Source organism: Staphylococcus sp. FSL K6-0223 (genome assembly GCF_038008285.1).
In genome coordinates this window covers 2,191,518-2,237,956 of the sequence record NZ_JBBOYX010000001.1, presented here as the reverse complement: position 1 = coordinate 2,237,956, position 46,439 = coordinate 2,191,518, and the positions used below count along the sequence as shown (strand labels likewise).

General features: G+C 32.3%; 45 protein-coding genes, 4 pseudogenes and 1 riboswitch (1 of these 50 only partly in view). Of the genes and pseudogenes, 29 read left to right on the top strand and 20 right to left on the bottom strand.

Annotated elements, in window-relative coordinates; genetic code table 11:
* The first annotated feature begins 692 nt into the window (after window positions 1–692).
* From rpmH to MHI13_RS11070, 9 genes are all read left to right on the top strand, one after another.
* Window positions 693–830 (top strand): 50S ribosomal protein L34, encoded by a 138-nt coding sequence (rpmH, locus tag MHI13_RS11110; protein ID WP_000240855.1) that lies wholly within the window; start codon window positions 693–695, stop codon window positions 828–830.
* Window positions 831–928: 98 nt separating this feature from the next.
* Window positions 929–1,273, top strand: coding sequence for a ribonuclease P protein component (rnpA, locus tag MHI13_RS11105; RefSeq protein ID WP_070548207.1), 345 nt, complete (start codon window positions 929–931; stop codon window positions 1,271–1,273).
* Window positions 1,274–1,413: 140 nt separating this feature from the next.
* The gene (mnmE, locus tag MHI13_RS11100; protein ID WP_070443555.1) at window positions 1,414–2,793 is read left to right on the top strand and encodes a tRNA uridine-5-carboxymethylaminomethyl(34) synthesis GTPase MnmE; all 1,380 of its coding nucleotides are present in this window, start codon (window positions 1,414–1,416) and stop codon (window positions 2,791–2,793) included.
* Between the two features lie 70 nt (window positions 2,794–2,863).
* Window positions 2,864–4,741: a tRNA uridine-5-carboxymethylaminomethyl(34) synthesis enzyme MnmG gene (mnmG, locus tag MHI13_RS11095; protein WP_049419851.1), complete on the top strand. Its 1,878-nt coding sequence runs from the start codon at window positions 2,864–2,866 to the stop codon at window positions 4,739–4,741.
* Window positions 4,741–5,463, top strand: coding sequence for a 16S rRNA (guanine(527)-N(7))-methyltransferase RsmG (gene rsmG, locus MHI13_RS11090; protein WP_070548204.1), 723 nt, complete (start codon window positions 4,741–4,743; stop codon window positions 5,461–5,463). Before mnmG ends, rsmG begins: the two co-directional genes overlap by 1 nt.
* 53 nt (window positions 5,464–5,516) lie before the next feature.
* Window positions 5,517–6,356: a nucleoid occlusion protein gene (noc, locus tag MHI13_RS11085; protein ID WP_017175627.1), complete on the top strand. Its 840-nt coding sequence runs from the start codon at window positions 5,517–5,519 to the stop codon at window positions 6,354–6,356.
* Window positions 6,357–6,526: 170 nt separating this feature from the next.
* The gene (locus MHI13_RS11080; RefSeq protein ID WP_019834696.1) at window positions 6,527–6,889 is read left to right on the top strand and encodes a DUF3147 family protein; all 363 of its coding nucleotides are present in this window, start codon (window positions 6,527–6,529) and stop codon (window positions 6,887–6,889) included.
* 18 nt (window positions 6,890–6,907) lie between these two features.
* Window positions 6,908–7,303, top strand: coding sequence for a DUF3147 family protein (locus MHI13_RS11075; protein WP_017175629.1), 396 nt, complete (start codon window positions 6,908–6,910; stop codon window positions 7,301–7,303).
* Window positions 7,269–7,811 carry a TetR/AcrR family transcriptional regulator gene (locus tag MHI13_RS11070; RefSeq protein WP_017175630.1) on the top strand — a complete coding sequence of 181 codons (543 nt, stop codon included), beginning with the start codon at window positions 7,269–7,271 and terminating at the stop codon, window positions 7,809–7,811. The genes MHI13_RS11075 and MHI13_RS11070 overlap by 35 nt, the downstream gene beginning before the upstream one ends.
* Window positions 7,812–7,853: 42 nt before the next feature.
* On the opposite strand, the gene MHI13_RS11065 is transcribed toward MHI13_RS11070, so the two are convergent.
* Genes MHI13_RS11065 through MHI13_RS11050 form a run of 4 tightly spaced genes read right to left on the bottom strand, consistent with a single transcriptional unit; the run spans window position 7,854 to window position 11,131 of the window.
* A complete protein-coding gene (locus MHI13_RS11065) occupies window positions 7,854–8,045 on the bottom strand; it encodes a VraH family peptide resistance protein (RefSeq protein ID WP_017175632.1) in 192 nt (63 codons plus the stop codon).
* Window positions 8,046–8,071: 26 nt separating this feature from the next.
* Window positions 8,072–9,952 carry an FtsX-like permease family protein gene (locus MHI13_RS11060; protein ID WP_049434328.1) on the bottom strand — a complete coding sequence of 627 codons (1,881 nt, stop codon included), beginning with the start codon at window positions 9,950–9,952 and terminating at the stop codon, window positions 8,072–8,074.
* Window positions 9,942–10,700, bottom strand: coding sequence for an ABC transporter ATP-binding protein (locus MHI13_RS11055; RefSeq protein ID WP_019834700.1), 759 nt, complete (start codon window positions 10,698–10,700; stop codon window positions 9,942–9,944). The genes MHI13_RS11060 and MHI13_RS11055 overlap by 11 nt, the downstream gene beginning before the upstream one ends.
* A gap of 23 nt (window positions 10,701–10,723) precedes the next feature.
* Complete coding sequence (locus tag MHI13_RS11050) at window positions 10,724–11,131, bottom strand: YxeA family protein (RefSeq protein WP_037541632.1); 408 nt, start codon at window positions 11,129–11,131, stop codon at window positions 10,724–10,726.
* A 206-nt stretch (window positions 11,132–11,337) separates the two neighbouring features.
* Here MHI13_RS11050 and lepB point away from each other — a divergent pair, with 206 nt between their 5' ends.
* Window positions 11,338–11,910, top strand: coding sequence for a signal peptidase I (gene lepB, locus MHI13_RS11045; RefSeq protein ID WP_017175636.1), 573 nt, complete (start codon window positions 11,338–11,340; stop codon window positions 11,908–11,910).
* 227 nt (window positions 11,911–12,137) lie between these two features.
* Here the strand turns inward: lepB and MHI13_RS11040 are convergent.
* A pseudogene (locus tag MHI13_RS11040) lies at window positions 12,138–13,704 on the bottom strand (BCCT family transporter).
* Window positions 13,705–13,883: 179 nt separating this feature from the next.
* Here MHI13_RS11040 and MHI13_RS11035 point away from each other — a divergent pair.
* From MHI13_RS11035 to MHI13_RS11020, 4 genes and pseudogenes are all read left to right on the top strand, one after another.
* Window positions 13,884–14,426 (top strand): GNAT family N-acetyltransferase, encoded by a 543-nt coding sequence (locus tag MHI13_RS11035; protein WP_070653992.1) that lies wholly within the window; start codon window positions 13,884–13,886, stop codon window positions 14,424–14,426.
* A gap of 173 nt (window positions 14,427–14,599) precedes the next feature.
* A complete protein-coding gene (locus MHI13_RS11030) occupies window positions 14,600–16,195 on the top strand; it encodes a xylulokinase (RefSeq protein ID WP_070548144.1) in 1,596 nt (531 codons plus the stop codon).
* Between the two features lie 39 nt (window positions 16,196–16,234).
* Window positions 16,235–16,557, top strand: a pseudogene (locus MHI13_RS11025) (MFS transporter); the annotation flags it as partial.
* 33 nt (window positions 16,558–16,590) lie between these two features.
* Window positions 16,591–16,701, top strand: a pseudogene (locus tag MHI13_RS11020) (GNAT family N-acetyltransferase); the annotation flags it as partial.
* 109 nt (window positions 16,702–16,810) lie between these two features.
* Here the strand turns inward: MHI13_RS11020 and MHI13_RS11015 are convergent.
* The 5 genes from MHI13_RS11015 to MHI13_RS10995 form a co-directional block, all read right to left on the bottom strand.
* Window positions 16,811–17,557, bottom strand: a complete 747-nt coding sequence (locus MHI13_RS11015; RefSeq protein ID WP_054105615.1) for a cyclase family protein — start codon at window positions 17,555–17,557, stop codon at window positions 16,811–16,813.
* Between the two features lie 78 nt (window positions 17,558–17,635).
* On the bottom strand, window positions 17,636–19,882 hold the full coding sequence (gene metE / locus MHI13_RS11010; protein ID WP_054105614.1) for a 5-methyltetrahydropteroyltriglutamate--homocysteine S-methyltransferase: 2,247 nt from the start codon (window positions 19,880–19,882) through the stop codon (window positions 17,636–17,638).
* Window positions 19,879–21,717, bottom strand: a complete 1,839-nt coding sequence (locus MHI13_RS11005) for a bifunctional homocysteine S-methyltransferase/methylenetetrahydrofolate reductase (RefSeq protein WP_054105613.1) — start codon at window positions 21,715–21,717, stop codon at window positions 19,879–19,881. The genes metE and MHI13_RS11005 overlap by 4 nt, the downstream gene beginning before the upstream one ends.
* Window positions 21,671–22,846, bottom strand: coding sequence for a cystathionine beta-lyase MetC (metC, locus tag MHI13_RS11000; RefSeq protein ID WP_049415065.1), 1,176 nt, complete (start codon window positions 22,844–22,846; stop codon window positions 21,671–21,673). The genes MHI13_RS11005 and metC overlap by 47 nt, the downstream gene beginning before the upstream one ends.
* Window positions 22,843–23,946 carry a PLP-dependent transferase gene (locus MHI13_RS10995; RefSeq protein ID WP_048762504.1) on the bottom strand — a complete coding sequence of 368 codons (1,104 nt, stop codon included), beginning with the start codon at window positions 23,944–23,946 and terminating at the stop codon, window positions 22,843–22,845. The genes metC and MHI13_RS10995 overlap by 4 nt, the downstream gene beginning before the upstream one ends.
* Before the next feature lie 683 nt (window positions 23,947–24,629).
* Between MHI13_RS10995 and MHI13_RS10990 the strand changes: the two genes are divergently transcribed.
* From MHI13_RS10990 to ychF, 4 genes are all read left to right on the top strand, one after another.
* Window positions 24,630–25,454, top strand: a complete 825-nt coding sequence (locus MHI13_RS10990) for a ParB/RepB/Spo0J family partition protein (RefSeq protein WP_017175669.1) — start codon at window positions 24,630–24,632, stop codon at window positions 25,452–25,454.
* Window positions 25,455–25,583: 129 nt separating this feature from the next.
* Complete coding sequence (locus MHI13_RS10985; RefSeq protein WP_049379440.1) at window positions 25,584–26,462, top strand: mechanosensitive ion channel family protein; 879 nt, start codon at window positions 25,584–25,586, stop codon at window positions 26,460–26,462.
* Between the two features lie 20 nt (window positions 26,463–26,482).
* Window positions 26,483–26,686: a DUF951 domain-containing protein gene (locus MHI13_RS10980; RefSeq protein WP_048762499.1), complete on the top strand. Its 204-nt coding sequence runs from the start codon at window positions 26,483–26,485 to the stop codon at window positions 26,684–26,686.
* 11 nt (window positions 26,687–26,697) lie between these two features.
* Window positions 26,698–27,795 carry a redox-regulated ATPase YchF gene (gene ychF / locus MHI13_RS10975; protein WP_002447976.1) on the top strand — a complete coding sequence of 366 codons (1,098 nt, stop codon included), beginning with the start codon at window positions 26,698–26,700 and terminating at the stop codon, window positions 27,793–27,795.
* Between the two features lie 68 nt (window positions 27,796–27,863).
* Here the strand turns inward: ychF and MHI13_RS10970 are convergent, their stop codons facing one another.
* Window positions 27,864–28,055, bottom strand: a complete 192-nt coding sequence (locus tag MHI13_RS10970; protein ID WP_048762495.1) for a hypothetical protein — start codon at window positions 28,053–28,055, stop codon at window positions 27,864–27,866.
* Between the two features lie 248 nt (window positions 28,056–28,303).
* On the opposite strand from MHI13_RS10970, the gene rpsF reads away from it, so the two are divergent.
* From rpsF to MHI13_RS10950, 4 genes are all read left to right on the top strand, one after another.
* Window positions 28,304–28,600, top strand: coding sequence for a 30S ribosomal protein S6 (gene rpsF, locus MHI13_RS10965; RefSeq protein ID WP_002447961.1), 297 nt, complete (start codon window positions 28,304–28,306; stop codon window positions 28,598–28,600).
* 21 nt (window positions 28,601–28,621) lie between these two features.
* Window positions 28,622–29,137, top strand: coding sequence for a single-stranded DNA-binding protein (gene ssb / locus MHI13_RS10960; RefSeq protein WP_002447969.1), 516 nt, complete (start codon window positions 28,622–28,624; stop codon window positions 29,135–29,137).
* 41 nt (window positions 29,138–29,178) lie between these two features.
* Window positions 29,179–29,421, top strand: a complete 243-nt coding sequence (rpsR, locus tag MHI13_RS10955) for a 30S ribosomal protein S18 (protein ID WP_002447994.1) — start codon at window positions 29,179–29,181, stop codon at window positions 29,419–29,421.
* A gap of 182 nt (window positions 29,422–29,603) precedes the next feature.
* Window positions 29,604–30,548, top strand: coding sequence for a hypothetical protein (locus MHI13_RS10950; protein ID WP_048762530.1), 945 nt, complete (start codon window positions 29,604–29,606; stop codon window positions 30,546–30,548).
* Window positions 30,549–30,606: 58 nt separating this feature from the next.
* Here the strand turns inward: MHI13_RS10950 and MHI13_RS10945 are convergent, their stop codons facing one another.
* Window positions 30,607–30,864: a helix-turn-helix domain-containing protein gene (locus tag MHI13_RS10945; RefSeq protein ID WP_017175676.1), complete on the bottom strand. Its 258-nt coding sequence runs from the start codon at window positions 30,862–30,864 to the stop codon at window positions 30,607–30,609.
* A 320-nt stretch (window positions 30,865–31,184) separates the two neighbouring features.
* Between MHI13_RS10945 and MHI13_RS10940 the strand changes: the two genes are divergently transcribed.
* Both MHI13_RS10940 and MHI13_RS10935 read left to right on the top strand, forming a co-directional pair.
* On the top strand, window positions 31,185–31,433 hold the full coding sequence (locus MHI13_RS10940) for a GlsB/YeaQ/YmgE family stress response membrane protein (protein ID WP_002447983.1): 249 nt from the start codon (window positions 31,185–31,187) through the stop codon (window positions 31,431–31,433).
* Between the two features lie 277 nt (window positions 31,434–31,710).
* A complete protein-coding gene (locus MHI13_RS10935) occupies window positions 31,711–32,289 on the top strand; it encodes a histidine phosphatase family protein (protein ID WP_017175677.1) in 579 nt (192 codons plus the stop codon).
* Window positions 32,290–32,385: 96 nt separating this feature from the next.
* Here MHI13_RS10935 and MHI13_RS10930 read toward each other — a convergent pair whose 3' ends face one another.
* From MHI13_RS10930 to MHI13_RS10915, 4 genes are all read right to left on the bottom strand, one after another.
* Window positions 32,386–33,015 carry an NDxxF motif lipoprotein gene (locus MHI13_RS10930; RefSeq protein ID WP_017175678.1) on the bottom strand — a complete coding sequence of 210 codons (630 nt, stop codon included), beginning with the start codon at window positions 33,013–33,015 and terminating at the stop codon, window positions 32,386–32,388.
* Between the two features lie 248 nt (window positions 33,016–33,263).
* Window positions 33,264–34,787: an alkyl hydroperoxide reductase subunit F gene (gene ahpF / locus MHI13_RS10925; protein ID WP_054105612.1), complete on the bottom strand. Its 1,524-nt coding sequence runs from the start codon at window positions 34,785–34,787 to the stop codon at window positions 33,264–33,266.
* A 14-nt stretch (window positions 34,788–34,801) separates the two neighbouring features.
* Window positions 34,802–35,371, bottom strand: coding sequence for an alkyl hydroperoxide reductase subunit C (gene ahpC, locus MHI13_RS10920; protein WP_002447989.1), 570 nt, complete (start codon window positions 35,369–35,371; stop codon window positions 34,802–34,804).
* Window positions 35,372–35,773: 402 nt separating this feature from the next.
* Window positions 35,774–36,553, bottom strand: a complete 780-nt coding sequence (locus MHI13_RS10915; RefSeq protein ID WP_017175680.1) for a 2-keto-4-pentenoate hydratase — start codon at window positions 36,551–36,553, stop codon at window positions 35,774–35,776.
* Window positions 36,554–36,708: 155 nt separating this feature from the next.
* Between MHI13_RS10915 and MHI13_RS10910 the strand changes: the two genes are divergently transcribed.
* Window positions 36,709–37,464, top strand: a complete 756-nt coding sequence (locus tag MHI13_RS10910) for an NADPH-dependent oxidoreductase (protein ID WP_048762491.1) — start codon at window positions 36,709–36,711, stop codon at window positions 37,462–37,464.
* 56 nt (window positions 37,465–37,520) lie between these two features.
* Here the strand turns inward: MHI13_RS10910 and MHI13_RS10905 are convergent, their stop codons facing one another.
* The 4 genes and pseudogenes from MHI13_RS10905 to MHI13_RS10890 all read right to left on the bottom strand — a co-directional run bounded on the left by MHI13_RS10905 (window position 37,521) and on the right by MHI13_RS10890 (window position 41,177).
* Window positions 37,521–38,912, bottom strand: a complete 1,392-nt coding sequence (locus tag MHI13_RS10905) for an L-cystine transporter (protein ID WP_017175682.1) — start codon at window positions 38,910–38,912, stop codon at window positions 37,521–37,523.
* Between the two features lie 355 nt (window positions 38,913–39,267).
* Window positions 39,268–39,766 (bottom strand): annotated as a pseudogene (locus tag MHI13_RS10900) (DNA-binding protein); the annotation flags it as partial.
* Between the two features lie 128 nt (window positions 39,767–39,894).
* The gene (locus tag MHI13_RS10895; RefSeq protein WP_054105611.1) at window positions 39,895–40,554 is read right to left on the bottom strand and encodes a hypothetical protein; all 660 of its coding nucleotides are present in this window, start codon (window positions 40,552–40,554) and stop codon (window positions 39,895–39,897) included.
* Window positions 40,555–40,769: 215 nt separating this feature from the next.
* Window positions 40,770–41,177, bottom strand: coding sequence for a general stress protein (locus MHI13_RS10890; RefSeq protein WP_017175179.1), 408 nt, complete (start codon window positions 41,175–41,177; stop codon window positions 40,770–40,772).
* A gap of 213 nt (window positions 41,178–41,390) precedes the next feature.
* Window positions 41,391–41,493: riboswitch (purine riboswitch) on the top strand.
* Window positions 41,494–41,700: 207 nt separating this feature from the next.
* Between MHI13_RS10890 and xpt the strand changes: the two genes are divergently transcribed.
* The 4 genes from xpt to guaA form a co-directional block, all read left to right on the top strand.
* Window positions 41,701–42,282, top strand: coding sequence for a xanthine phosphoribosyltransferase (gene xpt / locus MHI13_RS10885; protein ID WP_017175180.1), 582 nt, complete (start codon window positions 41,701–41,703; stop codon window positions 42,280–42,282).
* The gene (gene pbuX / locus MHI13_RS10880) at window positions 42,279–43,547 is read left to right on the top strand and encodes a xanthine permease PbuX (protein ID WP_017175181.1); all 1,269 of its coding nucleotides are present in this window, start codon (window positions 42,279–42,281) and stop codon (window positions 43,545–43,547) included. Before xpt ends, pbuX begins: the two co-directional genes overlap by 4 nt.
* A 38-nt stretch (window positions 43,548–43,585) precedes the next feature.
* Entirely contained in the window at window positions 43,586–45,052 is a 1,467-nt protein-coding gene (gene guaB / locus MHI13_RS10875) for an IMP dehydrogenase (RefSeq protein ID WP_048681372.1), read from the top strand.
* 146 nt (window positions 45,053–45,198) lie between these two features.
* Window positions 45,199–46,439 carry the 5' portion of a glutamine-hydrolyzing GMP synthase gene (gene guaA, locus MHI13_RS10870; protein WP_017175183.1) on the top strand. Its footprint extends 301 nt past the window's final position, so 1,241 of the gene's 1,542 nt are visible here — the first part of the coding sequence; it begins with the start codon at window positions 45,199–45,201; the stop codon falls past the right edge of the window.

Here is a 46,439-nt window from a genome sequence, read left to right as displayed (position 1 = left end):
ATATAAACTCCATCTTTCTATAAATTTAAGACTTATACACAGTTTTTATAAGCGTGGATAAAAATAATCACAGCATGTTAATAATTATCCACAAGTTAATCACATTCGGTGGATAACTTTATATATGCTATGATTTATACACAGTAAAAACACGTATAGAATTTATAAAAAAATCCTATAAGATAAATGATTCAGACGACTTATCCACATAATTATACTTTTTAACTGCAATAGATGTCAAATGGCTGTGAATATGTTTGTAAATTTGGTATAAATCTGTGAATATGCTATTGATTATCCACAAAAAATTAAATACTATATGTGAATAAGTGGATAAAAAATGATACCATAATTTAATGTACTATAACAGGTTTGGGAAATAATTTATAAACGTGTATTAAATATGTATAAAATTGAGAAACTACTAAATCAATGAAATGTATAAATATTAAAAAATAAAAGTGATATAACTAAAAGAGCGTCTTGAAATTCATTAATTGGTTTCAAAAGCTGCTTGCTTTATAAATGGTAATTTGTTATATTGTAGTAGTTGCTTGAATTATGACTAGATAAAATCGAATTAAATCAAAATTATTTGATATTAACAATTATCATTTATCTATTAAAATAGTCAGGTTCATTAGAAGTAGATTTAGTGAACGAGATATAATATGTAGATGGAGGTGTTTTGCATGGTAAAACGTACTTATCAACCAAATAAACGTAAACATAGTAAAGTTCATGGTTTCAGAAAACGTATGAGCACTAAAAATGGCCGTAAAGTTTTAGCGCGTCGTCGTCGTAAAGGCCGTAAAGTTTTATCAGCATAAGATCACTGACTTCTCAGTGGTCTTTTTTTTCGTTTTAAACCCACACATTTTAATAGATGAATGTAACATAAAGAACAATGTAAGCGAGTGATTTAAGCGTGGAGAAAGCTTATCGTATAAAAAGGAATAGTGAGTTCCAAAAAATTTATAAAAAGGGAAAATCTGTAGCCAATAGACAATTTGTTGTGTATACATTAAACAATGAGTATGAACATTTTCGCTTAGGCATTAGCGTTTCTAAGAAAATCGGAAATGCTGTAACTCGAAATCGTATTAAGCGTGCCATTAGAGAAAATTTTAAAGTGCATAAGCAAGATATGATTTCAAAAGATATTATTGTAATAGCGAGACAACCTGCTAAAAATATGTCAACTTTAGAGATTCAAGGCAGTTTAGAACATGTATTGAAAGTAGCAAAGGTATTTAATAAGAGAATTAAGTAAAGTTAGACTAACGGAAGTCTAATGTTAGACAAACCGAAGACTAACCAGTAGGTTATAAAACAATATATTCGCAATTTAATTAGAAACTTATTACAATATTATATTGAAATTTTACTTAACTAGGGAGGCGAGAATGGATAATGGATTTTGATACAATTACAAGTATTTCAACTCCAATGGGAGAAGGTGCAATTGGTATTGTACGGTTGTCTGGTCCAGAAGCGGTTGAAATAGGCGATAAGTTATATAAAGGAAAGAAAAAATTAAAAGATGTTCCATCACACACTATTAATTACGGCCATATTATAGATCCTGAGACAGATGAAGTTGTAGAAGAAGTGATGATTTCAGTTTTACGTGCACCAAAAACCTTTACACGTGAAGATATTATTGAAATTAATTGTCATGGGGGTATTTTGACAATTAATCGCATACTAGAACTTACCATGACACATGGCGCTAGAATGGCGGAACCCGGCGAATATACTAAGCGTGCGTTTTTAAATGGTCGAATTGACTTATCTCAAGCAGAAGCAGTCATGGACTTCATTCGTTCTAAAACGGATAGAGCCTCTAAAGTTGCAATGAATCAAATTGAAGGTCGTTTGAGTGATTTAATTAAACGACAACGTCAATCGATATTGGAAATTCTTGCCCAAGTTGAAGTGAACATTGATTATCCAGAATATGATGATGTTGAAGATGCAACAACGGAATTTTTACTTGCGCAGTCTAAAAAAATTAAAAATGAAATTGATCAATTATTAGAAACGGGAACTCAAGGTAAGATTATGAGAGAAGGATTATCTACAGTGATTGTCGGTAAACCGAATGTAGGTAAATCTTCAATGCTAAATAATCTTATTCAAGATAATAAAGCCATTGTCACTGAAGTAGCTGGAACAACTCGAGATGTATTAGAAGAATACGTTAATGTACGTGGTGTCCCATTAAGACTTGTTGATACAGCAGGTATTCGTGATACTGAAGATATTGTAGAAAAAATAGGCGTAGAGCGCTCACGTAAAGCATTAAGTGAAGCGGATTTAATTCTTTTTGTATTAAATAATAACGAGCCTTTAACTGAAGAAGATCGTACATTATATGAAGTAATAAAAAATGAAGATGCTATTGTTATCGTTAATAAAACAGATTTAGAACGTCGATTAGATATTGAAGAAGTTAAAACTATGATAGGGGACACACCACTTATTCAAACATCAATGTTAAAACAAGAAGGTATCGACGAATTAGAATTACAAATCAGAGATTTGTTCTTTGGTGGAGAAGTACAAAATCAAGATATGACTTATGTCTCAAACTCTAGACATATCTCACTTTTAAAACAAGCAAGACAAACAATTCAAGATGCTATTGATGCAGCTGAAGCTGGTATTCCTATGGATATGGTTCAAATTGATTTAACTCGTACATGGGAAATATTAGGAGAAATTATTGGAGAATCAGCAAGCGATGAATTAATTAATCAGCTATTTAGTCAATTCTGTTTAGGTAAATAATAAAAATTAAGACGGTCAGTAGTCTAAAATGAATAATAATAATTAAGGAAAAAATAGGGAGGTCAATTCAATGGTTCAAGAATATGACGTAATTGTTATTGGTGCCGGTCATGCTGGAATTGAAGCGGGATTAGCTTCAGCAAGACGTGGTGCTAAAACGTTAATGTTAACCATTAACTTAGATAATATCGCCTTTATGCCATGTAACCCATCAGTCGGTGGCCCAGCAAAAGGAATAGTAGTACGTGAAATCGACGCATTAGGTGGCCAAATGGCTAAAGCAATTGATAAAACACACATTCAAATGCGTATGCTTAATACTGGTAAAGGTCCAGCAGTTCGTGCATTACGTGCTCAAGCTGATAAAGTGCTTTATCAACAAGAAATGAAACGTGTCATTGAAGATGAAGATAACTTAGATATCATGCAAGGTATGGTAGACGAATTATTGATTGAAAATGATGAAGTTAAAGGTGTACGTACGAATATAGGTACAGAGTATCATGCGAAAGCTGTAGTCATCACGACAGGTACATTTTTACGTGGAGAAATCATTTTAGGTAATATGAAATATTCAAGTGGTCCAAACCATCAACTTCCATCTATTTCATTAGCTGATAATTTAAGAGAACTTGGATTTGAAGTTGTGCGTTTTAAAACAGGTACACCGCCACGTGTGAATTCTAAAACCATCGACTATTCTAAAACTGAGATTCAACCTGGCGATGACGTTGGTCGTGCGTTTAGTTTTGAAACTACCGAATACATTTTAGACCAACTCCCTTGTTGGCTCACGTATACAAATGATCGTACACATAAAGTCATTGATGATAATTTACATTTATCAGCTATGTACTCAGGTATGATTAAAGGTACAGGCCCACGTTATTGTCCATCTATTGAAGATAAATTTGTACGTTTCAATGACAAACCACGTCATCAACTTTTCTTAGAACCAGAAGGACGTAATACGAATGAAGTTTATGTGCAAGGCTTATCAACCAGTCTTCCTGAACATGTTCAACGCCAAATGTTAGCTACTATTCCGGGTCTTGAAAAAGCAGATATGATGCGTGCAGGTTACGCGATTGAATATGATGCGATTGTGCCAACACAATTATGGCCAACATTAGAAACTAAAATGATTAAAAACTTATACACTGCAGGGCAAATTAATGGTACGTCTGGTTATGAAGAAGCAGCAGGTCAAGGCATTATGGCAGGTATTAACGCTGCAGGTAAAGTATTAGGTACAGGCGAAAAAATTCTAAGTCGTTCAGATGCTTATATTGGTGTCTTAATTGATGATTTAGTAACAAAAGGAACGAATGAGCCTTATCGTTTATTGACTTCTCGTGCTGAATATCGCTTATTATTACGTCATGATAATGCCGACTTACGTTTAACTGATATTGGTTATGACTTAGGCATGATTTCTGAAGAACGTTATGCACGTTTTAATGATAAACGTCAACAAATTCAAGATGAAATTGACCGTTTATCAAATATCCGTATTAAACCAAATGAACATACGCAATCTGTGATTGAAGCTCATGGTGGTTCACGCTTAAAAGATGGTATCTTAGCCATTGATTTATTGCGTCGTCCTGAAATGACGTATGATACAATTTTAGAGATATTAGAAGAAACACATCAGTTACCAGAAGCGGTAGAAGAACAAGTTGAAATTCAAACGAAATATGAAGGTTACATCAATAAATCATTACAACAAGTTGAAAAAGTTAAACGTATGGAAGAAAAGAAAATTCCAGAAGACTTAGATTATAGTAAAGTGGATAGTTTAGCCACTGAAGCACGAGAAAAATTAGCAGAGGTTAAACCATTAAATATTGCGCAAGCATCACGTATTTCAGGTGTTAATCCTGCAGATATTTCTATCTTACTTGTATATTTAGAACAAGGTAAATTACAAAGGGTGAAAAATTAATGAGTGGCATCGAATGGTTAACAAAAGCGTTAAGTGAGCAAGGGATTGAATTAACAGAACAACAACAACAACAATTTCAAACCTATTATCGTTTGCTTGTTGAATGGAATGAAAAAATGAATTTAACAAGTATTACTGATGAGCATGAAGTTTACTTGAAACATTTCTATGATTCTATTACAGCTGGATTTTACTATGATTTTAATCAACCACTAACACTTTGTGATGTAGGGGCTGGTGCTGGATTTCCAAGTATTCCTTTAAAAATTGTTTTTCCAGAATTGAAAGTAACCATTGTCGATTCATTAAATAAACGTATTCAGTTTTTAAATCATTTAGCAGTTGAACTTGGATTAACACAAGTAAGTTTTGTTCATGATCGAGCAGAAACATTTGGTAAAGGTGTCAATAGAGAAACATATGATGTGGTAACAGCACGTGCAGTGGCAAGACTTACTGTTCTAAGTGAGTTATGCTTGCCGTTAGTTAAAAAAGGCGGGCAGTTTATTGCATTAAAGTCTGCAAAAGGTGAAGAAGAATTAGCAGAAGCACAATTTGGTATAAGCATCTTAGGTGGAGCGTTTAGTGATTCTTACACATTTGATTTACCAGAAGATGCAGGTGAAAGACAAATGATTATAGTTGATAAGCGCCGTCAAACGCCTAAAAAATATCCTAGAAAACCTGGTACACCTAATAAAGCTCCTTTATTAGAAAATTAATCAATTTTTCGGTTACTCATGTTAAAATTGATTTTAAGAGGAGTGAATGGACAATGAAAAAACCTTTTTCTAAACTATTTGGTTTAAAAAATAAAGAAGACATCGTTGATTATATTGAAGAAAATCGTCATTCAAGTGTGGAATCCATTCAAATAGAGCGTATCGTACCTAACCGTTATCAACCGCGCCAAGTGTTTGATTCAAGTAAAATTACAGAACTTGCTGAGTCGATAGAAGAACATGGGTTATTACAACCCATTGTCGTTCGACCTATAGAAGAGAATATGTATGAAATTATTGCAGGTGAACGACGATTTAGAGCATTACAATCCTTGCATCAATCTAAAGCAGACGTCATTATTCGTCATATGAATGATGAAGAAACTGCTGTAGTGGCCCTTATTGAGAATATCCAACGTGAAAATTTATCTGCAATAGAAGAAGCCGAAGCTTATAAAAAGTTACTTGAAATTGGACAAACCACTCAAAGTGAGTTAGCGCAAAGTCTTGGAAAAAGCCAAAGTTTTATAGCTAATAAATTACGCTTACTTAAATTAGCACCAAAAGTAATTGTACGATTACGTGAAGGTAAAATTACAGAACGCCATGCACGCGCAGTATTATCCTTAAAAGAAGCGGATCAAGAACAATTGATTGAACAAGTTATTGCTCAGAAATTGAATGTCAAACAGACAGAAGCTCGTGTGAAACAAAAATTAGGCCCTGAAAAAGTAAAAGCAAAAACATTCCAATTTTCTAAAGATTTGACACAAGCACGTGATGAAGTTGGTAAGAGTATTCAAGCCATTGAAGACTCGGGTATTCATGTTGAGCATCGTGATAAAGATCACGAGGATTATTATGAAATTAAAATAAAACTATATAAACGTTAATGACTAAAAGAACAGGTAGAATGAATGTTGCATTCAGTATCCTGTTCTTTTTTTGTCACCTATTTTATAATAATGGATTCTTTATTTCATATTTACATAGTTTAAAAATAGAATTACAATATTATTAAACGAAACGTATCGTTTAATAATTAAGGTAAGAAGGGTTTCATGTGTTCGGAATATCAATTTCAAGTGCGATACTTCATTTTGTGATTGGAGGTATCGCTGTTGCCTTTGCATCGATTATGGCTGAGAAAGTAGGAGGAAAAATGGGTGGCATTATTGCGACTATGCCGGCAGTCTACCTAGCAGCTATTATTGCTTTAGCCATAGATCATCGAGGAGAACAGCTGATTCAAATGTCGATACATCTTAGTTCAGGAGCTATAATAGGTATTATTTCTTGCATCATTACAGTATTTATTACGTCGATTTATATAAATAAACGAGATTATAAAAAAGGTACAGCGTTTGCATTTATTTGTTGGTTAGTCATTTCAATTGCTATTTTTGCGGTACGACACATTTCTTAATATTTGGAGGATTTTTTAATGAAATTAACTTTTATCAAATTTCTCGTGGGTGGTTTAGCTGTTATGTTAAGTTATATTATTTCAGTTATGCTACCTTGGAAAGAATTAGGTGGCGTTTTTGCAACATTACCTGCAGTATTTCTTGTTTCTTTATTTATTACTGGTATGCAACATGGAGATGTCGTTGCCAAACATGTTAGTAGAGGTGCAGTTTTTGGTATGACAGGTGTATTATGTAGTATCTTAGCAACATGGGCAATGTTATATTCTACACATGAGTGGTTACTTAGTATTTTGGTTGGTTTTGTTGTATGGTTTATTAGTGCAGTAATTATCTTTGAAATTGTAGAATTTATTTCACGTTTAAGAAGGAGAAAAGATGGCTGGAAGACCGAAAGATCCAACAATCAATGAAAAAATATTTAAAGAAATTGATCAGTTATTAGAAACTACTTATTTTAGAGATATGACAATAGATCAAATTTCTGAAAATACAGGTGTTTCTAAAGCGACGATTTATAGACGTTGGAAAGATAAATCATCTATTATTGTCGATATGTTTGTCAGTCGAATCCATGTTTTTGAAAATGATTATAAAACGATGTACGATGAATTGTATCATTTTCTAATAAGAGTTATGAATATTTATCAAACTCATTTAGGTCGTGCTGTGATTGAAATATTAATTAGTTATCAACAATCTGAAGCACGTGACATATTTATGAAAGGTTATTTTGATAGCAATCGTAAAATATTGAAGACCATTATTTCTAAATATATTGACGAAGCGGACCAAGATTTATTTATTGATTTAATTTTTTCACCGATTTATTTCAATATATTGATTAAACCTAACGTCCTTAATGAAGCTTATATTAAAAAATTATTAAAAGTAATTTTAGATGCATATAATGTTGAATAAAAAAAAAGAAGCTCAATTCATTTTGAGCTTCTTTTTTTAATTCTAATGTTTGTTTTCTTCGTATCTTTTCAAAATATAGCCACCGCCAAGTAAGCCTACCGGCACACCAATAAATGGCGTTGTAATACTACTAGCAACTAATACTATCAGAGCTAACATGATACCATTAAACCAATTTACTTTTAAACTTAATAAGTCGTAATATGCGTGTTGAATCATTTCTTTAATAGTCATTTTAACATTTCCTTTCAATCTATTATTTAAATGGCGTCTTTAATGATGCGTTCTGAATGAATGAACGAAATAACTGCAAATATCAGATATACAAGTGAATAGATAACCATGACAATGAAGATAGGTGTCAATGTATAATTACCTATTAACATCATAAATGCGTTTGCTGCAAAAAAGGCATGGAGTAAAGAAACCACTAATGGTAAACCGAAATTGAATATAATCTTTAAAGCTAGTCCTTTTATCATATCTGTATTCGTAAAACCAATACGTCGCAGAATACGATAATGGTTTATTTCATCTTCAGTTTCATCCATTTGTTTAATATAAATAATGCAACCAGCTGCCACTAAAAATGCAAGACCTAAGAAAGAAGTGACAAATATAAGAATGCCATTACTTTCATCAATTGCTTTTTTGTTTTCACTTTTTAAAACTACATTTTGTTTTCCTTTTTTAGCTAATGTTTCAGCTTTTGAAAGATCGCTATGATGCTTAATATTAAAACCATAATGATGTGTAAGTTGATTTTTTGTTTTTAAAGCATTATAGTTATCTGCGCTGATTTTAAGTACTGGTCCACCCAATGAAGCATCCATTGGAATGATTTCATTTAAATCTTTTTTATCTACATAAAATGTCTTTACTTGTTGCCCTTTTAGTTTTAAATCTTTATGGATTTGAACATTAAACATCATTGAAAGTGGACCTTGTAAATTTGTAATTGTAGCGTGATTACCTTTGATATGAGGATCAGCCATAATCGATATACTTTCATTTTGCATTGCGTTACCCGTTTTACTTTTAATGACATCATTTTCAATAATATGGGTATTGGCATTTTCATACGTTTTTTTTGTATATGGTATACCGTGTTGGTTAAGTTGATGTTCAAATTGTTGGGCCATCTTTACTTTAGTAAAGTTAATATCTTGAGGTGAAGATGATTGAATATTAAAGTCAGCATTTGCTTTACTAATTGCTCCGAAACACAAGATTGTTACTGTAACTGCTGAAATGACTGTAATAATAGTTAAAGACATCGCATTTTTCTTCATTCTATACATAATCGAAGATGTAAAGACGACATCAGTGATAGAGACACGACCATGTTTTGATTTTTTTAAAGATTTAAAAATAATTGAAACTGAACTTCTGAAAAACAAATATGCGCCTGCTACAGTTAAGAATAAAATAATAAACGGCGTTAATAAGGCCATTGTTAATTCTTGAAATTTACCAAACATTTCTGTAGACATATAATAACCTAACATAATCATTATGAGTCCAAGAATACCAGCAATACATTCTGGCGTGGTGATTTTCGCTTTTACTGCCTCTGTTTTCATACTGTCTTTCATCATAGAAAGTATGGTTCTTCGTTTTAAAAAGATAGCATCTTCTAACATAATTAGAATAAACGCTAACATTAGCATGATAATTGTTTGAATTAAAGCAGTTACTTCAAATCCTATAGACGCATGAATGTGTAAATGCATCAGTTTTATTAATATTGAAAGCAATAATTTTGAACCTAAAATACCAACGATGACGCCAATAATGCCTGTACTAATAAATAAAGTGATTTGTTCGATAGCAAGCATTCTAAGAATGTTACCACGTGTTAGTCCAATGAGTTCGAATAATGCAAATTCACGTGTACGACGTTTAATAAATAGATGGTTCGCATACATTAAGAAAATGATAATCGTAATGAATAAAAAAACTGAACCAACTTTTGCACCTTGATTGATTATTTTTGATGAACCATTATTTAAGCTATGTGTGTATTGTAATGTGACAAAACTAAAATATAAGATGATACTTAAGATTAATGAAAAAAGATATAATACATAATGTTTGATATTACTTTTTAAATTCTTTAATGTAATTTGATTAAACGTCATTTGCCACACCACCTAGGGCTGATTGTAATTGAATGATTTCATTATAAAATTTAGATTTTGTTTTACTTTGTTGAAGAATTTCTGAATGAATATCGCCATCTTTTAACATAATGACGCGTTGTGCAAAACTTGCTGCTGAAGGATCATGGGTAACCATAATAATCGTACTATTAAATTGTTTGTTCATATCTTCTAAGCGATGAAGTAAATCTTGTGCACTTTTTGAATCAAGTGCACCTGTTGGTTCGTCTGCAAAAATGATGGATGGTTGATGTACAAAAGCACGTGCAGCAGCTGTACGTTGTTGTTGACCTCCAGAAATTTCACTAGGATATTTATCACTTAAATCATAAATACCAAGTGCCTCTGTGACGTCTTGATAGTTTTTTTCCATTTCATCTTTTTTCATTTTTTGGACAGATAATGGCAACATAATATTTTCTTTAACTGTTAATGTAGGTAAAACGCTATAATCTTGGAAAATAAAACCAAGTTCTTTCTTACGAAATTGTGCTAATTTTTTATTAGATAACTGGTTTATCTCATTGCCACTGATTTCTACAGTACCGCCTGAAATGCTATCAATTGAACTGATAACATTAAGGAGGGTTGTCTTACCTGAACCAGATGGTCCCATAATTGCAACGAATTCTCCTTTATCGACTGAAAAGTTAATATCGTGTAGTGCTTTAAATTTTTGTTTCGTTCCATAAATTTTTGATACATGATTAACGTTTAAAATAGGCATGATTATCATACTCCTTGTAAGTTTTATAATTTTTCTTTCGCTTTAGTTGGAATGTCTGATTGTTTTACTTCTTTATATGATGTAATTGTGTGAGATTTTTCGCTTACAACTAAGTAATGATGTTGTTTTAATTTTTTAGACGCTGTATAATCAATGTTTTTAGCTTTACCATCTTTGGTGTAACCTGTTTGATTGTAATGGTAGATATAGAAGTCTTTTTCCTTATCAACGACTTCCACTTTTGATGGTTTTTGAGTCTTAACATAATACTCATGCGTTGGTGCTAAGGGATTTAGTTTATTCCAATCATTGATAGAACGATTGTTAGGATGTTGGTCTGAATATGCGTTTAATCCAAATAAACCACCTATAATTACTACAATAATGACAAGAATAGTTAATATGATTCTTAATAATAATTTCAATCTCATCACTCCTTATCTCTATTACACTTCTTATTTTAAAAGGGTGAATGAAGCGGTGCCTTTATCTAACCTTACAAAGTAAGAGGTGTATCTTACGAATGTGAAAGATTTAAATAAAAATCAGTCGTAAGAAGAATGAAACGTGTTTGAAAAGTATGTATGATAGAGTAGAAGTAATCGAGAATAAGAAAAGATGATAGGCGGGATGAAATGTGAAACGAGAAATCATGGAGTGGGTTATATCCATTGTAGTGGGGCTACTGGTTGTTATTGTAGTAACAAAGTTTATTGGCGAATCTTATACAGTATCTGGATCTTCAATGCATCCAACGTTTCAAGATCGCAATAAAGTGATTGTAAGTAAAATTTCTAAATCTATGAATCACATTGATAATGGTGATGTCGTTGTATTTCATGAAGATTCAAAACGTGATTTTATTAAACGTGTGATTGGCACACCAGGGGATACAGTAGAATATAAGGGAGACCAATTATATGTAAATAATAAAAAAGTGTCTGAACCGTATTTAGATTACAATAAGAAACATAAACAAGGTCAATATTTAACAGGCTCATTTAAATCAAGCCAAATTAAAGGTTCAAATGGTGAAATGAAACTTCCTAAAGATAAATATTTAGTTTTAGGAGATAATAGACAAAATAGTATAGATAGCCGATTTGATGTTGTAGGTCTAGTAGATAAAAAACAACTTGTAGGTAAAGTCGTTTGGAGATATTGGCCATTTAATGAATGGAAAACTAACTTCAATCCAGGAACATTTTAAAAATAAAGTCACAACGAATGTCTTCAATTCGCTGTGACCTTTTATTTTATAGTAGAGTTTTTATCCTATACAAACTACAAGAGTAGTTAGAATTTATTTTGAATTTGTCGTCTCCAAAAAGAGGACTAAGCTTGAAAAAAGCTTGTGACAAATGCATTTTTCAATTCAATCATCGACTACTAATATATATAAAACCGGAGACATTTAATGATGTCTCCGGTTCTGTCTTATTTCATTTTAGATTGTTGGTTTGTGTTATGTTTAATATAGTCCTTTTTACGTTGATGATCAGGTTGTAAGGTTAAACCTAAGAGTTTTCTTTCTTGATTTGCATCTTTGAAAAATGAAATCATCATTAAAATAACAACAAAACTAAATGGTAATGCTGAAATAATAGCAGCTGATTGCAGAGCATCTAGACCTGTCGATCCACCAGATAGTAAAAGTACGTAGGCAATCGCTGATAACATGACGCCCCAAACAATCTTAACAAAACCGGATGGATTTAAACGACCAAATGATGTTTGCATACCTAATACAAATGTAGCTGAGTCTGCGGATGTAATAAAGAATGAGCCTACTAAGATAATAGCGATAAACGATAAAATTGCACCCATAGGCATCTCATTGAAAATACCAAATAATTGTGTTTCAGGTGGCATACTAAAGATATGTTTAGATTGCTTACCAATTTCAATACCAGTAATACCGAAGGCTGTAAACCATAGCATACTAATAATTGTAGGAACGCCTAATACTGCGATAACGAATTCACGAATCGAACGACCTTTTGAAATACGGGCAATGAAGATACCTACAAATGGTGACCCACCAGCCCCAATAATAAATAGTCCATGACTGTAACCATTCATGTTTTAGTGAGTTAAGTGGAGCAACATCAAAGCTATTAAAAATAAGTGTATTCAAATATTCACCAATTGAGGATGTAAACATATTCATAATTAAAATTGTAGGACCTACAATTAGAATAATAATAAGTAACATCGCAGCTAAAAGCATATTTAAATTACTTAAATACTGAATACCTTTGCTTAAACCACTCCAAGCACTAATTAAGAATAAAACTGTAACAATAAGAATAATAATGCCTTGAATAAGTTTATTGTTTGGCACTCCAAATAAATAATTTAAACCACCGTTAATTTGCATGGCGCCAACACCAAGTGACACTGCAACCCCAATAATAGTAGCAAAAACGGCTAAAACATCTACAACAGTACCTAATGGACCTTCTACTTTATTTCCGAAAATAGGACGTAATGTACGAGAAATGAGTCCTAAGTCATTTTTTCTAAACTGTGTATATGCAAGAGCTAATGCAACAATACCGTAAACTGCCCAAGGATGTAGTCCATAATGTAAGAAACTTGAACGCATGGCTTCAGCTAGAGCAGCTTCTGTTTCTTTACTCGCTGTTGGTGGCGATAGATAATGTGAAATGGGCTCAGAAGATCCATAGAATACAAGTCCAATACCCATACCTGCACTAAATAGCATTGTTAACCATGAAATGGTATTAAATTCTGGTTTATCATCAGGTTTTCCTAACTTAAGCTTTCCAATTGGATGAAAAATAAGTGTGATACAAAATATCAGAATAATGCTAATAAGTAGCATATAGTACCAACCAAACGTTTCTGTAATAAAACTTCCGATTGCTCCAGAAATTGAACCAAATTGATTAGGGAAGATGGCTCCAATAATTACCAGTAACCCTACAATAACTGAAGCAAAAATAAATACATTTGAAAACTGTTTAGATTTGTTTTCCATGTATTTAACTCCTTTCAAATTTAATAAAACAGATGTATAAATAACATATATCGTTAAAAGAATAATGAATAAGTTTAAAATTTTACAAATATTTAATAAGTTTATGTTTTTAATGTATGTAATTATGTTATTATACTTATAATTTATCGAATATTTTGAAAATATAGGAGGTTTTAATTATGTTTGGATATCAAATTAATGACCACTTAAAATTAAAAATATTAGAAGAACGAGAAGCGGATCAACTTTTTAAATTAGTAGATAGTAATCGTGAGTCTCTAGGGGAGTTCTTGCCATTTGTAGCGTACACAACTGAGGTTGAACACAGTAAGAAGTTTATTCATTCGGCCTTACAACAATTTGCGCGTGGAGATGGATTCCATTGTGGCATTTGGTATGATCAGAAACTTGTAGGAGTCATTGGCTTACATTATTTAGACTTAGTTAACAAACGCACGTCGATTGGTTATTATTTGGCCGAAGATGCTCAGAAAAAAGGAATTATGACGCTATGTACTAAAGCACTTATTCAATACGTATACGAAGAATATGATATTAATCGTATTGAAATACGAATGTCTACTAAAAATAAGAAAAGCCGAGCTATACCAATAAGACTTGGATTCACACAAGAAGGGATATTGAGAAGTGAAGAACGTTTACAAGGGGAATTCTCAGATAGTTATGTGTATAGTTTACTAAGACATGAGTATTATAATTAACCACCTAATTATAAAAAATGTCAGTTTGATGATATGTTGTTCATTTTAAATAGTAACTTATATTAACTAACTCCATCTTTTAATATTTCATAAAAAATACTTATTTGCTATATACTTTTTTGATAGCATTGAATAAATAAGCGTTTTCATTAACTTTATAGAAGGTGTATAAAATGAATAAATCTTCAATAAAAAAATTTGTTGAAGAAGGTAATTTAACTATTGGTATTGAGTTTGGTTCAACTAGAATAAAAACGGTAGCAATTGATGACAACTGTAAAACATTAGCTACAGGAACATTTGGTTGGGAAAATACATATCAAGATGGATACTGGACATATTCTATGAATGATGCATGGATAGGTTTACAAAAAAGCTATAGTGAAATGACTAAAGTCATAAAAGAACAATATGGGGCTACAGTTAAAAAAATTAAATCATTAGGCATTAGTGGGATGATGCATGGTTATTTAGTATTTGATCAACAAGAAGATTTGCTCGTTCCATTTCGAACTTGGCGTAATAATAATGCTAATCAGGCGGCTAAGATTTTAAGAGAATCATTTCAAGTAAATATTCCAGAAAGATGGAGCATAGCTCAATTATATCAATCAGCTATAAATAATGAGTCTCATGTTGCTAAAGTAGATTACATGACAACACTTGCTGGTTATATTCATTGGTACTTAACGGATGAAAAAGTATTAGGTATAGGTGATGCTTCAGGCATGTTTCCTGTTGATGTAGAAACTAAAGAGTATCGAAAAGATATGGCTAAAAAATTTAATCAACTTTTTTCTGAATTGGGATATCATCAAGACATTTTAGAAATATTACCAAAAGTTGTGGTAGCAGGTGAAAATGCAGGTTATTTAACAGAAACAGGAGCAAAACTTATTGATCCAAATGGTCAATTAGAAGCAGGTTGTCCTATGTGTGCTCCAGAAGCTGATGCTGCAACTGGGATGGTAGCTACAAATAGCGTAGCTCCAAAGACTGGTAATATATCTGCAGGAACAAGTATCTTTTCAATGATTGTATTAGACAAATCTTTAAAAAATATTTATCCAGAAGTGGATATTGTCACAACGCCAGATGGCTATGAAGTAGCCATGATACATGCGAATAATTGCACATCTGATATTAACGCATGGGTTGATTTATTTGGAGAAGTATTAGAAGTAATGGATATCAAATATGAAAAAAGTGAGCTTTTTACAAAATTATTTGAAACCGCTTTAAATGGTGATGATAAACTTGGGAAATTACTTTCATATGGATATATATCTGGAGAATTTATTACAGAGATTCAACAGGGTTACCCTATGTTAGTACGATCGATAGATAGTTCATTCAATTTAGCCAATTTAATGAAGACTCATATATATAGTGCATTTAGTACATTAAAAATTGGTATTGATTTATTAAAAGAAAATGAAGATATTGAAATTCATTCAATATATGGGCACGGAGGTATATTCAAAACCAAAAAAGTTGCTCAAACATTTTTAGCAGCAGCAATGCAAAGTCCTGTTAGTGTTATGCAAACAGCTGGTGAAGGTGGAGCATGGGGGATTGCTGTTTTAGCTAGGTATCTTGTAGCAGAAAACGATGTAAATTTATCTAGTTATCTTAATGAAATTGCTTTTAAAGATACTGAGTCCATCAAAATTGAACCAAATGAAAAAGAAATAGAAAGCTTTAATCGTTATATTGAACGTTTTAAAAAAGGACTTCCTATAGAACGTCTTGCTAACGAACAACTTTAAAGAAATCACAAATAAGCAAAGGGAGAAAGTGGAATTATTGTGACTAATGATTTAACTAAACAAAATCGTCAGCTTTTAGGATTACCTAGAGTATTAATTGGGGTTATGTAGCGGTAGCTATATTTATAACAGGTGATAGATTTGAACAAGCATTTTTGTCTAAGTATATTGTCGGGCTTGGATATAGTGATTCACAAGCAGGTAGAGTTATAGCTATATATGGATTAATAGTAGCACTGGCTTCATGGATGTCTGGAGTACTAGCAGAAGTATTTAGTCCACGTCGACTGATGACTTTAGCATTTATAATATGGATTATTTTTCATGTTGGATTTTTAACTTTAGGTTTAGCTCAACAAAATTAAGCAATGATGATAATTATGTATGGTATTCGTGGATTCACACAAGAGGGTATATTGAGAAGTGATGAACGTGTACAAGGGAAATCCTCAGATAGTTATGTGTATAGTGTGTTGAGAGAAGAATATGAAAATGAATATAAATAACAACACATCCTGATACTTCGTCTTGCTCAAGTACTTTAGTATCAGGATGTTATATATTATATAGGAAAGTGATAAATTTGATCGCTCATTATCAACATATCACTTATATTTAAGATGGTTTGATAGCAAATGCACGGACAGGGAAACCTGGCGCATCTTTCGGTTTGGGACTAATTGCATAAATGACTGCGCCACGCGTAGGCAATTGGTCTAGGTTTGTTAAGAGTTCAAGTTGGAAGGTATCTTGTCCAAGTATATAACGTTCTCCAACAATATCGCCATTTTTAGCTGTATCTACTGATGCATCTGTATCGAATGTTTCATGACCAATCGATTTTACACCGCGTTCTTCAATTAAGAATTTTAAAGCATCTAGTCCCCAACCTGGTAAATGTTGGTTACCATCAGCATCTCTATTTTCGAATTGTTCAATATTTGGCCAACGTTTTGACCAATCTGTACGTAAAGCAACAAAGGTACCTTCTTCAATGCGCCCATTCTCCGCTTCCCACTGTTCTAAATGTTGGCGTGTCACGATAAAGTCATCATTATTTTTTACTTCTTTTGAATAATCTAACACGATAAGTGGTAAGACTAATTCTTTTAAATCAAGATCCTCAAGATAACGTTTATTCTCTACAAAATGTATCGGTGCGTCAATGTGTGTGCCGTATTGTGTAACGATATTCCAACGTTGTACATAAAAGCCATGTTCTTTGACTGTAAATAATGTGGATACTTGGCCTTTTTCAAATTCACTAAATCGTGGAATGTCTGGATCGAAAGTATGGGTTAAATCTACCCATTCTGCTGTTTTTAATTGTTGTAATTGGTCCCACAATGGATAATTTGTCATATGTTTCACCTCGAAAGTCTAATATAAGAATAAAAGAGGGAGAAAACTCAATTTCTCCCTCACATGTTTATCTTTATCTTATGCGACAGGTTTATTTTTTTCTTCACGTTTTTTACGAACAGTATTTACAAGTACTGTTAAGGCATCTTTCACTTCGTCTTCTTTACGTGTTTTTAGACCACAGTCAGGGTTAACCCAGAATAAAGAACGGTCAATTTGTTGTAAAGAACGATCAATTGCTGTTGCAATTTCTTCTTCAGTAGGAATACGTGGACTATGAATATCATATACACCTAATCCAATACCTAAATCATAGTTAATATCTTCAAAGTCTTTGATTAAATCACCATGGCTACGTGATGTTTCAATTGAAATAACATCTGCATCTAAGTCATGAATTGCATGAATGATTTGACCAAATTGAGAATAACACATATGCGTATGAATTTGTGTTTCATCTTGGACTGAAGATGTTGCAAGTTTAAATGAATTTACCGCATCAGCAAGGTATTGTTCATGGTATTCAGAACGTAATGGTAAACCTTCACGTAATGCTGGTTCATCTACTTGAATGACGCTAATACCTGCTTCTTCAAGTGCTAATACTTCTTCGTCAATAGCTAAGGCAATTTGATCTTGAACGACTTTACGAGGAACATCTACACGTTCGAATGACCAGTTTAAGATAGTGACTGGACCAGTTAACATACCTTTAACAGGTTTATCAGTTAAGCTTTGTGCATAAACAGTTTCTTTAACTGTTAAAGGTGCAGTCCATTTTACATCTCCATAAATGACTGGTGGTTTTACAGCACGTGAACCATAAGATTGAACCCATCCAAATTTTGTGACTAAGAAACCTTGAAGTTTTTCACCGAAGAATTCAACCATGTCATTACGTTCGAATTCACCGTGTACAAGTACATCTAAGCCAATCTCTTCTTGGATTTTAATCCAACGTGCGATTTCATTTTCTAAGAAGTTGTTATATTCTTCGTCTGAAATTCGATTATTTTTCCAGTCTGCACGGTATTTACGTACTTCTCTTGTTTGAGGGAATGAGCCGATCGTTGTTGTTGGTAAATCTGGTAAATGTAAACGAGCGTCTTGTGCTTTTTTACGGTCTTTAAAATCAGATTTACGACTGGTTGGTACGCTATCAAAATCATATTCAAGGTTTTTGAATGATTGACTTTGGAATCGTTCATAGCGTGCTTTTAACTCATCATATTTTTTATTATCATTATTATTAAATAATCGACGTAATGCATCTAACTCATCTAATTTTTCAGTAGCAAAGCTTAAGCCTTCTTCAATTGATGTATCTAATGTTTCATCATCTAATGATACCGGAACGTGTAATAATGAAGAGGAAGGTTGAATTACAATTGCTTTAGTATAAGGTTGTAAAGTTTCGATTAATTCTTTTTTCGCTTCAATATCTGCAGCCCAAACATTACGACCGTCAATAATACCAGCATATAATGTTTTAGATTTATCGAAATCTCCTGCTTTAATTTGTTCTAAGTTATAACCGTGATCATGAACAAAATCTAAACCAAGACCAGCCACTGGTAAACGGCTTAAGAATTTTACATTAACACGTTCAAAATAGGTTTGTATGACTAATTTTTCTCCTAAACCAGCATCAGCAAAGTAGTCATAAGCCTCTTTAGTAATATTTTCATAATTTTCACTTTCATCTGTTACAAGAACAGGTTCATCGACTTGAATGTATTCAGCACCTGCATCTACTAAAGATTGTAATACTTCTTTATATAGTGGAAGTAATGTTTGAACTTTTTCTTCAAAAGATTGATTACCACCTTTAGAAAGTTTCACAAAAGTGATTGGACCAACAATGACAGGATGTGCATTTACATTAATTGATTTAGCATAGTTAAAACGGTCTAATAATACATTGCGATTCACCTTAGGTTCAACATTATCCCATTCAGGAACAATATAGTGATAGTTTGTGTTAAACCATTTAATTAATGCACTTGCAACATATTCTTTATTACCACGTGCAATATCAAACAATAAATCATCATCTACTGTACGTCCTTGGAAACGTTCAGGAATAATGTTGAAAAGTAATGATGTATCAAGAATATGGTCATATAATGAGAAATCACCAACAGGTACACTGTCTAAATTATAATTCTTTTGAAGTAATAAATTTTCTTTATGTAAGTCTGTTAATGTTTGATCTAATTCAGTTTTATCGATTTTTTTAGCCCAATAGCTTTCGATTGCTTTTTTCCATTCTCTTTTTCTACCTAATCTTGGGAATCCTAAGTTTGAAGTTTTAATTGTTGTCATAATATTGCCTCCTTGTTTTGGGTAATTGCTTTAGAATATGCTGCGAGCTCTAATGAATAATCAATACGTTGGAAAGGTGTAATGAGATATAAACCATTAAAGTATTCATGTACCGTATCGATTAATTCTTTAGACAGTCTCAAACTTAATTCTTTTGTTTTTTCTTTATCATCTTTTACTGCTTTAAATTGATTTAATACATCTTCTGACATTTTAATTCCAGGCACTTCGTTATGTAAGAAAAGTGCGTTATTGTAGCTTGCAATAGGCATGATACCGATAAAAAGTGGGGTATCAAGATGTTTGGTTGCTTCATATACTTCTTTGATTTTTTCTTTACTATATACAGGTTGGGTAATAAAGTAACTCATGCCTGCCGCTACTTTTTTCTCAAGGCGTTTAACTGCTCCGTCTAATTTACGAACGTTTGGATCGAACGCCCCGGCGATGTTAAAGTTGGTATGTTTCTTCAGCGCATCACCATCAACATTAATACCTTGATTAAATCGTAGTGCAAGTTCTGTTAGACCTTTTGAGTTAACATCATACACATTTGTTGCGCCTGGTAGATGACCTACTTTTGAAGGGTCTCCTGTAATGGCTAAAATTTCACTAACACCGATGAGTGAAAGACCAAGTAGATGAGATTGTAAACCAATTAGATTCCGATCGCGACATGTGATATGAACAAGAGGTTCAATATCATATTGTTGTTTGATTAAACTTGCAGCAGCGATATTGCTGATTCTTACAGTAGCGAGAGAGTTATCTGCGAGTGTTACTGCATCAATATGTGCTTCATCTAGCTTACCTATATTCTCAAAGAACAATTCTGTATCGAGATGTTTTGGAGTGTCTAATTCAACAATCACAGTAGGTCTCTGTTTTACTTTTGATGTTAAATTTTGTTTTAATGTACGTTTTGCATTTGTATTAATTGTTCGATGAATTGGAATAACTTTTTTATTTTTAATCGGTTTTAAATTTTTTACAGATTCTTTAATGTAAGAGATATGTTCCGGTGTAGTACCACAACAACCACCAATTAAACGAACGCCTTCGTTAATTAATTCTTGTGCAACATCACCAAAATATTTAGCATTGTCGCTATATTTAAATTCACTATTTTCAATATCGAGTAGGCTCGCATTAGGATAACATGAGAGATAGGCATGTTCTGGTAGTTCGATATGTGAAAATGAGCGTTGCATGTGATGTGGGCCATGGTGACAATTTAAGCCCACCACATTTGCGCCACATTCAATGAGATGTTTTAACGCCTCGTTAATTTCTGTACCGTCAACGAGATAATTCGTATTGGAAGCGGTCAGTTGTGCGATAATTGGAATATCGTACTTTTGACGTGTCGCTGTTATCACACTCGTTAATTCATCTAAATCGTAGTAGGTTTCAAATAGTAAACCATCTACACCTTCTTCAATTAAAGTATCAATTTGATTGTCTGTATGATATTGAATAGTAGAAAGCGATAAGTCTTCTTGTTTTATTCCCCTGAAGCCACCCACCGTTCCTAAGATAAATGTCTCTTTATTGGCTGCGCGTTTTGCAATTTGTACAGCGGCTTTATGAATTTCTTTTACTTTATGCTCTAAGCCAAATACTTTTAATTTTTCAAAGTTAGCGCCATACGTATTTGTCTGAATGACATCAGCTCCTGCTTCTATATATGAACGATGAATACGTTCAACTTTATTGGGATGTGTAAGATTATATGCTTCAGGACAAGTATCTAGGCCCTCGGAATAGAGGATTGTTCCCATTGCGCCATCAGCTACTAAAACGTTGTTCTTCAAATGATTCAATAATCGACTCATTAAATGCCTCCTTCAATGCGTAGTCAATATCAGCTATGAGTTCTTCAGGTTGTTCAAGACCTACGCTTAGACGGAATAGACCAAATGTAATGCCACGTTCGTTTCTCACTTCTTCTGGAACAGCTGCATGAGACATTGTGGCTGGATGTGAGAGAATCGTTTCTACTCCTCCTAAACTTACCGATACAAGTGGTAAAGTTAGCGCATCTACAAAGGCTTGAGCTTTTGTTTCATCTTTTAGACGAAAGCCAATGACTGCACCGCCACTTTTAGCTTGTGATAAATGTAAATCACTATTTCCCGGATAATATACTTCAGCAACTTCATTTCTTTGACTTAAAAAGTCTACAAGTTTTTCAGCATTCGATGTAGATTGTCTAAAACGAACAGGTAATGTTTTTAAATGTTTGGCTAAAGTCCAACTATCATGTGCAGATAGGGCAGTTCCTGTTCCATTTTGGAGTAGGTAAAGTGCTTCAGCGACGTCTTTGCGATTTGTAATAGCAGCGCCAGCAATAATATCACTATGTCCACCTAAGAATTTTGTTGCAGAATGAACCACTATATCAGCACCAAGTGCAAGTGGAGATTGACCTAATGGAGTCATAAATGTATTATCTACTGCTAAAAGTAAATCATGTTTTTTAGCGATATGAGCAACTGCTTTAATATCAGTGATTTTAAAGCATGGATTTGATGGTGTTTCTATATAAATTAATTTTGTATTAGGTTGAATGGCCTGTTCAATTTCTTCAGGATGAGTCGCATTTACCGTCGTAAATTTAATATTAAAACGATTTAAAATACGTTCAGTTAGTCTAAATGTTCCACCATACACATCATCTGGTAAAATGACATGATCTTCAGCTTGTAATGTGAGTAATACGGCTGATATTGCTGCAATACCTGAAGCATAAGCAAATCCATATTGACCGCCTTCAAGTTTAGCTAATTTTTCTTCTAATAATTGACGATTAGGATTACCACTTCTGGCATAATCAAATTTTGCGTTACCACCAAGTACTTTTTGATGGAAAGTTGAAGAATCATATAATGGTGGGTTTGCTGAATCGTAATCTACACCTCTATGTTCATCAAATATCACTTCTGTTTCTTTAGATAAGCTCATGAAATCACTCCTACTTTAGAATTTTCTAATGCTTGAATAATATCTGCTTCAATATCCTTATAATCTTCAATACCAATGGATAAGCGAATTAAATGTTCATCAATACCTCGTTTGTCTTTTTCATCATCTGGCATGTCGACGTGTGTTTGTGTATATGGGAAAGTAATAAAGGTTTCAGTTCCTCCTAAACTTTCTGCAAAAATACAAATTTCTAAATTTTCTAAAAATTTAGCTACGCTATAAGCCTTATTAAGACGTAAACTTAGCATACCTGTTTTTCCACTATAGAGTACTTCATCAATAGAATCGGATGTTTCACAACGTTTTGCGAGACGACGTGCATTGTCTTGAGATCGTTCTATTCTGAGATGTAGTGTTTTCAAACCTCTTTGAAGCAAGTAACAATCAAGTGGAGACAATGTGGCGCCAATCATATTGTGAAATTGACCTAATTGTTCAGCAAGTGTGTCATCTTTAACTGTCACTACGCCTGCAAGTACATCATTATGACCACCTATATATTTTGTAGCTGAGTGTAAAACAATGTCAGCACCTTGTTCTAAAGGTGTTGATAAGTATGGAGTTAAAAACGTGTTATCAATAATGGTTAATAGATGATGTTTTTTACTCAGAATATAATAGGGTTCTACATCAATTTGAATCATTTGAGGATTCGAAATTGGTTCGATAAAGAGTGCTTTCGTGTGTTTATTTATACTATTTTCGACTTCTTCATAATTTAAAAAATCAACGTATTTAAAATGAATACCGTATTGTTGTTCATAATAATCAAATAATCTAAATGTTCCTCCATATAAATCAAACGCTACTAAAATTTCATCACCAGGTTTAAATAAGTTACAAATAAGTTGAACTGCTGCCATACCACTTGACGTTGCAAATGAAGCTGTACCCCCTTCTAATTTGGCAAATGCTTCTTCAAATGAAGAGCGCGTTGGATTTTTCGTTCGTGTGTAATCATATCCTGTAGACTGACCTAGGTGAGGATGTTGATATGCCGTCGATAAGTAAATTGGATTAGCAATTGCGCCAGTCAAATCCTTTGTTAATGAAATTTGTGCTAATTGAGTATCTTTCATTTCAAATCCTCCTATCATTTTCTAAATAAAAAAAGCTTCCGTCCTTTAAACCCGATATGTATCGGATGTAAAGGACGAAAGCTTGTTTCGTGGTACCACCTTTGTTTGCTACTTTATTGCTAAAGTAACCTCAAACAGTACGCCATCATGTTTTAGGAGTACTTGAAAAAGTGACACACATTATCGTAAAGTATCAGATATATCTGTAATAAAAAAACTCATTTAACTTTTAATGATAAATGAGTATTAACGATAATTTAGTGACGTCGGTGATTCCAGTACGCCATTAAACAATAAATGTTAATACTGTATCGCTATAACGGGCGAACCCGTTGATACCTCATATTGGCATCAACACTCAAAGGCCATTTTCAAACTTTCTTTCAATGTCTCTTCTCAGCTTACAAGACTCTCTGTATCTGCAGTGTAAGTTTTACTTTTCTTATTACCGTGTGTAATTTGTGTTTTTTTAAGTTAATTCATAGCTTACAGACATAAATTACATTTGTCAACAACTTTTCTGAAAATTATGATTAAATAATAAATTCAGAAAGCGGTTGAATGATTGATATATATACTTTCTACCTAGTAAAATTTTTCTTAAAAAAGTTTATAAGACTTGTAGATATAACACGCTTTTTTTAAAATTAAGTAATGACTTTAAAGATAAGGGAGGACTATGAGTGGACCATATTGAAGATCAACGTATTCAATTAAATAATGATGAACACGTACAACATATTAAAATTTCAAGTATTAAAGTTAATCCCTATCAACCTAGAAAAACATTTGATGAGGAGAAACTTCAAGATTTAGCAGATTCTATAACAACTCATGGTATACTTCAACCTATTGTTTTAAGAAAAACGATCAATGGATATTATATCGTTGTAGGAGAACGACGTTTTCGAGCTTCTAAATTAGCTGGGTTAGAGGAAGTTCCTGCAATTGTAAAATCCCTTTCTGATTCTGACATGATGGAATTAGCCATTATAGAAAACTTACAAAGAGAAGATTTGAATGCAATTGAAGAAGCTGAAAGTTATCAACGATTAATGAACGATCTTGGTCTGACACAACAAAAAGTTGCTGAAAGGTTAGGAAAATCACGTCCTTACATTGCTAATATGCTAAGATTACTAAATTTACCCTCTGATATTGCTAAGCTTGTAAGAGAGCATCGCATGTCAGGTGCCCATGGACGTACTTTACTTGCATTAAAAGATGTAAATACGATGAAACGTATAGGTAAACAAGCAATCAAAGAGGGGTGGAGTGTACGTTATTTAGAGAAAGTTGTTTCTGAAATTCAAGACGGTGGGCAGTCTAAAAAAGAAAAATTAAATACTCCAAGTAAACCCAAATTCATACAGAAACAAGAACGTGCGCTTAAGGAAAAATTTGGAACTCATATAGATATATCTGTATCTAAAAATGTTGGGAAAATTGTGTTTGAGTTTAAATCCGAGGCTGAGTTTAGACGTATTATAGATAAACTTAATAAATAGTATCCTATTAATAAAATAAAAAAGAAAATGATAAATCAAAAGACTGATACAATTTTAGAAGAATTTTTGTATAATAAATAAATTGGAATACAAATTTAATGTGGACTAAATAGAAAAGGAGGGGGCTATATGAATCAGTTGAAGAACGTGTTAACATCGCTATTTCAACCATTAACAGAACCCGAGGTATATACAAATTTAGCAACTAAATTAGCAATGGTTATTATTTATATTTTAGTAGGCTTAATTGTAATTGGAATTATTAATAAAGCGATAGAAGAAGCATTTAAATTTCAAAATAAAAGTAATAGAGGAAATAAAAAACGCTCTAAAACGCTCGTGTCCCTTATCAAAAATGTTGTAAGATACATTGTGTGGTTTATCGTACTCACAACAGTATTAAGTAAATTCGGAATTAGCGTAAATGGGATTATCGCCAGTGCCGGTGTTGTAGGTATCGCTGTTGGTTTTGGAGCCCAGACTATAGTCAAAGATATTATTACTGGATTTTTCATTATTTTTGAAAATCAGTTTGATGTAGGTGATTATGTTAAAATTAATAGCGGTGGTACTACAGTTGCTGAAGGAACAGTAAAATCTATAGGATTGAGATCAACGCGTATTAATACCATCACTGGGGAGTTAACTATTTTACCAAATGGTAGTATGGGTGAGATTACTAACTATTCTATTACTAATGGTACGTCAATTGTAGAAATTCCAGTCTCAGTTGATGAAAATTTAGATAAAGTTGAAAAGAAATTAAATAAATTATTTACAGCAATGCGTAGTAAATACTACTTATTCATTACTGATCCAGTCGTTTTAGGAATTGATGGGTTAGATGAAACAAAAGTGATCATAAGAATATCAGCAGAAACTATTCCTGGAGAAGGTGCTTCAGGTTCTAGAATTTTACGCAAAGAAATTCAAAAAATGTTTGTACAAGAAGGTATTAAATTGCCACAACCCATGTACGTAAGAAGTACTGATAAACAAGATGCTTAATAAATGTTGGGGGTAATGTTGTGACACCAAAATATGATATAAATGATATAGTAGAAATGAAAAAACAACATGCTTGTGGAACAAATCGATTTAAAATTATTCGCATGGGTGCGGATATACGAATTAAATGTGAAAATTGTCAAAGAAGTATTATGATTCCACGACAAGTGTTTGATAAAAAAATAAAAAAAATATTAGTATCTCATCAAGATACAGAAAGTTAGGAGAATGATTCATGGCTTTAACAGCAGGTATCGTAGGTTTGCCTAATGTTGGTAAGTCTACTCTATTTAATGCAATTACAAAAGCAGGTGCGCTCGCTGCGAACTATCCTTTCGCTACGATCGATCCGAATGTTGGGATTGTAGAAGTACCAGATACACGTTTAAATAAATTAACAGAAATGGTAGAACCTAAGAAAACGATTCCTACCACTTTCGAATTCACAGATATTGCAGGTATTGTTAAAGGTGCTTCAAAAGGTGAAGGTTTAGGAAATAAATTCTTATCACATATTCGTGAAGTAGACGCTATTTGTCAGGTAGTACGTGCTTTCGATGATGAAAATGTGACACACGTCGCTGGTCGGGTAAATCCCTTAGATGATATTGAAGTCATTAATATGGAACTTGTTTTAGCTGATTTAGAATCAGTAGAGAAACGTTTGCCTCGAATTGAAAAAATGGCACGTCAAAAAGATAAAACAGCAGAAATGGAGTTCCGCATTTTATCTAGAATAAAAGAAGCATTAGAGGAAGGAAATCCAGTTCGTAGTTTAGATTTTAATGAAGAAGATCAAAAATATGTAAATCAAGCTCAATTATTAACATCTAAAAAAATGTTATATATTGCAAACGTTGGCGAAGATGAAATTGGTGACGATGAAAATGATAAAGTGAAAACCATTCGTGAGTACGCAGCTAAAGAAGATTCTGAAGTTATCGTCATTAGTGCAAAAATTGAGGAAGAAATTGCAACACTTGATGATGAAGATAAAGAAATGTTTTTAGAAGACTTAGGTATTGAAGAACCAGGCCTCGATCGTCTTATCAGAACAACATATGATTTGTTAGGATTATCTACTTACTTTACAGCAGGTGTTCAAGAAGTACGTGCTTGGACATTTAGACAAGGGATGACGGCACCACAATGTGCAGGTATCATTCATACAGACTTCGAACGTGGTTTTATTCGTGCCGAAGTAACAAGTTATGACGACTATGTTGAGCATGGTGGCGAGCAAGGTGCGAAAGAAGCAGGTAAACAACGTTTAGAAGGTAAAGATTATATTATGAAAGATGGAGATATTGTTCACTTCCGATTTAATGTATAGGAATATAAAAAGCGCGACCTCTATTTATTATAGACGTCGCGCTTTAGTTATATCATTATGGTTATATCTTAAAAAAACGGTATAATTTTACTTGCTTTAATAATATCTTTGGTGCTAAAAAACTGTTTACCTTCTCCAGTATATGCTGGCTCAAGAATCATATTAGCTTTTGCACAGTATAGCCACTCTGGAGTGATACCGCAATTTAAGATTTCTTGAAACTCTTGAAACTCTTTATTCCAATCTAAATCTAATTGCATAGTTACACCTCAAGGATATTATAGAATGTCAGTTCTCTTTTGAAAAGATATGTTTAAATTTTGAATATAAATTTATAGGGAAAATACGATGAATCCAATCCACTTTCAGATAAAATATTTCAAATAATATTTATTGTAAAAAGTAATCACCTATGCTATAATTCTTGATTGTGAGTAATGAAAATTATTCCTTGCCTATGGATAGGATTCGATAGGCCGCATAGACCACAAGGAGGTGCAATTATAAAATGAGAACATATGAAATTATGTATGTCGTACGTCCTAACATTGAAGAAGATGCTAAAAAAGCAGTTGTTGAACGCTTTAACGGTATCTTAGCTTCAGAAGGATCAGAAGTTTTAGAAGAAAAAGACTGGGGTAAACGCCGTCTTGCTTACGAAATTGAAGATTTCAAAGAAGGCTTCTACTTCATCGTACGCATTAAAACAGATAATAACAGAGCTACAGACGAATTCCAACGTTTAGCTAAAATCAATGACGATATTATCCGTTATATCGTTATCCGTGAAGACCAAGATAAGTAATAATTAAATGGGGGCGTTGAAATGATAAATCGAGTTGTATTAGTAGGTCGTTTAACTAAGGATCCAGAATACAGAAGTACTCCCTCAGGCGTAAGTGTAGCGACATTTACTCTAGCAGTTAACCGTACTTTCACGAATGCTCAAGGGGAACGCGAAGCTGACTTTATTAACGTTGTTGTATTTAGAAGACAAGCAGAAAACGTAAATAACTATCTTTCAAAAGGTAGTTTAGCTGGCGTTGATGGTCGCATACAATCACGCAGTTATGAAAATCAAGAAGGTCGTCGTATATTTGTCACTGAAGTTGTAGCGGATAGTGTTCAATTCCTTGAACCTAAAAATGCACAAGGTGGACAACGTCATCAAGGAAATAATGATTTCCAAGATTATGGCCAAGGATTTGGTGGTTCACAATCAGGACAAAATACATCTTATAATAATAATAACAATCGTGCATCAAACAATAATCAATCAGATAACCCATTTGCAAATGCGAATGGTCCAATTGATATTAGTGATGATGACTTACCATTCTAACGAAAGAATGAGATTAAAAATATAAAAGGAGGTAATTAACCATGGCAGGTGGACCAAGAAGAGGCGGACGTCGTCGTAAAAAAGTATGCTATTTCACAGCAAATGGTATTACACATATTGATTATAAAGACACTGAATTATTAAAACGTTTTATCTCAGAACGCGGTAAAATTTTACCACGTCGTGTAACTGGTACTTCAGCTAAATATCAACGTATGTTGACTACAGCTATTAAACGTGCTCGTCATATGGCTTTATTACCATATGTTAAAGACGAAAACTAATATATAATTAGTGTTAAACCCCGTAAGCTCAAGGCTTGCGGGGTTATTTTTATGTCGAGTAATAAAAAATGAGCAGATTATACATATTAAGTTGATTTTAAAATGTATTGGGTAATATCTTTAAGGGATGCAATATAAAATGTTATCATTAAAAGAGATATACATAAGGAGTTTTGATGATAATGAGAGGAAAATATTTATTAGCAGGTATTGTTGCATCTACTTTACTTTTGGGTGCTTGTGATTTAAATATTCATTTACCAGGCGGAAATAATGATAGTTCAGAGGATAAACAAAAAACTGAGAAGAGTGATAATAAAAACAAAACGCCTAATAATTCAAATAAAAATAATAATACTAATAATGAGAAGAATATAGATTCATCAGATACACAACAAAATGATAATGATGAAAATACTAATTATAATCAAACTGAAGATATTCAACCAAATGATAATAATAGTATTCAGTCATCCGAACAGAATACTCAAAACCAATCTGAAAACGGAATCAATGGAAATAATGAAACGACTACAAATGAAAGTCATTCAACTAGTGACAATCAATCAAACGATTCTTCGAATAAAGAACTTACACCTCAGCAAGCAGAGGATGTTGTCTATGATTGGTATAAAAATCAAGGATTTGGACATCGTTTAAGAAATGAATTTAATTACAATCCTAGTAAAAGTACTGACGATATGTATTATATAGATTATGCAGCAAGTGACGCTTATGGTACTGGTACACCTTATGTAGCTATTGTAGATAAACATACAGGTAGTATTGTTGATAATTATAATAATATGACAGATGAAGAAAAAGCTAAAAGAAAACAAATGAATGAAAGTAAATTAGAACAAAGTAACCGACAACGAAATAATGATGTACAAAATAATGAAACAAAGAATAATAATGAAACGCAACATACATCATCTAATGAAGAAAATCAAAATAGCGCGCAATCTGAAACTCAAAATGATGTCCAGACATCGAATCAATCCGAGAACAATCATTCAACTTCAACAGACGCTTCTACACAAACTAAAGAAGAACCCACAACTTCTCAAATGGATCGTAATGAACAAGCACAACCAAATCATCAAAGTACAAATACCGAAGAATAAAAACAAAGGAACAAGACATTATATTCAACATGAATATGTTTTGTTCCTTTAAAGTTGTTTATAGTCGAATATCAACATCATCAAATTGTTGTTGATATTCTTTATATTTACTTTCAACTAGAACTTGATAAGATGTATTGAAATAATCTGCCAGAATCATTGCATCTTTGAACTTTGGTTCATGTTGATGATTTTCCCATTCGTATAATTGATGTGGTTCGTAATGTGTGCCATACTTTTTGTTTAGGATTTCAGTTAATTCATTAATTTCAAGATGTCTTTTTTTTCTTAAGTTATACAGTGCATGTGAACTCATAATACATAACCTCCTAAGTATCAATTTTGTATATAAACAAAATTTTATTATATGAAAATTTATTAAGTCTTTTATATATTTTATTATAATATGCTTGTTCATAATATTTAGCAAGTATTTTATATAAAAATAGTTGCTATTTTTAGGAGCCTTATATTTTTAATCATTAATTGAATAAATACTAATAAAATATGTGGGTGTTATTATTTAGTTGTTTTTGTTATAAAAAATAAATTATTTTAATAATGATGTTTATAAAATTGAAATAGGTGGTATGAATAAGAAGTAAATAAAATAAAACTATAAGGAGTAATCTAACTATGGGCTTTATTATTATGATAATAGTTGGTGGATTAATCGGTTGGATTGCTGGCATGATCATGGGTAAAGATATCCCTGGTGGTATCTTAGGTAATATCATTGCTGGTTTAATCGGTTCATTCATCGGAAGTAAATTGTTAGGTACTTGGGGTCCTGTTTGGGGCGGAGTACCAATCTTCCCAGCATTAATCGGTGCAATTATTCTTATTTTTATTGTTTCTTTAATTTTAAAAGCAATCAAAAAATAAGTATAGTATTTAAAGAGGACTACGTTATGTAGTGCTCTTTTTTTATTTATTAAACTAAAAAAAGAGGATGACGTCGGGTTAAGACGTCATCCAGGAGTATTATGTTCATGAATATAAAAGACTTGTAGTTATTAAATAACTACAAGTTAATAGTATCATGCAATATAAATATTGACAATCATAAAAACTTATATTATTTAAAAATATATAATTTGTATTATTAGTAGACTTCATTCAATTATTATTTAATATAATAAATTGAAATAGGAGGTAAAACATGAATTTATATCTTATTCGACATGGTGAATCACAGTCTAATTACGATAATAAGTACAATCGAGCATATTATTGTGGTCAGTTAGACGTTCCTTTAACTGAAAGGGGCATTGAAAGTGCAAAAAACTTAAAGACGTATTTTTATAATATAAAAATTGATGATGTGTATGTATCTGATTTAACAAGAACAAAAGAAACATATCAATATATCTTCCCTTACGATATCCCAACTACAGTTACCTCATTATTACGTGAACGTTCATTGGGTCTATTTGAAGGTCAATTTAAGGATAAACTTATGAAAAATAATAAGTATCATCGCTATTTTCATGATTCAAATTATAAAGATTTTCGACATAGCTTTATTCAAAAAGCGCCTGAGGGGGAAAGTTATAATGATGTTTATCATAGAGTGAAACAGTTTTTCGAAACGATCCATATTCAAGATAATCACACGATAGTCATTATTGCACATCAAGTTGTGATACGTTGTATTATGGTTTACTTTGGCTATATAAATAAAGAAGAAGCATTAACTAAAGTAATTGAAAATTGTAAGCCATATCTTATTGAGTTATAAAAAAATCTGAGACATCATTCATCGTCTCAGATTTTTTATATATTAGACGTCACCATTAATGGATTGAATAACATATTCAAACGGATACTACCTATTCTATTTATCAAAAACATCTGTTTTGATATCTTTCTTATTTAAGAAAGATTTGATTTTATTTTGTTGGTTTCCATTTACATCTCCAGCATAATGAGTAGGAACATCTACAACGTTAATTGTATTTTGAGGTTGGTAATTCAGTTGTTCGATACTTTCATCAACATTTGCAATTGTACTATTCAAAGCATGAAAGTATTTAATAATACGATTTACATGATCTTTATAGCCGTCTGGCAATGTGTTATTTTCAACATATTTTTTAAAGTGTAAGTCATTTTTAACAGCAATATTAGATAAATTACTAAGTTTTGTAGCTTGTTTATCAGTGATTTTTGTTTGTCCTGAACTTTGACGGTCGATTTGACTTTGCATTATATATTTATTATCTAAAATATCACTATTAACATCTAGATATTTTTTGATTGCTTGGTTCATTTCATCTTCAGTAAGCTTTTGATGTGATTTATTCGATGTAAAAATATCATTTTCAGTTAAGTTTTTAGCATGTTTCGGTGCATTAACACCGTTACTTTGATTATGATTGTCTTCGTTATTATCATTATTAGGTGCACAAGCACTTAATATTAATAACAATGCTAAAAAACTACTAATAATCATACTCTTTTTCATAGATTTCAATAATCTCCTTTATTAGTAAACGTTTCTATTTAAGCATAATAATAGAGTATCATTTATAGAAACAGAATTGAATGTTTAAGACTTAAAATTAATATAAATCTATGAACAAATTGTGGCAATATCAGTAAAAAAATAAATTAAAAAAGCAGAGCCATTAATAAAATGACTCTGCTTAAAATGAAGATATTTGATAGGTTAAGTTCTAAGTCTTACTTTCATGTAGAAAGTTAAACTGTAAATTAATTTCTAATAATATAATCAAATGCACTCAATGCTGCGTTAGCACCTGAACCCATTGATATAATGATTTGTTTATATTTTTGGTCAGTAACGTCACCAGCAGCAAAAATACCAGGAATGTTTGTGTTATTTTCACGACCCACAACGACTTCTCCACGGCTATTTAACTCTACTGCGTCACCAATCCATTTTGTATTTGGCACAAGGCCAATTTGTACAAAGATACCATCTAAGCTTAATTCTTTCATTTCACCAGATGACATATCTTCATAGCTTAAACCAGTAACATGATCTTCACCTAGAACTTCGGCAGTTCTAGCATTTGTGTGAATATCAACATTAGGGAAAGAACGTAAACGTTCTTGTAACACTGTATCCGCTTTTAGTTCTGGAGCGAATTCAAATAGCGTCACATGTTTAACTATTCCTGCTAAATCGATAGCTGCTTCAACACCAGAGTTACCACCACCAATAACTGCAACGTTTTTATTTTCAAATAAAGGTCCGTCACAGTGAGGGCAGAAGGCAACACCTTTATTGATTAAGCGATCTTCACCAGGAATATTTAATTTACGCCAGCTTGCACCAGTTGAAATAATAGCAGTTTTACTTTCAAGAACTGCATCATTTTCTAAAGTTACTCGGATAGCTTTATCAGTTTTTTCAATTTTAGTTGCACGAATACCAGTCATAGCATCAATATCATACTCTTCGATATGTGCAGCTAAATTAGAAGAGAATTCTGATCCAGTGGTTTGTTTAACAGTAATAAAGTTTTCAATACCAGCTGTATCGTTAACTTGACCACCAATTCTATCTGCAACAATACCAGTGCGTAAACCTTTACGCGCAGTATAAATTGCAGCACTACCACTTGCTGGCCCACCACCGATGATTAATACATCGTATGGATCTTTATCTTCGTATTCTGAAGCATCTTGTGTACTGCCAAGTTTAGATAAAATATCAGAAATTGTCATACGACCATTACCGAATTCTTCACCATCTAAAAATACAGCAGGGACTGCCATGATATCCTTAGATTCTTCACGGAATACAGCACCATCAATCATTGTATGAGTGATATTTGGATTAATTACACTCATTAAGTTTAATGCTTGAACTACATCTGGACATTTTTGACAAGTTAAACTTACATAAGTTTCAAAATTGTAGTTACCTTCAAGACCTTTAATTTGATCAATGATTGATTGTTTTTCTTTAGGCGCACGACCACTTACTTGTAAAATGGCAAGCACAAGTGAATTAAACTCATGACCTAAAGGAATACCAGCAAATGTGATACCAGTATCTTCTTCAGGTTTACTTACTTGAAAACTTGGTGTGCGTTTTAATTCTTTTTCAACGATTGTAATATGATCTGTCATCTCAGCGATTTCATCTAATAAATCTTTTAATTCTTTAGATTTATCATCAGAGCCGATACTTGCTCTAAATTCTACATCGCCTTCCATAAGTTGTAATAATTGTTGTAATTGTTGTTTTAAATCAGCATTAAGCATACTTAAATGCCTCCTTAAATTTTACCTACTAAGTCTAATCCTGGTTGTAATGATTCAGAACCTTCTTCCCATTTTGCTGGGCAAACTTCACCTGGATGTTGACGTACGTATTGTGCAGCTTTGATTTTATTTACTAATGTACTTGCATCACGGCCAATACCATCTGCATTAATTTCTGCTGCTTGAACTACACCATCAGGGTCAACGATAAATGTACCACGTTGTGCCAAACCTGCTTCTTCATCTAATACATCGAAGTTACGAGTGATAATTTGAGAAGGGTCACCAATCATAGTGTATTGGATTTTGCTGATTGCGTCTGAATGATCGTGCCAAGCTTTGTGTACGAAATGAGTATCAGTTGAAACTGAGAATACATTAACACCTAAATCTTGTAATTGGCTATATTGGTTTTGTAAATCTTCTAATTCAGTTGGACATACGAAAGAGAAGTCAGCTGGATAGAAGCAAACAACGCTCCAAGAACCTTTTAAATCATCTTGGCTTACTTCTTTGAATTCATCATTTTTAGGATCATATGCTTGAGCTGTGAAAGGTAAGATTTCTTTATTAATTAAAGACATAACTTAAATTCCTCCTGATTTATCGAATATTAATTAGAACTACATAATAATTATTGCTTATTTATAATAATTCTAATCTCATGATTAATATTATTACATGTAGATTTTATTTCGTCAACATAATATACTTAAAAGTAAGAAAAACATTATAAAGCACTGATATAATAAGGTTTATATAAAAAATATTAACTTTTTTAAGATATTGTGAGGTTTATTTTTCCTAATTAAAAAATGTAAATTGTAAATACAAATACATCTTTTCGCTTAAATCTATTCTCAACTAAAGGAAAGTATTTGATAATGGAAATCAAAAATAATAGATGAAAACTCTCTTCAAGTTACGCTATGAAACATATAAATCTGAAGAGAGTATCAAGTATTTTCAATATTATTTTATTAAAATCAGTCTTTGACTTCTACTTTTACACTTCCTACTTTCTCGTATTCAGCAATATAAATACCTTTTTCTAAATGTAGTGGTGAAATAAATGTACCTGAAGAAATAAATTGACCTTTTTCTAAACGTTTTCCATGTGAATGTAATTTTTTATTTAACCATTTTATAGATTCAATAGGATTTCCTAGTACGTCACTAGAATGTCCTGTTTCAATTTCTTGATCGTTTTTAAATAACTTTAAGTTAATATCAGCAAACGATTTGTAATCAAGAGGTGTTACTCTTTTTCCAACCACAATTAAACCTGTTGCAGTATTATCTGAAATTAAATCTGATAAAGCAAAGTTAGGGAACCAATCTTTATAACGTGCGTCAGGAATTTCAATACCTGGAGCTACTTTTACACTTTCTAAGATGGTTTGAACATCTGCATTCTCTGGTAAATCTGCAGTTAATTCAAAGATAAGTTCAGGTTCAAGTAATGGATCAAATAATGTTGATAATGAGATAGAGTTACCACCTTCGACTACTTGAGTAGATAAAATAGTACCGTACGCAGGCTCATTTGTATTGGCAATGGCTTGAGTGGCGGCACTTGTCATACTTACTTTGTAACCTTTAATTTCTGATTTTTGCTTATTTTTTAATTGATTAATGAGATCATCTTGTGTGTGATAGGCTTCTAACTCATTTAGTTCAAAAGAGGAACTGATAAAATCAATCGGTTTTTTTGATGTAAAAGCTTGATATAAGGCTGTTGAAACTTCTTTGTTAGCGTGAGTCATAGTATCTCTCCTTTGATATCTGAAAATTGTCATTATTATGATAACTTTAATTAGTTTAGCATGCAAATCTTAATTTAAAATAAAGGGCAATTTAGAAGAAAAATAAAATATAAATTGTTAACATATATTCAGTAATTAAAAAAGGAGTGGACTTAATGTCAGATTATGTTTACGAATTAGCTAAAAAACATCATTCAGTTCGAAAATTTAAAGATCAACCTTTAAGTGAAGACGTTGTTAGAAAGTTAGTTGAAGCTGGGCAAAGTGCTTCAACATCTAGTTATTTACAAACGTATTCAATTATTGGAGTAGAAGACCCAGAAATTAAAGCAGAACTCAAAGAAGTATCAGGACAACATTATGTGGTAGATAATGGCTATTTATTCGTATTTGTTTTAGATTATTATCGTCATAGTCTTATTAATGAAGATGTAGAACAACACATGGAGACGTCATTTGAGTCAGCTGAGGGCTTATTAGTTGGTGCCATTGATGTTGCATTAGTATCAGAAAATATTGCTTTAGCAGCTGAAGATATGGGCTATGGCATTGTATACTTAGGTTCGCTTCGCAATGATGTCGGACGTGTACGTGAGATTTTAGACTTACCTGAATATGCCTTCCCTCTATTTGGTATGGCTATAGGGGAGCCAGCTGAGGATGAAAATGGATCACCAAAACCACGTTTACCTTTTGGACATGTCTTCCATAAAAATGTCTATAATAGTAATAAAGCACAACAAAAAGAAACATTAAACGCTTATGACCAAATGGTTAGTAAATACTATCAAGACCGTACAAATGGTGTGAGAAATGAAACCTGGTCTCAACAAGTTGCTGGATTTTTAAGTGGAAAAGCACGATTGGATATGTTAGAGCAATTAAATAAATCTGGATTAATGAAAAGATAAAATAAAACCGAAAAAAGAGAGGCAGAATTTGTTCGAAATTCTGCCTCTCTTGTTATTTATGATTCTGTGGATAATTCTCCATAATGATTAGAATTAAATTTTTCTTTATCTAAGTTACCTGTTAAATGTGCTGTACCAGTACCTGCTAATATAGAATCATTGACATTTAGAGCAGTACGACCCATATCAATAATTGGTTCGATAGAAATTAATACACCCGCTAATGCAACTGGTAAGTTTAAAGTTGATAATACAAGAATTGAAGCGAAAGTTGCACCGCCACCAACGCCAGCTACACCAAATGAACTAATAACTACAACAGCAATTAGTGTAAGAATGAATGGTATATCTATGTCAACATGAGCAACAGGAGCAACCATAATAGCAAGCATTGCTGGATAAATACCAGCACATCCATTTTGGCCAATAGACAAGCCGAATGAAGCTGAGAAGTTTGCAATACCTTCAGGTACTCCTAAACGTTGCGTTTGAGTTTGCACATTTAAAGGAAGCGCTCCTGCACTTGAACGTGATGTAAATGCAAAAATCAGTACTTCAAGTGTTTTTTTGACATAACGAATAGGGTTGATTCCCATAATCGCTAAAATAATTAAATGAATAACATACATTGTAAGTAAAGCTGCATAAGATGCAATCATGAATTTACCTAATGTCCAAATTGCTGCAAAATCACTTGTAGCAATTGTAGAAGCCATAATTGCGATAATTCCATAAGGAGTTAATCTTAAAACAAAGGTAACAATTGACATGATGAGAGCATAAACAGCATCAATACCACGTTTTAATAAGCTACCATTATCAGGTTGTTTACGTGCAACACGTAAGTATGCAAATCCTACAAAAATGGCAAATATTACTACTGCAATAGTTGAAGTTGTTCTCTGACCAGTAAAATCTAAGAACGGATTGCTTGGTAATAATTCAAGAATTTGTTGTGGTAGTGTATTCGCTGTAAGTTGCTTTGCCTCACTACTAATTTCATTTCCTCGTGCATGTTCTGCACTACCTAAATCGATACTTGAAGCATCAAGGCCAAATACAATGGCATAAAAAATACCTACAACGGCTGCAATAGCGACAGTACCAATTAAAAACATAAAAATATAAGAACCTATCTTAGCAAATTTATCGCCAATTTGTATCTTACTAAATGCTGAAACAATAGAAATAAAAATAAGAGGCATAACAATCATTTGTAATAATGTCACATAGCCATCTCCAACGATGCTAAACCAATCAGTTGTAGTTTCAAGCACTTTAGAATTAACACCATAAATAAGGTGTAAAATAATACCATATACAATTCCTAATCCTAGAGCGGTAAAGACTCGTTTAGGGAATGATACATGTTTTTTAGCCATAATGAATAAGCCGATAATGAAAATCAACATTATGACAATATTAATAATTGAAAATAATGTTCCCATATAATGATTCTCCTTTTATTAGTTAAATCCGACACATTTCATAAGAATAGTATTAAATATATAATAATTCAATACTTTAAATAACATAAATTACTAAATATTTTTACAAATTAATTATAAATAGATACTAAATGAGTATTAAAACAAAAAACAGGATCGAAATCTTTTTAATTTCAATCCTGTTTTAGTAAATAGCACTATATACAATTGTTACATTAAAGATTAAATAGTCTAGCTAAGAATCCTTTTTTCTCATTTGAAGATGAAACATAAGTTTGATGTTCTTTTAAATTATCAATCGCTTGTTGATTGTTATCATTAATTTCTTTAACTAAATTATTTTTAGTATAATCAGATTGTTCTTTTTGAGCAGTTTGAATGGCTTGTTGTGATGTTTGGATGGCAGCTAATGACTCATTATTTGCTTTCAATTTTTCAGTAATTTGACTTTGTAATTCTTTAAGTTCATTTTGCTGTTGATGAACTTGAGTAATCATCTGACCTAACATTTGACGTTCTTCACGCATTTTTTGTATTTCCGTACGTAAGTCTTCTACCAATTGTGTGACGCCTTGATCAGCTGGTAACTGTTGTTGGTCTTCTTTAACGATAACTTGTAAAAAATCTTTTTCTTTTTCTAATTCTTCGAAAGCTAAATCATAGCTATTTGTTTGTTTTACCTTTTCTGCAATATCTTGGAAAAGTTCAATATCTTCTTCTTTAAAGTCTGTAGCCTCACGACCACGATATTCAGTCTTACTAAGTTGATATCCTCGTTCTTCTAAATGTTGGACGATTTTGCGGACTTGTTTTTCACTTAGTTTGACACGTTGAGCGAATTCTTTAGTTAACATAATTTGAAGTCCTTTCGTATCTATAGAATATTGTTCATTTACACTGACGTTTGTCTTCGGTTAGTGACACGTCAGTCTAACCTCGCATATTAGTTTAACCTTTTATATCGCGCTTTTCAAGTGTTCTATCAAGCTAAACGTAAATTCATCTTTTCTAAAAGGGGGTATATAATATCTCTAGAAATTCCATTCGCAAATACATATTTGAGAATATAATTAGATTTCACACTAGTAGGATAGATGTCTTTTGTAAGTTCAATGTTAGATTTAATAAATAAGTCAGTACGTATAGGTGTTTCTTCAAACGTATAGTTAGGATGCAAATAGTCAATGTCATATTGTTGTTCAAAGTCATTTTCTAATAAGATGTGATGACGTCGTTTAATTAATTGATTATCTAATATACTATTATCAAGTTTCGGGACTTCAAACATTAAAAAGTTAATATCTCTAGCATGTACTTTATTAGATAATATATTTAGGTGAGTTTCAACTTCATTTAAAGTTTGAGATATGATTTCATCATAGTTTGAATCAACTACAGCTAATAAGTGGACTAAAAAGGCTGAATTTGTTGTTGCCTCGTAGTGCGCTGTAGCCAAACTGATTATATTTTCTTTCTCAATACCAACAATAAAAACATAATCATTTTCTGTTTTATTATTCTGTAAGGACCGTTTTGTGATAATGCTGTCTTCAAAAAAATCAACATCTAATTGTTTATTATAAAACTCGACGGCTTTTTGATAATAAGCGTCTTCTAAAGAATGAATAGTGTGAAATTTCATAGCGATCTCCCCGCATCATATTTTTTTAAGTATAGCACATTTGTAAAGTAGCACATCATAATACAAAATATATTAAAAAACTTCTTTCAAAGTTATAAATGATTCACACTTTACTTTGAAAGAAGCATATATTAATTTTTGACTGTTAATTTGTAAGAAATTATATTCATTTAACAATCGACATGAATAAATACAATGAATGGTTAAACTTATTTTTAAGATTTTGGACCCTTAGACTCATTAGCGTAATGAGTGATATCAACTTCTTCATAAGCTGCGTTGTTTTTTTCAACTTCATTATGTGAAGAAGCGTCTTTTCTAGCGATTACTAAAAATTTGCCATCAAGCATATCTTTTTTATATTGTTCTGCTTGGTTATCAGATAGTTTGAAATTATTCAATACAGCTTCTTCACCATCTTCACCGGTTAATAAGCGTGACATGCGATCACTGAATGAACCACTTGTTGCTATAAGTGTTACTTGAGAATTATGTAAATCATCTAAATGTAATTTAGATTTACTGATAACAAATATCTCATTTTCTGAATATCCTTCTGCTTTTTTCTTTTCAATCACATTGTAAATTTGATTTTCATTATCTATAACTGTAATATCTGGCATATTCATCGTCCTCCATCATTTCATGCTACTTTTAAATATTTATACCCTAATGAATAGATATAAAACGTTTCTATATAATTATATAATTAAACATATGTGTTTTACAAATACAGTTTTTTTATATGATATTAAACGCTTACATTTATAAGTAGTGTGATTACAAGGATAAACTCTCCATCAGTTATTGAAAATAAGCTTAAAATTTGCTATTATCATTAAATAATTTATATTGCTCATATAATCTGAAGAATATGGCTTTAGAAGTTTCTACCGTGTTGCCATAAACAACGCGACTATGAGTTCAAGTACAAAGGTAAGGAAGTTAATGAGAAGTTTGAGGATTGGCTAAGATGTCTTATACTATATTATCATTTGTATAATGTAAAGTATTGTTTATCATCTATAAATCTAAATTATTTACTTCTAAGTTACAAATGAATGTGTATCGTACTTGTTCACTTATAGATCCTGAAACTAGATAAAAGTTTCGGGTTTTTTTATATAAAGTTTAGGAGGTTTTGAAGTGGAAGCGCTCGAACAAAAAGTCAAGGAAGATGGCGTAGTCATTGATGAAAAAATATTAAAAGTTGATGGATTTTTAAATCATCAAATTGATGCCAAATTAATGTATGAAGTGGGTCAAACATTTTATAAACAATTTAAGGATAAAGGGATTACGAAAATTTTAACTATTGAGGCTTCCGGTATTGCTCCTGCAATCATGGCTGCATTACATTTCGATGTGCCATGCTTATTTGCAAAAAAAGCAAAGCCAAGTACTTTAAAAGATGGATTTTACAGTACTGATATCCATTCATTTACTAAAAATAAAACAAGTACAGTGATTGTATCAGAAGAATTTTTAGGGTCTGAAGATAAAGTATTAATTATTGATGATTTCTTAGCAAATGGTGATGCTTCACTTGGATTGTACGACATTGCACAACAAGCTAAAGCAGAAACAGTAGGCATAGGAATTGTTGTAGAAAAAAGTTTCCAAGATGGACGACAAAGATTGGAAGAGGCTGGTTTAACTGTTTCTTCATTATGTAAAGTTGCTTCCTTAACAGGGAATAAAGTGACTTTACTAGGTGAAGATGAATGAAAAATTTAATTTTAAGTGTACAACATTTATTAGCAATGTATGCAGGTGCTATTTTAGTACCTATCATTGTAGGAACAAGTTTAAAATTCTCACCTGAAGAGATTGCTTATTTAATTACAGTAGATATTTTTATGTGTGGAGTAGCTACATTTTTACAAGCAAATAAGATTACTGGTACAGGGCTACCTATTGTTTTAGGATGTACATTTACTGCTGTAGCACCTATGATTTTAATTGGACAGACTAAAGGTTTAGACGTGTTATATGGATCATTGTTCCTATCAGGTATCTTAGTTGTGATCATTGCTCCATTCTTTTCTTATTTAGTTAAATTTTTCCCACCTGTTGTTACAGGTAGTGTAGTTACAATTATCGGAATTAACTTAATGCCCGTTGCTATGAATTATCTTGCTGGTGGTCAAGGCGCTAAAGATTATGGTAACCCTAAAAATCTAATTTTAGGTGGAGTGACACTTATTGTTATCTTACTATTACAACGATTTACAACGGGATTCTTAAAATCTATTGCAATTTTGATTGGTTTAGTTATAGGCACTATATTGGCTAGTATCTTTGGATTAGTTAATATTAGCCAAGTTGGTGACGCACATTGGCTCGGTATTCCACGACCATTCCGTTTCTCAGGATTTGGCTTTGATTTCGGTGCAACATTAGTGTTTACAATTGTAGCAATTGTAAGTCTGATTGAATCAACTGGTGTATATCATGCATTAAGTGAAATCACTGGTCGTAAGCTAGAACGTAAAGATTTTCGTAAAGGTTACACTGCGGAAGGTCTAGCCATCATTTTAGGATCAATCTTTAATTCTTTCCCTTATACAGCTTATTCACAAAATGTAGGACTTGTTTCACTTTCTGGAGCTAAGAAAAATAAAGTCATATACGGAATGGTAGTCTTACTTTTAATAAGTGGTTGTATACCTAAACTAGGTGCTCTGGCTAATATTATTCCTTTACCTGTATTAGGCGGTGCAATGATTGCTATGTTTGGTATGGTAATGGCTTATGGGGTAAGTATTTTAGGAAATATTGATTTCAAAAATCAAAATAATTTATTAATTATTGCTGTATCAGTCGGACTTGGTACAGGAATTAGTGCTGTACCTCAAGCATTTAAAGCTTTAGGAGAACAGTTCGCTTGGTTAACTCAAAATGGTATTGTTTTAGGAGCAATCTCTGCTATTATTCTTAATTTCTTTTTTAACGGTATAAAGTATAAACAAAACGACGAAAATGTGAAATAATAAGATTAACTATATAAAAAATGGAGGCTGTGTTATAAATGTGGGAAAATAAGTTTGCTAAAGAATCATTAACTTTTGACGATGTTTTGTTAATTCCAGCTGCATCAGACGTATTACCAAGTGATGTTGATTTAAGCGTAGAATTATCAGATAAAATTAAATTAAATATTCCAGTTATTTCTGCTGGTATGGATACAGTAACTGAATCTAAAATGGCTATTGCTATGGCACGTCAAGGTGGTTTAGGTGTCATCCATAAAAACATGGGCATTGAAGAGCAAGCTGATGAAGTACAAAAAGTAAAACGTTCAGAAAATGGTGTTATTACGAATCCATTCTTCTTAACACCAGATGAAAGTGTTTATGAAGCAGAAGCATTAATGGGTAAATATCGTATTTCAGGTGTGCCTATTGTAAAAGATGAAGAATCAAGAACACTCGTTGGTATTATTACAAACCGTGACTTACGTTTTATTGAAGATTTCTCAATTAAAATTTCAGATGTGATGACTAAAGAAAATTTAATTACAGCTCCAGTTGGTACAACATTAGATGAAGCAGAAGCAATCCTTCAAAAGCATAAAATTGAAAAATTACCATTAGTAGAAAATGGTCGTTTAGAAGGTCTCATCACAATTAAAGATATAGAAAAAGTACTTGAATTCCCTCATGCAGCGAAAGATGAGCATGGTCGTTTACTTGCAGCAGCAGCTATCGGTACATCTAAAGATACTGAAATTCGTGCACAAAAACTTGTAGAAGCAGGAGTAGATGCGTTAATTATTGATACAGCGCATGGACATTCTAAAGGTGTGATCGAGCAAGTCAAAAAAATGAAAGATAAATATCCTGACCTTACAATTATTGCAGGAAATGTTGCAACTGCTGAAGCGACACGCGCTTTATTTGAAGCAGGTGCAGACGTGGTTAAAGTAGGTATTGGACCAGGATCAATCTGTACAACACGTGTCGTTGCAGGTGTAGGTGTACCACAAATTACTGCAGTATATGACTGTGCTACTGAAGCACGTAAACATGGTAAAGCGATTATTGCTGACGGTGGTATTAAATTCTCTGGTGATATTATTAAAGCATTAGCGGCTGGTGGTCATGCTGTTATGTTAGGTAGCTTATTAGCTGGTACTGAAGAAAGCCCAGGCGCTACTGAAGTCTTCCAAGGTAGACAATATAAAGTATATCGTGGAATGGGTTCTCTTGGAGCCATGGAAAAAGGGTCAAATGATCGTTACTTCCAAGAAGATAAATCTCCTAGAAAATTTGTTCCAGAAGGTATTGAAGGTCGCACAGCTTATAAAGGACCATTACAAGATACCATTTATCAACTTATGGGTGGAGTAAGAGCTGGTATGGGTTATACTGGTTCACCAAACTTAAAAGTATTGCGTGAAGAAGCACAATTCACACGTATGGGCCCTGCAGGTTTAGCGGAAAGTCATCCACATAACATACAAATTACTAAAGAATCACCAAACTATTCATTTTAATGTAAGGTGAGCAAGAAGCGATTAAATTAAGAAAGTACGCTTTTCTATAAATTGTTTATAGAGGTTGAAATTATTTATTGTCTTTATAAATATGAAAAGCGTCTTTCTATTGTTTACATAAATTAATTTAAAGGAGATTTACTATTATGGAAATGGCTAAAGAACAAGAGTTAATTCTTGTCTTAGATTTCGGTAGTCAATATAACCAGTTAATTACACGTCGTATTCGTGAAATGGGCGTTTACAGTGAATTACACGATCATGAAATTTCTATAGATGAAATTAAACGTATGAATCCTAAAGGTATTATTCTTTCAGGAGGTCCAAATTCTGTTTATGAAGAAGGTTCATTTACGATTGATCCTGAAATTTATAATTTAGGTATTCCAGTGTTAGGTATTTGTTACGGTATGCAACTTACAACCAAACTATTAGGCGGTAAAGTTGAACGTGCAAATGAACGTGAATATGGTAAAGCAATTATTAAAGCAAAATCTGATGAGTTATTCTTTGGTTTACCAGAAGAACAAACAGTGTGGATGAGTCATTCAGATAAAGTCATTGAAATTCCTGAAGGTTTTGAAGTTATTGCTGATAGCCCAAGTACAAATTATGCTGCTATCGAAGATAAAAAACGTCGTATTTATGGTGTGCAATTCCACCCAGAAGTACGTCATACAGAATACGGTAATGATTTACTAAGAAATTTTGTCCGTCGTGTATGTAATTGTACAGGTGAATGGACAATGGAAAACTTCATTGAAATTGAAATCGAAAAAATTCGTGAACGTGTAGGCAATCGTAAAGTATTATGTGCCATGAGCGGTGGTGTAGATTCATCAGTTGTTGCAGTATTATTGCATAAGGCCATTGGTGATCAATTAACATGTATTTTTGTAGACCATGGTTTACTTCGTAAAGGCGAAGGCGATATGGTAATGGAACAATTCGGTGAAGGCTTTGATATGAATATTATTCGTGTAAATGCCAAAGAACGTTTTATGGAAAAACTAAAAGGCGTTTCTGATCCAGAAAAAAAACGTAAAATCATTGGTAATGAATTTGTATATGTGTTTGATGATGAAGCGGCTAAATTAACAGATGTTGATTTCTTAGCACAAGGTACACTTTACACAGATGTGATTGAATCAGGTACAAAGACAGCGCAAACAATTAAATCTCACCATAATGTAGGTGGATTACCTGAAGACATGGAATTTGAATTGATTGAACCTATTAATACATTATTTAAAGATGAAGTTCGTGCCTTAGGTATTGAATTAGGTATCCCTGAACATTTAGTATGGAGACAACCATTCCCAGGTCCTGGTTTAGGTATTCGTGTGTTAGGTGAAATTACTGAAGATAAATTAGAAATCGTTCGTGA

What these genes read in the sequence shown, in the direction of transcription:
- MHI13_RS10950 (WP_048762530.1), top strand. Translation starts at nt 29,604, where the DNA reads ATGAGAGGAAAATATTTATTAGCAGGTATTGTTGCATCTACTTTACTT.
- MHI13_RS10910 (WP_048762491.1), top strand. Translation starts at nt 36,709, where the DNA reads ATGTCAGATTATGTTTACGAATTAGCTAAAAAACATCATTCAGTTCGA.
- MHI13_RS10895 (WP_054105611.1), bottom strand. Translation starts at nt 40,554, where the DNA reads ATGAAATTTCACACTATTCATTCTTTAGAAGACGCTTATTATCAAAAA.
- MHI13_RS11075 (WP_017175629.1), top strand. Translation starts at nt 6,908, where the DNA reads ATGAAATTAACTTTTATCAAATTTCTCGTGGGTGGTTTAGCTGTTATG.
- mnmE (WP_070443555.1), top strand. Translation starts at nt 1,414, where the DNA reads ATGGATTTTGATACAATTACAAGTATTTCAACTCCAATGGGAGAAGGT.
- guaB (WP_048681372.1), top strand. Translation starts at nt 43,586, where the DNA reads ATGTGGGAAAATAAGTTTGCTAAAGAATCATTAACTTTTGACGATGTT.
- ychF (WP_002447976.1), top strand. Translation starts at nt 26,698, where the DNA reads ATGGCTTTAACAGCAGGTATCGTAGGTTTGCCTAATGTTGGTAAGTCT.
- MHI13_RS11015 (WP_054105615.1), bottom strand. Translation starts at nt 17,557, where the DNA reads ATGACAAATTATCCATTGTGGGACCAATTACAACAATTAAAAACAGCA.
- MHI13_RS10905 (WP_017175682.1), bottom strand. Translation starts at nt 38,912, where the DNA reads ATGGGAACATTATTTTCAATTATTAATATTGTCATAATGTTGATTTTC.
- MHI13_RS11070 (WP_017175630.1), top strand. Translation starts at nt 7,269, where the DNA reads ATGGCTGGAAGACCGAAAGATCCAACAATCAATGAAAAAATATTTAAA.
- MHI13_RS10995 (WP_048762504.1), bottom strand. Translation starts at nt 23,946, where the DNA reads ATGAAAGATACTCAATTAGCACAAATTTCATTAACAAAGGATTTGACT.
- MHI13_RS11050 (WP_037541632.1), bottom strand. Translation starts at nt 11,131, where the DNA reads ATGAGATTGAAATTATTATTAAGAATCATATTAACTATTCTTGTCATT.
- noc (WP_017175627.1), top strand. Translation starts at nt 5,517, where the DNA reads ATGAAAAAACCTTTTTCTAAACTATTTGGTTTAAAAAATAAAGAAGAC.
- MHI13_RS10915 (WP_017175680.1), bottom strand. Translation starts at nt 36,553, where the DNA reads ATGACTCACGCTAACAAAGAAGTTTCAACAGCCTTATATCAAGCTTTT.
- MHI13_RS10940 (WP_002447983.1), top strand. Translation starts at nt 31,185, where the DNA reads ATGGGCTTTATTATTATGATAATAGTTGGTGGATTAATCGGTTGGATT.
- mnmG (WP_049419851.1), top strand. Translation starts at nt 2,864, where the DNA reads ATGGTTCAAGAATATGACGTAATTGTTATTGGTGCCGGTCATGCTGGA.
- rsmG (WP_070548204.1), top strand. Translation starts at nt 4,741, where the DNA reads ATGAGTGGCATCGAATGGTTAACAAAAGCGTTAAGTGAGCAAGGGATT.
- rpsR (WP_002447994.1), top strand. Translation starts at nt 29,179, where the DNA reads ATGGCAGGTGGACCAAGAAGAGGCGGACGTCGTCGTAAAAAAGTATGC.
- MHI13_RS10970 (WP_048762495.1), bottom strand. Translation starts at nt 28,055, where the DNA reads ATGCAATTAGATTTAGATTGGAATAAAGAGTTTCAAGAGTTTCAAGAA.
- rpmH (WP_000240855.1), top strand. Translation starts at nt 693, where the DNA reads ATGGTAAAACGTACTTATCAACCAAATAAACGTAAACATAGTAAAGTT.
- metE (WP_054105614.1), bottom strand. Translation starts at nt 19,882, where the DNA reads ATGACAACAATTAAAACTTCAAACTTAGGATTCCCAAGATTAGGTAGA.
- MHI13_RS11060 (WP_049434328.1), bottom strand. Translation starts at nt 9,952, where the DNA reads ATGACGTTTAATCAAATTACATTAAAGAATTTAAAAAGTAATATCAAA.
- metC (WP_049415065.1), bottom strand. Translation starts at nt 22,846, where the DNA reads ATGAGCTTATCTAAAGAAACAGAAGTGATATTTGATGAACATAGAGGT.
- ahpC (WP_002447989.1), bottom strand. Translation starts at nt 35,371, where the DNA reads ATGTCTTTAATTAATAAAGAAATCTTACCTTTCACAGCTCAAGCATAT.
- ahpF (WP_054105612.1), bottom strand. Translation starts at nt 34,787, where the DNA reads ATGCTTAATGCTGATTTAAAACAACAATTACAACAATTATTACAACTT.
- ssb (WP_002447969.1), top strand. Translation starts at nt 28,622, where the DNA reads ATGATAAATCGAGTTGTATTAGTAGGTCGTTTAACTAAGGATCCAGAA.
- MHI13_RS10945 (WP_017175676.1), bottom strand. Translation starts at nt 30,864, where the DNA reads ATGAGTTCACATGCACTGTATAACTTAAGAAAAAAAAGACATCTTGAA.
- MHI13_RS10985 (WP_049379440.1), top strand. Translation starts at nt 25,584, where the DNA reads ATGAATCAGTTGAAGAACGTGTTAACATCGCTATTTCAACCATTAACA.
- MHI13_RS11055 (WP_019834700.1), bottom strand. Translation starts at nt 10,700, where the DNA reads ATGCCTATTTTAAACGTTAATCATGTATCAAAAATTTATGGAACGAAA.
- MHI13_RS10930 (WP_017175678.1), bottom strand. Translation starts at nt 33,015, where the DNA reads ATGAAAAAGAGTATGATTATTAGTAGTTTTTTAGCATTGTTATTAATA.
- MHI13_RS11030 (WP_070548144.1), top strand. Translation starts at nt 14,600, where the DNA reads ATGAATAAATCTTCAATAAAAAAATTTGTTGAAGAAGGTAATTTAACT.
- MHI13_RS11005 (WP_054105613.1), bottom strand. Translation starts at nt 21,717, where the DNA reads ATGAGTCGATTATTGAATCATTTGAAGAACAACGTTTTAGTAGCTGAT.
- MHI13_RS10935 (WP_017175677.1), top strand. Translation starts at nt 31,711, where the DNA reads ATGAATTTATATCTTATTCGACATGGTGAATCACAGTCTAATTACGAT.
- MHI13_RS10890 (WP_017175179.1), bottom strand. Translation starts at nt 41,177, where the DNA reads ATGCCAGATATTACAGTTATAGATAATGAAAATCAAATTTACAATGTG.
- pbuX (WP_017175181.1), top strand. Translation starts at nt 42,279, where the DNA reads ATGAAAAATTTAATTTTAAGTGTACAACATTTATTAGCAATGTATGCA.
- MHI13_RS11035 (WP_070653992.1), top strand. Translation starts at nt 13,884, where the DNA reads ATGTTTGGATATCAAATTAATGACCACTTAAAATTAAAAATATTAGAA.
- rpsF (WP_002447961.1), top strand. Translation starts at nt 28,304, where the DNA reads ATGAGAACATATGAAATTATGTATGTCGTACGTCCTAACATTGAAGAA.
- MHI13_RS11065 (WP_017175632.1), bottom strand. Translation starts at nt 8,045, where the DNA reads ATGACTATTAAAGAAATGATTCAACACGCATATTACGACTTATTAAGT.